Raw genomic sequence first — 57671 nt, forward strand, 5'->3', positions numbered from 1 at the left:
TGTAGCTTTCTGCTTTTGATCTAGAAATAAAATAATTTTTACTGGCTCCCTCAAAATAATCTAGTGTATGGTTTTCTACCGTTAAAAGGAACGCATATGTTTGTATGTTGTATCAGGTGGTTAACGAAATTTTAGGCTTTCGTCCTGTTATAGGGGCGAAGGCTTTTATTTATGTCTATATTAAGAGTAATAATATAGGAAAAAGGGTTTAAGAATTTTTAATTTGAATGGAGGTATACATCATATGAGAATTGAGATTATGGATACAACCTTGAGAGATGGAGAACAAACTCCCGGCCTTGCTTATACACAGCATGAAAAACTTACAATAGCAAAGACATTATTGGAAGATGTAAAAGTTGACAGGATAGAAGTTGCATCAGCAAATGTATCTGCAGGAGAATTAGCTTCAGTGCAGGCCATAACTTCCATGTGTCAGAAATGCGGCTGCCTCGAAAAGGTCGAAGTGCTTGGATTCATAGATAAAACAAGATCCGTCGACTGGATTGTATCATCCGGTGCCAAGGTTATGAATCTTTTATGCAAAGGTTCTCTTAACCATGTGACCAACCAGCTTCGCAAAACACCGGATCAGCATCTTGAAGACATTAAGTTTGTTATTGACTATGCTGTTCAGAAAAACATAAAGGTAAATGTTTACCTGGAGGATTGGTCAAACGGCATATTAAACTCACCTGACTATGTATTCTTCCTTGTAGACAATCTTAATAAGCTTCCCGTTATGAGGTTTATGCTTCCTGATACCCTCGGTATATTAAATTCCAAACAGACATATGAGCTATGCAAAATGATGGTTGAAAGGTACCCGGGCTTGAAATTTGATTTCCACGGCCACAACGACTATGATATGGCTGTTTCAAATTCATTTATGGCTATACACGCAGGCTTCTCAGGTATTCATACCGCAGTTAACGGACTTGGAGAAAGAGCGGGAAATACTCCTCTATCAAGCATAGTAGGTGTAATCAATGATCATTTTAGCGATGTTGAAACCACCATAGATGAATCAAAATTAAATTCAATAAGCAAATTGATAGAAGCATTCTCAGGTATAAGGATTCCTGTTAACAAGCCTATTATTGGAGAATATGTGTTTACTCAGACCTGCGGAGTTCACGCAGATGGTGATAAAAAGGGCAACCTTTATTTTAATAAGCTTGTTCCTGAAAGGTTCGGAAGATTAAGAAAATATGCACTTGGGAAGACTTCCGGGAAGGCCAGCATCCTTAAAAATCTCGAAGAGCTGGGAATTTTCCTTGAAAGCGATGCTATTGCCCGTGTAACCCAAAGGATAGTTGAGCTTGGCGATAAGAAAGAAAGCATCACAACTGAAGACTTGCCTTTTATTGTATCTGATGTACTAGGATCCCAAGCACTTACCGAAAAGGTAAAACTCATAAATTATTATATATGCCATGCTCAGAACTTAAGTCCTGTTGCTACTCTAAAAATAGAGATTGATGGTGTAGTTTATGAGGAAACCGCTACAGGTGACGGTCAGTATGATGCATTCATGAAGGCACTTAGCAAGATTTATTCAAGCCTCAATAAAACCCTTCCGACACTGGTTGATTATATCGTTACAATTCCTCCCGGAGGAAAAACTAATGCATTGGTTGAAACAGTTATAACCTGGTATAAGGATAAAGAATTTAAGACAAGGGGATTGGACTCCGACCAAACAGCCTCATCCATTAAAGCTACAGTCAAGATGCTTAACTTAATAGAGCAAGAATAACCTAATTTAATAACTTAAGCATTGTAAATTTTTCAAAAAGGCCATATAATTACTAAGGAAAAGTCACTTTGGGATAAATAAAACTCAAAATTGATTGATTTTTATGAAGTTGATTTGTTTGAAAGGAGCATAAAATGATTATAAAACCAAAAACCAGGGGCTTTATTTGTACAACTGCACACCCAGAAGGTTGTGCACAAAATGTTCAGGAGCAGATTAATTATATAAAAGGCAAGGTTCCCTTAGAAGGTCCTAAAAAAGTATTGGTAATAGGTGCTTCCACCGGTTATGGGCTGGCTTCAAGAATTGCAGCAGCTTTTGGATCAGGTGCAGCTACAATAGGTGTTTTCTTCGAAAAGCCTGCTTCAGAGACTAAGACTGCATCAGCAGGATGGTATAACGCTGCTGCCTTTGATAGGAAAGCCAAGGAAGCTGGACTTTACTCCCAAAATATAAACGGAGACGCGTTTTCCGATGAAATAAAAGATAAAACTATCCAATTAATAAAAAAAGATCTGGGTAAGATAGATATGGTTGTATATAGCCTTGCTTCCCCAAGGCGCATACACCCAAAGACAGGAGTTACCCACAATTCTGTTATAAAGCCTATAAGCAATCCATTTACCAATAAAACAATAGATTTTCACAGCGGCGTTGTATCGGAAGTTACAATTCAACCCGCTAGCGAGGATGAAATAAAAGATACCGTAGCAGTTATGGGCGGTGAAGATTGGGAAATGTGGATTCAGGCACTTAAGAGTGCCGGAGTGCTTGAAAGCGGTTTTAAAACAGTTGCTTTTTCATATATCGGCCCTGAGTTGACACATGCAATTTATACAAACGGTACGATTGGCAAGGCAAAGGAACACCTTGACAATTCATCTAAAGCAATAACAGCTCAGCTTAAAGACATTGATGGAAAAGCCTATATTTCAGTGAATAAGGCTCTGGTTACACAGGCAAGCTCAGCTATTCCGATAGTACCCCTTTATATATCTATATTGTATAAGATAATGAAGGAAAAAGGACTTCATGAAGGTTGCATAGAGCAGGCATACCGCCTTTTTGCAGAGGGCCTATACTCCGACTCACCTACACTCGATGATTCTGGCAAAATCCGTATCGACGATTGGGAAATGAGAAGTGATGTTCAGGAAGGAATTAAACCTGCATGGGAACAAATTACTACGGAAAACGTGAACTCACTTTCAGATTTGGAAGGTTACCGCAGTGATTTCTTCAAGCTCTTTGGCTTTGGCTTAAAGGGTGTCGACTATGAGAGTGATGTTAATCCTGTAGTAGAAATACCCGGAGTTGAATAAAATCCATCTGCTTATGGCTCAATAATTTCCTACAAATATAAGCCGGCTTCCTGATATATCATAGTATGTATCAGGTGAGCCAGCTTTTATATAAAAATTATGTGCAATTTTAAAATACATGCTATCTTTTTTGAAGGGAAAGTGCTTTATCACTTAAAGCGAATTAATACAATCCTTCAGATTATCATTTCTCCACTTTCTTAAAATTATTCCGTCTGCCTCCAATTGCATATGCTTTCCCTCCTCAAAACCTACTTCAAAATTATAATATCTATATACTCCCAATCCTTAATAGTCATTCTATTCTCGAATAAGTTTTTCTTTTTTTAACCGCTTAATATTTCTTGACGTCTTAGCTATTCCCAGTACAATTAATATAGCCAGAATAGTAGTAACGCTGACTAAAACCAGTCGTAGTTTATCCCCTTCTTCATAAAAACGACTCCAGTTTAAAATAGTAGGAAATACACTTACTGGTATTAAGCAGGCTAGTAAAGTCATAATCCGTTTATAATGCTTGATTTTGGATTCAATATCCGAGTATATCTCAAATGCTCCACTAGTAGTTTTCTTTCTAAAATATACCCAGCGAAACAGTGAGCCGATATGCTCTACTCCTGTTTCTTCAAGAAACTTAATATATGAAGAGCTTTCATAATTTGATGGAAGGTTTTCTAAAAGCTCTAATTTGTATGTATATTCTCCATGTATACCTTCCTCAAAGACATATTTACAAAACCCTACCGATACAAGCTGCAACCCTTTTGCCGACATTTCATTCAGCCATTTTTCCTCTTTCTCAAAATCCCACGCGAAAAAAAATTTGTAAATAGTATGTCTCATTTTTCTTCTCCCCCTGTAATTTTTTCCCCATTTCTAACCAGTTCCCGAAGCCTTTCAATTTCGTTATTAACAACTTCTTTGCCTAATTCGGTAATTTGATATTCCTTTTTACGTGAATTAGATTCTCCTGAAACTGCTATTATAAAACCCTTTTCAAGCAAAGTATTTATTGCACCATATAGCGTTCCCGCTGCCAGATTAACTCTACTATCACTTAGATCCATTACGTTTTGCATTATCCCATATCCATGCATTGGCTTATAAAGCGATAGAAGAATATAATAAACTGCCTCTGTCAAAACAATGCTCTCTTTACTCTGTCCCATTATATCTGCCCCCGTTATTTCGTATCACGTTATATCGTCATCCGATATAATTATATTATAACGGCAGCCGATATGTTTGTCAACAACTTATACAAAATCGCTTGCGATTTTATCAACCTTGGTCGTTGTCGTAAGAAATTATGATGTAGCATACACCATAATTTCTGAGACATTAATAAAAACAGCTTACCGATTATTTTATCAGTAAGCTGATTCCCCTTTTCCCTCATCCTATTAACTTATACACCCTGCATGCAGCTATCCGAAATTTTTAGTGCCTCTTCCGACGGAACAGGCTTGCTGAAAAGATACCCCTGCACCATGTCACAATTCATTTCATCCAGCACTTCCAACTGCGAATGCTCTTCAACCCCTTCTGCCACAACTTTGAAGCCAAAATCATGGGATATTTCGATAATTGCTTTTACAAGCTTAATATTCATTTCTTTCCTCTTGCATATGTCATTTATAAACGACCTATCAATTTTAACCTCACTAACAGGGATTGATTTTAAATAACTAAGGGATGAATAACCTGTGCCAAAGTCATCGAGGGATATCTTAAAGCCTTTTTCCCTTAGTCGCCCCAACTTATCTACATTGTCCTTAAATGATTGCATGACTGCTGTTTCTGTGACCTCAAAGCATAATCTCTCAGGCTTTATATTGTAATACTCTACAATCTTTAGAGCCTTCTCTTCAAACATCTGATTTGACAGCTGTATAGGCGAAACATTAACCGATATGGTGATATCCTTCCATCCCCTGTCATCCAGTTCCAGAATAAACTTGCATGCTTCATTTATAACAAAATAGCCTATATCATTAATAATTCCTGTTGTTTCAGCAAGCCCTATAAATGAATCAGGCGTTACAAAACCGAATTCCGGGTTATACCAGCGAATAAGTGCCTCATAACCAAAAAGTTTTTTCCCTCTTATCATATACTGGGGCTGGTAATATACCATAAACTCGTGGGAGTGCAAAGCATTCTTCAGTCCGTTTTCCAACTTGGATGTCCGTATAACTTCTTCATTCATTTTTTCATCAAATATTACCCAGTTGTTTTTACCGAGCTCTTTTGCTTTATACATTGCTATTTCAGCTTTTTTAATATAATCATGAACATCATTTGCCCCACTTTTAAACTCAACAACACCTGAACTTACGCCCAAGATGAATTCCTGATCTTTGTATTGTATAGGAGTAGTAATTATCTCAAGGATATTGTCGTAAGCTTCCTTCAAATTTTTTTCTTCCCCTGAAATACAACAAACAAATTCGTCTCCGCCAAATTTAGCAATAGTATAATCCTTGCCGAGATTAATTATATTTTTTGAAAGGAGTCTTAGAACTGTGTCACCTACAGGATGACCGAACACATCATTAATATACTTAAAATTATCTATATCCATCAGTATAAGAAACCCTTTTTTATTTTCCTTTATAATTCCTGAAAAATAATCAATAAACCACAATTTATTAGGCAGCCCTGTAAGTACATCATGGGATGCAATAAAAATAAGTTCGTCATGTTGAGTCTTTTTCTCATGTATGTTTATAAATGCACCTAAAAGGTGCACTGCATCACCAATATGATTTTTAACTGCGACGAACTTGGCACTGAACCAGTTATAGTTATTGAAGTAGTTTTTGTATCGGAACTCCGTTTCGTAAATATTGATTTCACCTTTTTTTAATCTTTCAATATTTTTAAAAACAGAAGACAAGTCCTCAGGATGAATTTTCTCAAACCATTCTTCGATGAGAAACTCACCTTCAGAGTCGGAGTCAAATATTGAGTACCAGTTTTCCGACAAATACTTTTTATTGCTGCTTAAATCCCATTCAAAGAGTGCTTCATTGCTTGCTTCAAATATCTTTTTGTATCTATCTTCACTTTGCCTTAAGCTTTCCTGGTAGTTTACCAATTCATCATATTTATCCCTGAGTTCCTCCTCTGTTGCAGTTATCTCCTCATAGAGTGCTTCAATTTCATCCCTTTGAAGAGACATTTCATTAAGTTTTCTTATATTTTCATTAGCTCTTTGATTCAGTAAGTAATTGGTATAATATGAAACAGCTATTACCATTGCAAGTATCCCTATTCTACCTAAATGATCTGATATATTTAGATTTACTGTTTCTTCAGGCTGTTTAAAAGCTAGATAGGTTAATAGCCCCATCGATGTAATAGATAATGTTGTCAGAACAATGCGGCTTGTATACAACAAGGACATTATCACAAGAACGAATATTGAACTCCATATGGTTAAAGAGGCGGCCTGTCTGTCTCCTAGAATTAGAATTATATAAGTCGATGCAAAAATTATTGAATTTATATATGTTATAAGGTTTTGTCTTCTTGTAACTTTGCTTAAAAAATATGGCAGCACTGAAAGCAATGCCATAAACATACAAATAGCCATAATCTTTCCAGATATACCTATAATAATTGTCCTTAATATAAAATATAAAATTACACCAAAAATTGTAGATACACCAAATATCAGTGATGCTATCTGATTGGCTTTTTCATTTGACCCAAAGCCCCTTAAATCATTATGGCTATTATTTAACATTATTGAACTCCTTCATGTAATAGTATTGGGCAAATATTAAATAATCATGACTAAGCATTATTACACAAAATATATATCGGCAAAAATTATGTCAACATTAACACTTGATTGAGTCTAAACTTTTTCTAAAATACATTTATTGGACCCAGTTTCACATATGATAAACGAGGGTATTTAATTAATGTGCTTTATACGTGAATAGTAAAACTCAGGAGGTATGAAATGATAATAGGACTTGTTGGTTTGGGCAAAATGGGTTTAAATCTGGCCCTGAATATGAAGGATAACAATCATAATATCATCGCATTTGAAATTTCCCGGAAAGCTGCACAAGAGGCTAAAACTTATGGTATTGAAAGCTACACTGAATTGGAAACCTTTATTGATAAAATGTCCGGCAGTAGTCCTAAAATTATATGGCTAATGATACCAGCCGGAAAGCCTGTCGATGATATGATAGACAATATTTCCCCCTACCTTTCCAAAGGCGATATCCTTATTGATGGGGGTAATTCTAATTATAAGGATACACTAAGACGGTTTGAAAAGTTGGAGCCCTTAGGGATTGAATTTGTGGATATAGGCACCAGCGGAGGCATGGAAGGAGCCAGAAACGGAATATGTGCCATGATAGGTGCATCCCAAGAAGCCTATAATACTCTTAAACCCTTATTGGAAAGCATCAGTATCGAGAACGGTTTTATCCATACCGGACCTAATGGCTCGGGGCATTTTGTAAAAATGGTTCATAATGGAATAGAATACGGCATGATGCAGGCAATTGGAGAAGGCTTTGAAATATTGAAAGAAAGCCGGTTTGATCTGGATTTGGAAAGCATTGCAGATGTATGGAACAACGGGTCGGTAATAAGGGGCTGGCTTATGGAGCTTGCTGCAAGAATGTTTAAAAAAGATGCTGGTCTCAATGGCATAAAAGGCATTGTTCAGTCCTCCGGGGAAGGATTGTGGACCGTTCAGGAGGCACTTGAACTAAAAGTAGCAGCACCTGTTATTACAGAGTCATTGTTTGCAAGGTACCGTTCCGAAAAAGAGGATACATTTACAGGAAAAGTAGTAGCTGGTCTAAGAAATGAGTTCGGAGGACATTCGGTAGTAAAAAAATAGTATCTTCGGGGGTTTTATATAATGGATAGAAAGATAGATTCACCTTGCATTATGACTATATTCGGAGGCACCGGTGACCTTACACACAGAAAACTTATTCCCGCACTATACAATCTCTTCCATGAAGGTATGCTGCCCCAAGGATTTCTAGTAGTTGGCGTGGGCAGAAAAGATAAAAACCATGAAAGCTACAGGGAGGAGCTTAAAGCTTCTGTTGAAAAACACTCCAGATTCAAGTTGAATAAGGATGTATGGGAGTTGTTTTCACAAAAAATACATTACTATAGAATGGAGATAACCCATTCAGAAGACTATGACGGTTTAAAATCATACTTAAATAGCTTGGACACCTCATTTTCTACAGAGGGGAACAGGCTTTACTATCTCTCGGTTGCTCCCTCTTTTTTTGAGACAGTAACCTGCAATCTTCACGCTTTTGGCATGGCTGAAAATAATAGCAGTTGGCAGAGACTTATTATTGAAAAGCCCTTCGGGCATGATCTTAAAACAGCTCAATATCTTAACAAAATAATTTCAGAGGTTTTCCCACAGGAAAACATTTTCAGAATAGATCACTATTTAGGCAAGGAGATGCTCCAAAATATCCTTGTAATCCGTTTTGGAAATGCAATGTTTGAGAGCTTCTGGAACAGCCGCTATATTGAAAACATTCAAATAACTTCTTCTGAAACATTAGGGATAAAAAACAGGGCAGATTACTATGATTCCTCAGGAGCTTTAAGGGATATGCTCCAAAACCATATGCTGCAGCTTTTGGCTCTGGTTGCAATGGAACCTCCTGCTTCCATTGATGCCAAGTCCATAAGGGACGAAAAAATTAAGCTCCTAAGAAGCATTACCAGGAATAATCTTGGTACCATTAAGGAAAATATAGTACGAGGCCAGTACAGTGACGGCGCTATTGGTTCAAGGGAAGTTCCTGCATACAGAAATGAAAGCGGAATACCCAGGGAATCAAATACCGAAACCTTTATAGCTGCGAGCCTTATGGCGGGAAATTTCCGCTGGGGCAATATGCCGTTTTATCTTAGGACGGGTAAAAGGATGAGACAAAAGATAACTAAGGTAATTATAGAGTTCAAATCCCTTCCTGAAATACTGTATTTCAAGGAATACAAAGGCATGCAGCCTAACCTCATGGAAATAAGGATTCAACCAAGCGAAGGCGTGTCCTTCAGCTTTAATGCTAAAAAGCCGGGTACACACAATGAAATAGCAAACGTAAAAATGGATTTCTGCCAGAACTGCAGCCTGGAGCACAACTCTCCCGAGGCTTACGAGAGGCTTCTGGCAGATGCATTAAAGAATGATCAGACGCTTTTTACCAGTTGGGATGAAATTGAAGCATCCTGGATGCTGGTTGATAATATAGCACAATTATGGAATGAAGAAAAGCCGGATTTTCCAAACTATAAACCAGATACTTTTGGCCCCCCTGAAGCTGACGAGCTTTTGGCAAAAAAAGGGCATAAGTGGTGGAATGAGTAACATACATGGAGGTTTACAATGAAAATTATCGATGTAAGCATGACAATCCATAGGGATATGCCCGTATATAAAAATAAAGATGAAAAACGTCCGGTAATAACTGTAACAAGTGATTTTAAAAAGGGTAGTTCATATGAATCCAGAATAGATATGGACCTCCACACAGGAACCCATATCGATATGCCTCTTCACATGATAGAAGGAGGAAAGACCTCTGAATCCCTTGATATCCATAGGCTTGTTGCAAAATGTTTTGTTATTGATCTTACGGGGGTAGAAGGTAAAATAACAGAATACGATCTGAGATCAAAGGTTCTACCCTCCTGTGATTTCATTCTATTTAAGACGAAAAACTCCTTTTGCACCAACTTTGATCCTGATTTTGTCTATCTTGATGTGACAGGTGCAGAATATATCAGCAGCATAGGTATAAAAGGCGTTGGAACCGATGCACTTGGCATAGAAAGGGCTCAACCAGGTCACGAGACCCATAAAATTCTTTTGGGGAGCGGAATTATCATAATTGAAGGGCTTAGATTGGCACATGTGGAGGAAGGAATATATCAGATGATTGCCCTGCCCCTTAAGATTGATAAAACTGAAGCCCTTCCTGCAAGAGTTATATTGGCTCCGGATGTGGATTTTGAATAAGTATGTAGCTATAACTATATGAAGTCTGCTATAATTATATAAAGTTTTATAGATACTTGTCTGCAAAGTTATAGGTGGGTATCTATTCGTGAAGGGACGATTTCATGAATATACTATCGGCAGAAGGAATTTCAAAAAGCTATAGCGAGAAGATCTTGTTTAACGATATATCATTGGGAATCAATGAAGGTGAAAAAATAGGGCTCATTGGCATAAATGGGGTTGGCAAGTCAACCCTGCTGAAAGTTATTGCCGGTGTTGAAACTTCAGATACAGGAAGGATTATAAAGGGAAGCGGTGTGCGGATCGGATACCTTTCCCAAAACCCTGACCTAAAAAAAGGCATGACTGTATTAAGTCAGGTATTTGATGGTGATACACCGGTAATGAAGCTTATTAGTGAATACCATTATACACTTCATAAATTTAATGAAAATTCCGATTCGCAATTGGAAAAGAGGCTTCTGTCACTTACCCAGAGCATGGATGCCATGGGTGCATGGGAAATGGAGAGCGAAGCTAAAACTATTCTTACCAAGCTTGGCGTATATGATTTTGAGGCTGATGTGGGCACACTCTCAGGGGGTCAGAGAAAAAGAGTAGCACTTGCCGGGGTTCTCATAAACCCAGTAGACCTCATCATTCTTGACGAGCCTACTAACCATCTGGATAATGACACTGTTGATTGGCTTGAGAATTTTCTTAACAACCGTAAAGGTGCCCTCCTTATGATAACCCATGACCGCTACTTTCTCGACAGGGTGGCCAACAGGGTTATTGAGCTTGATAACGGAAATCTGTACAGCTATGAAGCAAACTACACCAAGTTCTTAGAGCTTAAGGCTGAAAGGGAAGAGCTTATTCAATCCTCCGAACGAAAACGCCAAAGCCTTCTTAGAAAGGAATTGGAATGGATACGCAGAGGTGCAAAAGCACGTTCAACCAAACAAAAGGCTCGTATAGACAGGTTTGAGAAGCTTTCGGAGCAGCAGGGCAGCACCTTATCCGGCAACATTGAGATTATGGTTGGTTCCTCCCGTCTGGGAAGAAAAATAATTGAGATGGAAAATGTAAGCAAGGGTTTTTCCAACATAAGACTTATAAACAATTTCAGTTATATTTTAAAAAGAGATGACAGGATTGGTATAATAGGCCCAAACGGAATGGGCAAAACAACTCTCATGAAAATCATTTCCGACAGGCTGAAGCCTGACAGCGGAAACATAAGCTATGGTGAAACAGTAAAAATAGGCTATTTCTCACAGGAAAACGAGGAAATGGACCACAGCTTGAGAGTTATTGACTATATACGGCAAACAGCAGAATATATAACAACTAAGGAGGGAAAGATTTCTGCATCCCAGATGCTTGAAACATTTCTATTTCCTCCAAGTGTGCAGTGGACTCCTATTTCAAAGCTTTCAGGAGGAGAAAAGAGGCGGCTTTATTTACTCAATGTCCTAATGGCTGAACCCAATGTTCTCTTATTGGATGAGCCCACAAACGATTTGGACATACAAACCCTTACAATTCTGGAAAGCTATCTTGACGAATTCCCGGGAGCAGTTATTACCGTATCTCATGACAGATATTTTCTTGACCGTATAGTAAATAACATTTTTGCATTTGAAGGCAATGGTTTAATAAAACAGTTTACCAGCAATTATTCAGAGTACCAGAGTTATAAAAAGGAATCCTTATCCGAAACAAAAAGCATTAGCCAGAACAATGAAAAAAACAAGGAAAAGAATTATAATGAAACCGTTAAAGATAAGCCCCTTAAGCTGTCTTTCAAAGAACAGAAGGAATTTGAACAGATTGACGACGAAATAGCTTCTTTAGAAGAAGCCATAAAAAATACCACGTGCAAAATCGAAGTAGAATCCAGCAATTTCGAGCTTCTTCCAAAGCTTCTTTCAGAAAAGGAAGCCCTCGAAAAGCAGCTTGAAGAGAAAATAGAGCGTTGGGCATATCTAAACGAGTTGGTGGAAAGAATTAATAACAACAAGAAGAACTAAACAAAACTATTAATGTAAAAGGAGATTTACGTGATTGAATTATTTAACAGCTTGAATATGGATCAGTCCATAGTCACAGCACTAAAAAAGCAAAACATAACTGTTCCTACAGATGTACAAAGAAAGGTTATTCCGGAGGTTTTAAAAAACAAGGATCTGATAGTACGGTCCCAGACAGGTACAGGTAAGACCTTAGCTTACCTTATACCAATTTTTGAGAAGCTAAAAGAATCAAAGGACCTTCATACCATTATCCTTGTACCTACACATGAGCTTGCGGCACAGGTTCACAAGCAGATTGAATTTTTATCCCAGAACTCCGACATCAAGGCACGGTCTGCCCTTATTATAGGAAACGTAAATATAGAAAGACAAATAGTTAAGCTTAGGGAAAAGCCCCAGGTTATCGTAGGCTCGGCCGGACGTATACTTGAGCTTATTAAAAAGAGAAAGATAACGGCACATACAGTAAAGTCAATAATAATTGATGAAGCTGACAGGCTCATGCTTGAGAATACACTTGAAGATGTTAAGGCTATCGTAAAGGCCACATTGCGAGAAAGACAGATAATGATGTTTTCCGCTACAATCTCCACACTAACCGTAAAAAAGGCGGAGGAGATCATGAAAGAACCTGAATATATTGAAGTTGAGGAAGTCATTGCCGTCCCTGATACAATCCAGCATTTATATTTTGTTGCCGAGGAGCGGGACAAGGTTGACATGCTGAGAAAGCTTCTTAGGACAATAAACCCTGAAAGGGCAATTATTTTCGCAAGCAAAAGCGATGAAATAGAAATTATTTTATCAAAGCTTCTTTATCACAAATTTAACGTTCATGCCATTCACGGAGCTAACGTTAAACTAGATAGAAAAAAGGCATTGGATGATTTTAAATCCGGGAAGGTACAGATATTACTTGCATCCGATATCGCTGCTAGAGGGCTTGATATTAGCGATATTACACATGTTTTCAACCTCAATGCCCCCGAGGATCCCAAAGCCTATGTACATAGGGTCGGCAGGACAGGGAGAGCAGGAAAAAGCGGCGTGGCAGTGTCTATCGTCTCCCCTAAGGAACTATTGACAATTAAAAGTTACAAGAATTCTTTAAAAATAAACATTGAAGAAAAGGCACTCTATGAAGGCAAAATAATTGAACCGTCAAAGAGAAAAACTTTCAGGAAGGCACCAAGGAAAACCACCCAAAGACATCCAAAAAGATAAGCAGCATTTGCAAATTTATATACAAAACTAACAAATGCCATATAAATAATATAAAACTATAAAAGGTAACGGACTGCTTTCACATCCCGTTACCTTAAATCATTTGCCGTAAAAATCACTTTTCAGATCGGATGATTATTTCAAAAGGTTATCAATAGCTGCCTGATCAAAACCTACAATGATGTTCCCATCAATATCAATTACCGGTACTCCTCTTTGTCCGGATTTGTTAATCATTTCCATTGCTGATTCCCGATCTTTTGAAACATCAACCTCTTTAAATCCAACTTCCTTATCTTTCAAATAATCCTTAACTCTGGTACACCATGGGCATGTAGGTGTTGAATAAACTGTAATGTTCATAAAATCTCCTCCTTCAATCCTAATATTATATTAATACCCCCTAAGGGTATAAGCAAAACATATAATTTCCTAAATTATATATTTTATTTTATGCAATCGCAACATGTTTTTATCGCATAAACATTTTCCATTAAAATATATTTTAAGACGAAGTATTATGTGGTATGTTATAGATGTATATTTTAAATAATTGGAAAAAATAATATTTGATATACTTTTATAAAATAACTTCATCCATAAGTATAATTCATGAAGAATGGAGGTAACAAGAAAGTGTCAGAATTTTACACCGTATGTGATTCCACAAACTTTGAAGAGGTTGCTTTAAAAAGCGATCTTCCGGTTGTTGCTTATTTTTACTCCGATGACTGTCTTCCCTGTACTAATTTTTCACAGATATTTGAGAGGTCTGCTGCTACATTATCTGGCCAATTAAAGTTTGTAAAGGTATTTAGGCCCCATAACAGACAGCTTGCAGAGAAATATTCCGTTAAGTCTAGCCCTACCATAATATTTTTCAAACAGGGGAAGGAAACCTGCTCCAGGCTTAATGGGTATATAAACTTTCCTGAATTTAAACAATCTCTTGAAAATATACTTGAAAGAACCTGTGATTCAAAAGAACATACTATTGTTCACTGCGACGTACTTATTATAGGTGCAGGACCTGCGGGCCTAACTGCGGCTATTTATGCTGCCAGAAGCAAGCTCCACACAGTTGTAATAGACACAAGTCTTCCGGGAGGGCAGGTTGCCTCAACCTTCCATATAGCCAACTATCCGGGGACAAATGGTGTTATACGAGGCATTGATCTTATGGAAAACATGAAAAAACAGGCTCTTGACTTTGGTGCACAGATTGACGATATGCAGAGCATAAAGAGTATCGACTTCACAGGCGAAGAAAAGTATATAAAAACCGACACCAACGATTATTATGCCAAAAGCGTAATAATTGCAACAGGAGCGGAGCCCAGAAAACTACCTGTGGAAAGCGAGCGTCAGTTCAGAGGCCGCGGTATACACTACTGTGCCACATGTGACGGTGCACTCTATGTCGATGCCAATGTAATAGTTGTCGGTGGAGGAACCTCGGCAGTTGAAGAGTCTTTATTTCTTACAAGGTACGCAAAAAGTATTACAATTATTAACAGATCAGGCCAGTTTAAAGCATCACGTTCATCAGTTGATGAGGTGCTGAAAAATCCTCAGATAAAGGTATTATGGAATACCGAAATTAAGGATGTTTCCGGTGAAAACTTTGTTCAAAAGGTGGTTTTTCATAACAAGGAAACGGGAGAAACTACAGAAATGGATACAGACGGAATATTCGTGTATATAGGCATGGAGCCTAATGTATCCCTTTTTAAAGGCATATTAAACATATCGGAATATGGCTATATTATAACAGACAACAATATGTCTACCAATGTACCGGGTGTATTTGCTGCCGGTGATATCCGCGATAAGGAAATACGCCAGATATCCACAGCCGTAGGTGATGGAACCATTGCAGGTATTATGGCTGAAAGGTTTATCGGCAATAAGCTAGCATAATCTTCTCCACACATTCAAAAATTACAAATAAAGGATTATGAAGGGCTGCCCCACGAACAGCCCTTTTTTATTTACATTGAAGGAACCTTTTCTACAGCCGTATCCTTAACATCCCTATCTTTGTGTTCTTTAACAGGACACACATCAATACATTCTCCACACCTTATACACTCCGACTCACTTATAATCCCCCTGCTTATTGCTCCTGTCGGACATGATTTTTCACAAATGGTACAATTTTTGCACCATGTAATGAGTTTTTTCATCTTGAAGACAAGTACTGCTCTTGACACTAAAGCCAGCAATACCCCATAGGGACAAATATACCTGCAAAAAGGCCTTGAATTTATGAATGAGGCTATAAGCATTATCACTGAAGCCACTAATGTTATGGTGGTCCAATTGAAGTTAAATAAAGCTGCAAAAGGATCAAACCTACATAACCACGCAGTACCTGTTGCAATTGCTAATAAAAAAAGTCCTCCAAGGAAAATGTACCTGAGATTTTTTAGTATTCTGTCGGTGCCCGACTTTATCTGCACATTGAGCCTAAGCTTTGTACCTGCTTTATGAACAAATTCCTGAACTGCCCCAAAAGGACAGACACCTCCGCAGTAAACCCTTCCAAAAAATATGGCAAACACAATAGGCACTATAAGAACTACAACCCAATCAAGGGCCTTCCCCTGCACAATGCTGGAAAAGAATATTGGAATCTGCTGTACAGACCCTATAGGTGATGGACACCCCCCCGTGACAAACCCAAGATAAACAAGGCTTGTCCCTAATAAAACATAACGTAGCCATTTAAACTGCCTCCATTTTATCTGTAAAAACAGTAGGAATGATGCTATAGAAAGGAAAACCAAAGTAATAAGATTCCTTGTACTGAACATTTTTTCTATAAAGCTACTCAGGAAAGTTTCTCTTGATTTGCTTTCCTTTATACTCTCATTTGCAGCATCAACTGAAGCTTGTGTATGTTCTTGATTTTCAGCAGGTTTCCCGCTCCCCCCCGGCTTGAAAGTAGTGTTTACAACTTCATTTGAAGGCTTTACATCTGATGAACTTTCAGGAATCTTAGAAACAGTGTTTTTCCCTGTAGCCAAAGATGCAGTATTATCAGGTTCTGCCCCCGGCTTTTTCGAATTACTGCTTTCAGTGACAGCTGATACCTGTTGCTTTTTTGTCGGTGTAGAATTTACCAACGCTTTTGAAGGTACCGGTGTCTTCCTCACAGCGGCTTGTGAGGTATTAGCCTTATTCTTGGTAGTTGCTGGAGTTTTGGCAATTTCCGTTGGCTTGGGTGTTGGCGATTGAACTACTTTAGCCGGTGCAATCTCGGAGAGGTCACAAATCTTATCCCCATCGTCATCCACATACAGCCCACATTTTCCAGGGTATGGGTCATTCTCGATTTCCAGGGGACATTTAGTTGCCGCATAGACCATACCTGCTACTGATATTATAGATAAAATAGCAAATAAAATAATAAAAATAATAATTCTTCTTTTCATTTCTTGTCCTCCATTGGACTATATCCAAAAATTAATTAATCGACTAATCACTTCAATCTTTTAATCTAAACAAATAAATTTAATATGCAATATACAGAGTTTGCCATCATTCTGATTCCAAAGACTACCATAAACATATAGGCAGGATAAATGAAATACAAATTGGATATTTTTTCATCCTGTATCTGCAGTGAAATAGCAGAAGATGGGCAACTATCATGACATCTCATACATTTGGTACACATATCGCTTATTTTTAAGCCATCATTTTCAGATTCTGATATCCCAAAGCTTGTGCATACACTTATGCATTTATTACACCTGGTGCATTTATCCTTTTTCACAGCCAGCCTTACTAAACCGATTTTGGATAACAGAGATTGAATCCTTCCTATAGGACATATAAACGAGCACATAGTTCTTTTTCCTGTCAGAAGAGGCAGGACAATTGCAAGTGCAATAAAAGCAATGCTTAATATAGCCAGTACTCCCAAAAATGAGCTTACAGGAATTGCAGCTGCATGAATGATATTCTTTGAAGGACAATTCTTAGCACAATGGGTTGTAGGAATCACCTTACCGAATAAAAGCAAAGCTATGACGATCAAAATTGCAAAGGGCAAATTGAGCCACTTCTTATCCAGCACCTTAATGTATGGATTTTTTATAAAGCTTGAAAGCTTATCATCTGTTCCTCCGGCAGGGCATATCCAGCTACAAAACCCTCTTCCGAAAGCGAAGGTTGCTCCTCCCCATACAAGCAGAAACATAAAAGCAAAGAAAAGAATTCCCTTTGTTTTTCCAGGCAAATTCATAGTGTATATTACAGCCTCTGCTACATCATCAATTCTTACTAAATTATCATTTGTACCTGATAAATCGGTTTTTACATAGTGGTTGAAATTTAATATTAAACCTGCTGCAAACATAAAACCTAAACTAAAGAATGCAATGCTCCTGAATTTATGTGTATTACCGGTTTTCAGCATCATTATAAAAATAAAAAGGAAAAAAGACCAAACACTGATAATTGATATGGCTTTTGTTACGCTTAAGCCTGATATATCAATATCCCACGCAAGTACAAACAGGAAAACAACTGCGGTAAAGCAGGTTAACAGGCATATTCTAAAATCAAATTTCATAATGGGTGAAACGTTATTTTGATTGGTAAGAATCTTATTCATAAAATCTATATTATTCCTCCAATCGTAATAATTCCGATATAAAGATAATAAAAGCTCATTAATAAAGCAGCCATCTTGCCAATGGTCTTTAGGTGCTTGAAGTTTGAAAATAACCCTAAAAGAGGCAGTGGAATAAAGTAAATCATTGTCCCTGCAAAAAATGTTATAAAGAACAACAGGCTGTTAACCAAACTGCTTTTACTCATAGCTTCCGTGAATACAAGCAATAATGGAGGACATAGATTTATACCTGTTATAAGTCCGAAAATAAATGGGACAAGAAATGGCATCCTATTTGAAAGCTTGGCTGTAAAGCCGTTCATTTTTTTCGCAGAACAATTTTTATGAGTGTTAGATAGCCCGTAGAAGAACATCATTACAGCAAATAATAAGTATAATATACCAAATACTATGCTACTATCCTGTAGCTTGCTTAAAAGCAACTGAGATGCAATCCACGACATTATTCCAAATATTGTATATCCCACAAATCTGCCAAGAAGGAACTGCCCCATATGTAAAAAGTTAAATCTTATATTGTTTCCTTCAGCAAGCAAATATGGGACCAGCACAGGTGAACAGTAGGCAAGGCATACCGTTCCATTGGCAAGTCCCAGAAAAAATCCGTTACCATTCATAAATGTACCTCTCAAAATTAAAGAATAAATGATTTAAAAGAATAAATAATTTAAGAGAAGTTATGGCACCCTTAAGGGCACCATAACCTTCTGGTTTTTTATAATGTTTGAGCCTGCAAATCTAAAGCCCTTGCTATCATGGTAAAGGTTTCAGCACGTAAAACGTTTTTGTCAGGCTTAAATGTATTGTCAGGATACCCTGATATAATTTTTAGATCGGAGGCGATACAAATACATTTTTTCGCCATGTCGGATATGCTTGATATATCTTTAAATTTAGCCCCTTGAACACTTTCTTCATCCAGTCCGAATGCCTTAACAAGTATCACTGCCAATTCTTGTCTTGATATTTTGCCCATTGGCTTGAATTGAACATTTTTGTCAGCTGTTATTATTTTATTCTCAACAGCAGCTTCAATATAGTCCATAGACCACGCAGGAATGGATGACTTGTCCGCAAAATTGGCTCCATCCTTGTGAACGGGCTTTACCCCTGCAGCTTTCAGAACAAGCACGACTGCTTCAATACGGTTTATTTCAAGATCGGGCTTTATTGTACCATCAGGGTAACCACTCAATATTTTGCTGCCTGCAAGCCTTTCAACATAGTTTTTTGACCAGTGATTGGCAATATCCTTAAACGTTACCAAAGCAGAAGGTACGGTTGCTGTTGGCTTTACAACCATACCCTTATCAGCCACAGAAAGATCACAAACTCCATTTCCGCTGGCATCAGTGTAGAGGGCACATCCCTTGCCTTTACAGTTTGCCGGGCATGGTGTTGCAATTGGCTTTGCAGTTGGTTTTTCTTGTACTCCCTTATCAGCAGCTGAAAGATCGCAGATACCGTTGCCGCCGGCATCGGTGTAGAGGTTACATCCCTTGCCTTTGCAATTGGCTGGACACGGAGTTGGTGTTGCCTGTGTGACAGTGTCTGCAAGTGCTACATCACAGATACCGCTGGAATTGACATCTGCATACAGATTGCATCCAGTCCCGCTGCAGTTGGCAGGACATGGCTCAGATGCAGAAACCATTGCTCCTATCACCAGAATAAGTGACAGGATTAATACTGGTAAAACCTTTTTCATTTTTACACCTCCATATAAATTTAAATAATAAATATATAAAAATATAATTTATTATCAATAAATAACTTAAGATGCAGTACTAAGTCCCATAATTTATATTAAAAGTGTAAAAATATATAACTTCCTTTTTTCTCTCTATTGCAAAATAATTCTACCACATACGCAAAAAAATGTAAAGTTTTGTGTTGTTTGATATAATATACCTGCAAAGCCCGTAACTTTTTGGCTTAATATTATAAAAAGAGGCATAAAAAGAGGAACTGTACAGTATCCATGTTCAGTTCCTCTTCATATCTGCAGTCCTAGTTTATGCTACTTCCCCATGCTGCAGCGTTGCCGTTTCTTGTCAATACACTAAACGTCATCACAAACTTTTTGAGACCGGTGTCCCACTGTTCAACTAATACTCCTGTATAATCAACCCCACCGATGCTTAATCCTATACCATTATAACCATTAAGCTGCCATTTTCCATTTGCACTTCCTGTAACAGTGCCGTCTTTATTTAAGGATATTTTAACAGAGTTTTTCACAGAGGCACTAATATCTTTTCCGTGATTTACATAAGCATAATCCCCGCTGATTTCATCCAAAGAGTACCTTCCGATAGTTTCTCCCCCATAACGATGAGGTGCAGATACAGGCCATCCGTCCTCGTTTATAAACATTTGATGCACTCTGACCTGGTGCATTTCTCCTTGTCCCGGAAAACGTGTATGGAATATCAAATAATATTTGTTTGCAGCTGCATCGTAATATACTGAATTATGCCCTGGCGAAACATATCCTGTGCCACTTTCAGCAAAGCGGAAATTACCCATAAGCTTAACACCATAAGGCTCAATAGCCTTATCATCAAATGTAGTGCCTGCAGGGCCACGGCAGTCCGTCATATTGTTTCCTGCAGCATCGACAAAGGGTCCGTCAGGATTTTTTGAGCGTGCAACCCTTATATTATAACCACCAGCAGCATCTAGTCCACCGAAGCTAAGGAATAGGTAATAATAATCAGTTTCCGGGCTGTATAGCATGCTTGGCCCTTCAATCCTGCTGTGATTTGCTCCTAGAAGCTTCTTTCCATAGCCTTGACCGGCAATGGGCTTTCCTGTTGCAGGGTCCATTTTCAAAATGTATATTCCTCCGGAATAGGAGCCATATACCATCCACAGGTTTCCGTTTTTATCAAAGAATACATCCGGGTCAACCGTATTAGGATGCTTTGTGGCATCGTAGACAGTTCCATCCTCGCTTCGCTCCCCCCACATGCCGGATTTCAATAATATACCCTGGTTTTTATACGGGCCAGTTATGCTGTCTGAAACGGCTAAGCCCAGCGTAGATCTTGGCGAATCGCCCTTACACAAGCAGTAATACATATAATATTTGCCGTCTTTAAGCTGTATTATGTCTCCTGCCCACATTGTATCGGTTTGTGCCCAGTCAAAGGATTCTTTAAGCTCAGCATACACATTCGGTATTAAAGGATTGGTGTTGCTTACACTTGAAGATACCTGCTGCCACTGCATCAAATCATCGGTCCTTGCAGAAGCAAGATGTGATCCTATAACATAATAGGTACCATTAGTTTTTATTACCGAAGGATCATGCACCGACACATCCTTAAATACGGGTATGGATTGTGCAGTGGGCGTAGGTGTTGAAACGTTTACTACCATATTAAATTTCAAGGCAACCAGTATGACATCGCTCATGTTTATGGCTCCATCATTATTGAGGTCACATTTTTTATTATAATTGGTCCCTGATACGATAGCATTAAAATGTGATGCTATTAATATAATATCCGCCATGTTAACAACTTTGTCCCCATTGATATCTTCCGGAACAGGGTTTACAGCTGAAACCACAGGCGTAGCAGTTGTTACCGCTTTTGTCGGTGTAAGTGTCGACGTTTTTGTAGGTGTGGGTGTAGGTGTTACAGCCTCTGTGGGCGTACACGTTGGAGTTTTTGTTGGTGTAGGTGTAGACGTTGGAGTTGAAGCTTTTGTTGGTGTAATTACTCTTGTGGGACTTGGAGTATTTGAAGCACCTCCTGCCCCCCTCACAAGAGCTTTTGCTATTTCAGGATAATGCCATGAAAGGGCAGTCCTGTTTAGCAAACCATATGAATCTGATTTTTTGGCTTCGGAATACCCGTTATCCCACCAAACAGGCGTAATCCCTCTTGCCCTTGTTTCTTTGACAAAAAACTCAGCATGTGCTATTCTGGCAGCCTCGTTGCTTTTGTTTATTGTACCGAATTCACCAATTACTACAGCTCTTCCGTTTTTAACAAATCTGTTATACAGTACATCGAATTCGCCTGCAAGAGAAGACTTATCGCTTGCAGTCCCCCAGCTTGCAGTTCCGTTTACATCCATGGCAAAATAGTATGGCGAATAGTTATGTATTGATATAATAATTCTATTGTCATTATTGGGAATAACCAGGTCGTTCAGTGCTGCATCTATTGCCGATGCCGCATGAGCCGGTATCATGATATGCCTGGATGCATTATTGCCTCCTGTACCCCTTATAGTATTGACGGCTGCCAAATTAAAGCTGTTTATCACTTGTCGGTTCTCAGCTGTTCCGCCCGACCATTCGTTTGGTGAACCCTCTACCCTTGGTTCATTCATAGTTTCAAATATCAAATAATCACTATAGTTTTTAAAGCGGTTTGCTACCTGCTCCCATATTTTTGTGAGCTGTGCTTTGCTTTGTGCTTCGTTGGCATATGTGGGTTTAAGCCATGAATTCTCATGATGGAAGTTAACTATGGCATACATATTGTTGTCCAAGGCATAATTTACCACCTCTTCTACCCTGTTTAGCCATGCTTGATCAATTGTGTAGCTTGGAGCAGGGCCAACATGTCCTCCCCAGGTAACGGGAAATCTTACAGTATTAAATCCCATTTCCTTTACCTTATCAATCATTTCCTTTGTGGTCTTAGGATTACCCCAGCTTGTTTCCCCGCCGGTAGCATCAAGGGTATTGCCCAAATTCCATCCAAGCCTCATATCCTTTACAAGCTCCAGTGACGAAATGTTCCTCATTCCTGTAAATGCAGTTGACGCATCCGCGGGAATACTTCCTAGAATCGCAACAAAAAGAAATACCATAGTTAGTAGAATTGCTTGTCCCCTAAGAAAAAATTTTTTAATCACAACACCAACTCCTATACAAAGTTTTATAGTAGCAGAATCTATTTATATAGTACGTATTAAAAGATTTTTTAGTGGGGCACAATCAGTTATAATCAGCTGAAGTTTTTCCAAAATGCTTGGCTATGATAACAATATCCGACATGTTAATGCTGTTATCCTGATTCAAATCACGGGATAAAATGTATTTAGGATCTGAACTTGTGGCGTTAAAGCACTTGCCTATCTCAATAACATCCTTCATGTTAATCGCACCGTCTGAAATCCCATCTACAGGTATATCACCAGCCCACATGTAAATTGGAGCATTCACGGCGGAAACCTGAGTATCCTTTGTGACAGTCAAGCTGCCAATTTCCCTGGACAAATATCCTGCCTTGGATACCTTTAATGAATAGCTCGAACCTGCCGACACGCCACTTATCTCAAAGTAGCCTGTGTTATCTGTTTGTGCAGAAAGCTGTGTTCCCACAATTTGAATATTAAATCCGGATTTTGATACTGTACTGGTCAAATCATGAGCTATAAAACCCGATACCTTATAACCGTTTGCAGGAGTTGGCTTTGTAGTTGGGGTTGAGGACGGAGGATTGGATACTATAGCTCCTCCGTAGTATTTGGTAACCGCTGCCATTGCACCTACAAATCCTGCATTATAGTCTATTGCAACCTCAGTGTACTGGAACTGGTTGACATCATCGATGTATTTGTCGGTAGCATCAGGACCTCCAACTAAGGCACCTGTCAGCAAATGCTTCGCCGGTTTTGAGTTTTCACCTCCTGCATATGTATAGCCGTTGGCAGCTCTGTGATGAGGATGAGTAGGGTATTTAGAGCCAAAACCGATAACATATGACATGTTTGCCGGATTGTCGCCAAGTATATAGTCGATTTGGGACTTAGCCAATGTTTTAAGGGATTCATCCTTTGACTGTTTATAATACAGCATAGCCAAAAGTGATGCTGCCGAAGCATATCTTAAAGCTCCCCAGTTGTCAAGGTATTTCATTCCTCCAGGGGATGTTTTGATGCCAGTCTTCCAGTAGTTCAAGTTGTATTCAACTGCATTTTTATAAGTTTCATTCCCGGTAAGCTCGGATAATTTTGTAAAAACAGCGAGGTACATATCATCCCAGCATATTGTCCACTTATGTTGGAGAGGGTCTTCCTGCTTTCTGTTTCTGTTTTTGATAAAATTTTGAGAATCCTGAAGGTATTTTTCATCCTTCGTTATCTGGTAAAGCCAAGCTGCAGCAAATGCCAGGTCATCATAATAGCTGTTGGACATATAAAATGACTGTCCGCTCCCATATCCAGGGTTGGATGTTCCCATTACATAAAGTTCCTTTGCTGCCTTGAGACATTTGTCTGCATATACAGAGTCAGTGCCCTTATAGTTGAGATACATTATAGTAAGTGCCGCAGATGTCATTCCAAGAACATCAGATGCGGTATGGCTTGCATCCGCAACATAATATGTAGGCCTGTTATATGTCTGTTTCTCAGGAGCATCCCAGTATTTATGGTCCTCCTCCCCTTCTCCCAACTGATAGTAAAATGTAATGGCATCAGGATGGCTTTTTAAGAAATAGTCGGTAAAATATTTAAGTGTTGAAAGCATTTTCTGGGTATTTCCGGTTGAGTCAAATACATCTCTGTATTCAAAAAGAGACCACCCCAGTATTGCAGCTGCATACCCCTGAGGCAATCCAAATTTGACATGATCACCGGCGTCATGGAATCCCCCGGTAAGATCCACGCCTACATCCTTACCGTCTTCAATATGGCAGGCACCTCTCCATCCGCTGAAATGATTGTCACCCGCCACATCCTTACCGCATTTGTTAGCATCAAAAAACAAAATGGAATCCTTAAATGCCGCAGCATAATCAAAGCCTCCGGCTGCTGAAAAAGACACAGACGGAACAATAAAACCCGTTAGTACCGATACAATAAGTAAACAACTCAAAATCTTTCTCATGAATTATAATCCCCCTTTTAACAAAATCTCTTGCGATTTTGCAGCATTGATTGTTGTCGTGAGAAATTCTGGTGTGGAATACACCAGAATTTCATAGACAAAACAAAAAATTATTTACCCACAAAAATTGTTTTTTCATATCACCACCTATTAAATTTTAATTTTTGATGTATGTTTTAAGAATATATCATAGAAGCATTGCTCAGATAATTGTAATATATATTATACAGTAGTTTTAAATCATTCCTTAATTTAGATTATATCACACAAATTCAGCCTTTTAAAATCAAAGTGGGAATAAAATTGAATATTCCCCTTCATAAATGATGATATATATTATGAATATTTTCTGAATTAACATAATAGATTATTAAATAATCTGTTTCATTTGTTTTTATCAGCTATATTTTGTGAGGAATAATTATGATAAAAAGAATCACAACAGCATCATTTATATGCGTAGTTATGGGTATAGCATCAATATTTATAGCTTCCTATTTTGAACGTGTGATAGGTACAGGTGGCCAAAATCATGCGGACTTTTTGTTGAGTTCCATGTTAAACAGCTTCAGAGGAATAGGATTTGCACTTATTACAACAACTCTCATTAATGTATTTAAGCTGAAGTTTGAATCTACAGAAAATTTAGTGAAGTATGGATACCTTGATCGCCTGACCCGAGAAGAAATACTGGAAATAAAAGAAAAGCTTGATAGAAAGCTTTATTTTAGAGATAACCAGCACGAAAAAGACAATGTATTCAATTTTTTTGTCAAGGGAGTTTCTTCTTTACTCAATGAATGCTATTACAAAAAATATGAAGCACGCATAGAGTGCCTAATAAATGGCAATCATATTAAAAAAATAATACATAAGAGAATGGTAATTATTAATCCATCTAAAAAACTTGCCTTTGAAAAAATAGTTTTTGAAGCTTCCATGCAAAAAGTAAATGGTATTGATAATAATTCTCTTTACAAAGTAAGCAGGTTTATGGTCAACAAAAAGGACAGGACAAAATATATACAGAAAAAAATAAAGCCCTTTGATAATTCCGATAAGTGCACCGACGAATACTGCATTGTCATTAACACTATATGCAAAATACCCATAAAGTACTGCTGCGTAATAGATATGACAATTGAAACGATAGTGCCTAAAAACGATCTGTACTTTACAAACTGTGTGACCAAACCCTGTAAAGAATACAATATAATATTTATAATGGAGGATAAGTCATACAAATTATCCGGCTTTAGTTTTGGCTACATGGAGAATCAAAAGTATAATTTGGTCCAGCGAAAGCTTGGCAACGGGCTGGAATTGGGATATTCCGATTGGATTTTACCAGGTGATGGAGTTGTCTTTGCAATAACTCCCAAGTAAGAATACTTTTAATAAAAAGTGAAATGATAATATATATTAATCAAAGACAGACACTAAAGAATAAATGCCTATATATAATACTAATGAAGGAGTGATTACAATGTACGACGAAAAAACAGTAAATATATTTGACGAGAAAACAGTAAACGCTCATGATGTAGGAACTTTCAACAAATAATGGCTTTATGGACAAGCTGGAAATTCTCCTGCATACACATAAATAAAGCTCATCTGATACCGCACGAATATTCGGAGCGGTTATTTTTTTAAATCAATGCCATGACTAAAGTCACTTCTATTTAATAACATATTTTGCTAAAATAGAATATGTGTTTTGCAATGTAAAACAACAAAACAAGTTAAAATCTACCACTTAGGGAGGAATGTACATGAAAAAGAGAAACCGATCAAAAAAAGGTTTTACTTTACTTACAATCATTGCGTCAGTAATTTGCACTTCCATTTTATTTTTGCCTGTCAAATCGTTTGCTTCAAATGTAATAACGTTTCCGGACAGCCGTCTTGAGTCAGTTATAAGAGAACAAATCAATAAGCCCTCAGGAAATATTCTTGATACTGATGTTGCAGCAATTACTTCACTATTTGCAAGTTTAAAAGGAATCTCCAACCTAGAAGGCATACAGTATCTTAAAGGATTAAAAACCGCATTGCTATCCAATAACCAAATAAGAGACATAAGCCCGTTGAGTACACTGACAGCTCTAACTGTTTTGGATCTTGGCAATAACAAAATAGGAAATATCGATGCCATCAGAAACCTAACCAACCTCAAATTTCTGACATTGGATAACAACCACCCAGCATCTCTTGAGCCTATTACAGGCCTTGCACAGCTCAAAATACTAAGCCTTAACAATACCGGCTTAATTAATATCGGCATTATAAGCCGTCTTTCCTCCACATTATCTTTGACATCCCTATCCCTTGGAGGAAATGGCGTTGCCGATATATCTCCCCTAACTCCTTGCATAAATCTTACTATGCTAGACCTTGGTAACAACAAAATCAGCGATTTGTCATTTTTAGCCAAATTTATAAAACTCAGAACATTAACTCTTAATGACAATCTCATAAGTGATATCAACCCTATTAAAAGCATTACAGGCCTTACAAATCTGAATCTTGCAAACAATCGGATAACCTCACTCATATCAATTAAAAATCTTTCAGGCTTAACCCAACTCAACATCAGTGGTAATACTATTGATATTAATGAAGTTTCAGGATTCACTTCTCTTACAACGCTTTATATGAATAACTGCGGTGTTAGTAATATAAGTGCTCTGACAGGGCTAAGTCCAGTTGATCTGCAGCTTGATAACAATCAGATTAGTGATTTGGGCCCTCTAAACGGAAAAACAATGTTACAGCTTCTTTCACTAAATAACAATCAAATCAGTGACTTAAGTCCATTGTCAAACTTAAGAAGCTTAATCTCTTTAAACCTTAGAAATAACCTGATTACAGACATAAAGCCTTTATCTTCGCTTACACTCCTCGACTCATTGTACATAAACAGCAACCAAATTTCAGATATAAGTGCATTTCATTCATTACCGACACTTAAATATGTTGGTATCGGCCAAAATCCAATAAGCAATATTGAGCAAATCACCAAGTATAACAGCATTACTGACCTTGAACTGGACAATCTGGGGATTAGCGACATTTCATTTTTATCAAATATGCCCCAGCTGGCATCTATAGTGTTGAGCAGCAATCCCATCAATAATTTCAGCCCGATTAGCAGTTTTACCAACCTTCAGGCTATAGGTCTTAATGATACCGGCATAATTGACCTTACAGTACTTTCTAATTTACCAAATATAATTGCTCTTGAAATAAAGAATAACGGAATTACTGATATAAGGCCGTTAAAGAGCTTGAAAAATCTGATTTATCTATATCTTTCATGCAATAAAATAACTGATTACAGACCGATTGAAAACGTATACAGCCAGCTTTTATACAAAGATTTTGAATTTGAAATACTTCCTGTTTTAGGTTGTTTGGAAGTACCTATAAAGGATAGCACAATCAGCGGAACTGTTAATCTGTCAGGCTATTTCTTGGATCCAGAGAACGTATCCAAAATCGAGATATTGGTAGACGGCAAAAAAGTAGGGGAAGCAGCTTATGGCAGTTTAAGGGAAGATATTGCAAAATTATACCCCAAATATTATAACTCCAACTCGGGATTTAGCTATATGCTAAACACAGCAAATCTTTCCACAGGAAGCCATACCATTACAATCCGCGAGACTTCAACAAATGGTACTATTACAACACTAGCACCTGCAAATATTATGGTTTCAAGACTGCTGCCAAAGGGCTATATTGACAAGCCAACTTCGGGTCAAACTATAAGAGGGACCTTCAGGGTTTCAGGCTGGTTTTTAGACATAAGCGGTGTTGATAAAATTGAAGTACTTGTTGACGGAGTTGTTATAGGTACTGCTGTCTATGGCCTGTCAAGACCGGATGTTGCTTCTGTCTATCCACAGCACAACAATTCACGAAGCGGTTATGATTATTACCTAAATACCAATTCGATTTCAACAGGTAAGCATACAATTACAGTAAGGGAAAAGGGCATAAATGGGGTAACCACTACATTATCTTCAAAAACTGTCTATGTAACAAGATAAATCCAGCAATAATATGGATAATATTTATAATATCGAGAAATATTATTTCTGTATACATATTATTTATTAAACGTTTTTGTGGGCTAATTTTAAAATAGGCTCCATAGAAGAAATGGACCGGCATTGCCCCTAATCAGGCATTTACCGATCCATTTGTTTTGAAATAATTTATATTTTAGGCTTTTTATTTTGATTAAACTCAATCTTTAATATGTATAGTTAAACTTTAATGAAAGCCTTACAACGTCTGCCATATTAACTGTTCCATCATTGTTTATATCACATTTCTTATTGTAATTTGGTGAAGTAGAAGTTGCATTAAAGCTTCCTGCTATAAGAACAACATCTGCCATGTTAACTGCCCTGTCTCCATTGATATCTTCAGGAACTGTAACAACTACAGGTGTGCTGGTAGGGCCTGGTGTGATTACCTTAGGAGTTGACGAGCTGCCTGAAAGTATTATTCCCGGTTGGATTATATCATAGTAGGTTGTCTGCTCTGCATTATAGTTAAAAAGAGCTGTTCCTAGAAAGCCATTTGGCAAAATGTTTGTGTTCTTAAAATAAATTTCAGTTGGAATTGATCTTAAAACTCTGAATTTTATTTCTGCAATAGAACCTGTTGTTTCAATGCTTCCTGAGTTTCTGTAGGAAGGTAGCTGGAGATATGATCTACCAAAGCTTAATATACCAATATCCAAATCATGGAAAACTATATCAACAGGGCTAAATTTTGTATTTGCCAATAAAGTACCTGGCTCAACAGCTGTCAAATTCTGGTATGGCAAAAGATCAGCACCGAATGGAATGACAGGCTTCAAAACAGTTGGATCAAATTTTATATTTGCCTGATAACCGGCAAAGTTTTTTATATTTTTTATGCTTAAAGTAGCTGTTATAATCTCTCCTTGATCAGCAATGGTCTTATCGACACTAAGAGTCAGGGTACCTTTTTCAATAGTATCAGCAGCAAATACATTCATTACAGGTATAGATGTGATAAGCAGTCCTAAAGTTATAAGCATCGTCAGTACTCTTTTTGACTTATTTCTAATGTTTTTTATTTGTTTCATTTTCATTCCCCTTTCAAAATTTAAATAATAAACAATTTAAAGACTAATTGCTAACTACACATGACAAATAGTATTTAAATACAAAAATGGCGAAGTTATAATAGATTATATGAATAAATAGAGTTTTGGGTATTTTATAATAATGTAAGTTATTTTGAATACTATTTACAACATAATTTTGCGAATATGATAAATATAGAAGAATTGATAAGCTAATTTGTAAATATGTAGAATATATATTTATAATAACTGCAAGATTTTACGGCATTTATATAATTAAAAACTAAAGCCAAGGCTTATTGTAGTGCCTTCATCCCCCCTTCTGTTAAAGTTACACTTGATACCTACTATTTTAATCTTTTAACACCCCTATTCTCTCTTGTATTTCTTATATAAAAAAACATGCAATACCTAACTATATTATAACCGACAAAATGAAATTAGTAAATTTTTATTTTGTTATATATCACAACAAATCAGTACAAATGGGTAATGGAACCACCGACTTCTTACAGAGACCACACAAAAGTCCCGCAACCTTAATCAATAGTGGCTGCGGGACTTTACTTATTTGTTTTATTTGTTTTGCACCTTTAGAAGATGCTAAAGCTTATGTTACTTCACCCATCCCTAAATCCGGGATATTTCAACCCTGTACTGAGGGTTATTAATGGGCTGCCATATCCATGACGAATCGTTTCTTCCGCCAAAACCATATGCTGATGGTAATATTGTGATTTTAAAATTACCGGATGCTTCTTTAAATACATCTGTACCAAATCTAGGCTCTTTCCCCATAAATGCTGCTGTAGCAAGCTTAGTACACCCTTCAAAGGCCCTTGAATCTACAAATGATACACCGGCAGGAATTGTTATCTCCAAAAGGGAGCTACACCTCTGGAATGCACCATAGCCTATAGTGGTAAGACTTCCTGGAAGGGATATACCTGTAAGTCTACTGCAATCTGAAAACGTGAAATCCTCTATTGCTGTTATATGGTTTGGAAGGGTTATATCAATTAAGCTTATACAGCTTGCAAATGCGTACTTTTTAATTGTCCTTACATTGTCAGGTACCATAACGCTTAATAACTTGCCGCAGCCCTGGAAGGTAGACTCTTCTATAACTGTAATACCCTGGGGTATTGTAATCGATCCTATACCGCTGCAGCCCTGGAAGGCACCCTTGCCGATCTTCGTCACTCCATTTGGTATTGCTATTTTTGTAAGTCCGCCGCAGCCTGAGAATGCATAGTCTCCTATGGCGGTCACAACTTCCGGTATCGTTAATGTTGAAAGGCCGCTGCAGCCCTGGAAGGTGAAACTTCCTATTGCCGATACCTTTGCGGGAATTGCAAGAGCCGTAAGCTTACTACAACCTGAGAATGCATAATCCCCTATGGCAATTACACTCTGAGGAATTCTTATACTTAAAATTCCATAACACCCTGAGAAAGTATAATCGTCTATTGTTGTAACACCTTCAGGTATAACCAGGCTCAGTAATGAACTGCAATCTCTAAAAGCACCCTTACCTATTTCGCATACGCTTTCCGGTATAGTTATACGGTTTATCCTGGTGCAGCTCTGGAATGCTCCTTCCCCTATACGGCTTACTCCTGCAGGAATCATGAGGCTGAACAGGTCATAGGATCCTGAGAATGCAAAATCTCCAATTCCGGTCACTTTTACTCCGCCTATTGTGTCAGGAATTATAATATTTCCACCCGAACCTATGTATTTTATGATTGTGCCTGTTTCAGTGTTGAATTCAAAGTCCTTTTCGCCAGCTACTTTAGTTGACGGAGTAGGTGTTGGCGTATTTGTCGGTGCTGAGGTTGCCGTAGGTGTAGGAGTTATATCTTCCGCACCCTTTAAAACCACCCTGTAGGATGATCTGTCGTTTATAGTCCACGTCCAAGCTACTTCATTATTATATGGCTCAGGTTTGCCAAAACCCTTTGCACCAGGCAAAACTACAATTTTAAAACCTGTTTGAAACCCTTCAAAAGCATAATCACCAAAGTAGGATGGTTGATTTCCACAAAATTCTACTGAAAGTAGTTTGCTGCAGCCTTCAAATGCTCTGGCTTCTATGGTTGTTACTTTGCCTGGAATTTTAACTGCTGCAAGTCCCGTACATCTGAAGAAAGCACCATATCCAATAATTTTCAGATTTTCGGGTAAAGTTATGTTATACAAGTTGCTACAGGTTGAAAATGCATATTCCCCTATTCTTACAACCCCTGCAGGGAACCTTAAATTATTAAGACTTATACAGCCTGCAAATGTATAATCTTCTATTGATAATAGATTTTGGGGAAGAGTTATGGAAGTCAATGACCTACATCCGTTAAAAGCGTTCTTACCGATATCGTTAACCCCGTTTGGTATTGTGATATAGGCTAAGCTGCTGCAGTTGGAGAACATCCCCTCTCCTATGCTTGTTATACCCTGTGGTATTTTTATACTATTAAGACCGCTGCAGCCTGCAAATGCACTTTTCCCAATATCAGTCACACCTTCCGGAACTGCTAAACCTGTCAAAGAGCTGCAGTCAAAAAATGCGTTGTTTCCAATACTCGTAACAGTGTATGGGATTGTTATGCCAGCAAGGGATCTGCATCCATAAAATGTATTGTCTCCTATGCTTGCGACACCAGTTGGAATTATCATGCCTTTTAATAGGCTGCAGCCTGCAAAAGCATATCTCCCTATACTAGTGGCACTTTTGGGAACAGTTATATCAGTAACATAGCCGCAACCTGAAAATGCGTAATCTCCTATAAATGCCACACCCTCAGGAATTATTACACGGCTGAGACGATTGCAGTTGTAGAATGAAGTATTGTCTATCCCCTTTACCGGCACTTCGTCTATTATGCAGGGAATCCTTACATCTCCGCCAGGCCCTATATACTTTATAATTGTTCCTGTAGCAGCATCAAACTCAAAGTCATTTTCATCTGCTAAAGGTATGTAGTTTTTACTTGGAAAAACATTAATATATTGTAGCAAAAATCTCTTAAGCACTGCATAATCAATTGAGTTGATCTTCCCGTCTCCGTTTAAGTCGGCCAGCCTCAATTCATAACCCGATGAAAGAGGAAAAGTATTCTCAAGTCTAAAAATATACTTCTTTAATAATTCCCTGTCGCTTGCATCGATTAATTGGTCCCCGTTTAAATCTCCAAGCATATAGTCAATTCTGAAGTCCTTTTCCTGAAGGTTGTCATAATACGGTTTTACAGGTGAAAAATCCTGAATGTCATTGTTGGCTAATTTTAAGCTACTCAGCTTTTTAAGCCTGTATAACGGTGTTATATAACTTAACCCATTGCCTGACAAATCCAGCTTCTCAAGGCTTTGAAAGTGCTGTATACCTTCGATATCGGTTATCCCTGCATTAGAGCAATTGAGCTCTTTTATACCCGCAACATCGCCATAAACAATATCCCCATAGCTTTTACCTATGTTTTCGCGTATACGCTTTTCAAAATTATAATCCTTAAAATCTATTACCTCAGTCAACGAAATTGCATTGCCGTTCAAATCTAAAGCAGTTCCCTCTGCAAAGACAGCTGACGCAATGGAGACACCTCCTACTACCAAAACCGCCATATATATTATCAAAAGTTTTTTAATTAAACTATTAATCATTTTTCTCCCCCTGTCCTATATGCTGTAATCAGCAGGCACCCTATTGAAGTGCTTTGCTATAGCTACTATATCCGCCATGTTTATCCGACCGTCTTTATTTATATCGCATTTACCGCTGTATCCGCTGTCTGACTTGGAGAAATTGAATACTTTACTTATCTCAATTATGTCTTTCATATTAATAGCCCCATCATTATTTATGTCCCCAATCCACATTTTGATGGGAGCTGCCACTGAGGATACTTCTGTAAAGCCATTAGGGCTTGTGAGGCTTATGCCATTTATATTCCTGGACAAGAAGCCGTCCTTGGTTATAGCTAGAGTACAATTTGTTATGCCGTTTTCTATGTACAATTGAAAGAATCCGTTTTCATCAGTCACGGTATTGATTCCTGTACCTGCTACTCCAACACTGAAGTCGGATTTCAGGGCAGAAGACGAATCGCCCATTGCCAAGTCAGGCGTTATATAGCCCGACACCTTGTACCCCTGCTTTTCAATGACATTCAAATTTCCTTCTGTTATGCCTGCCGGTACAGCCTCGAGATATGTACTTCCAAAGGTGCATACACCTACAGTTCTTATTCTATTAAAACCTATAGGTGCGGTTTGCTTTATTAGAAACTTTATGTTAACAAATACTCCATCTGACTTGATAGCTTCATTCCCCAATCCTGTTTCATCACAGTAAAGGAACTTTATTATTCCGCTATTTGGGTCTACAATTTTGTCAAATGTTATGCTTGCATTTCTGGCTATAGGCCCTGGTATAATGCCATCCTCTAAAACCTTCATTATACTGGCATCATATTTTATCGTAAAATCACAGTTGTTGATTCCTGCTGCAGGAACATTTTTAAAGCTTACTGGTACTATAACCGTTTCTCCCTTGCATCCTTCAACAGAGCCTATTTCCATCTCAAACCCAGCAGCTTGAACTGTTGAATTAAAAAGAAACATTGATAGCAGCATTGTAACTGCCAGTAGAACTGATGTGCATACTGACTTTCTTCTCATTATTTACTACCCCCCCTATAAAATTGAAAATGATAAAAATTAATTATCTATAATTCTCTTACCATTTCCTAGATAATTATTACAAGTCATTATATCTCATTTTTAAATTGCAGTATATATTTGAAAGCAAAAAATTCAATAAATATTAACACTTTAGTCATGCCTTAAATAGTCTTCAATTTTCTCCCCGTCAATATAAAGATTTTCTACGACTGTATCACCATTATGTATTTTTACAGTTATATAGACTTCCTTTCTTTCCGACAGGCTTTTATTGTATGCTTCCTCAGCCGGTTTAGCCTTGTTTTCCGCCATATAATACCTCTCAAAGGGTATCTTTATATAAACCGCCCTGGGAACCAATTTTGTTGTTTTACTTTCTTCTCCTGCCCTTGTTTCATAATCAAAATACAAAATCTTTGTCTTTATATAATTTCTATGTTCAGGTATTTGTGACGACACCCCTGTAAATTTTGCAAAACCGTCAATATCATTTTCAACAGTTGCATATACTGTTTGGTTCAGCGAATAATTATCATTACTACTTACAGGCACTCTGTTATCACTAAAATAAATGCTTAAGTAATTCCCTCTGAAATTATCAACAGGGTCGATGGGCTTGATGCGAAATTTAAAAACCTGGCCCTTATTTAATACATTCTCCCTGCTCATTATCATTTGAGCTGGAAATGCCAGCTGTGCAAGGGAAAGTATAATAAACAATATAATCTTAATATGCTTTTTCATCCAGACTCACTTCCTTTTGTTTTTTGATTAAAACAGCATTTGATATGATAAAACCTATACCTACTGCAATAAATGATAATCCCTTCAACAAAAATGACATTTCGGTATCAAAGAATCTTACAATAATGAGGGCTGAAATAATAAGCATACCTCCATTGGTTATTCCCATATGCTTCTTTCTTATCCCGTTAACTATTGTACTTAGTCCAAGAGCAAATATATAAATATTGTACAATATTACAGGGATAGATCCATCTTGTATCAAGGCTGCTGCCATATAGCAAATTGCAGATAATATTGCTGCAAATCCGAATATCTGTGTAAAAGCATTCTTGGTTTTTAAATTCCTTATAAAAAGATAAACAGCTGCTGATAAGAGTATGGCAACAAGAATATAATCCACTATTCCGGCCAAATCATTAAATCTTGCCTCATGGCGGTACATAAGCCAACCTACGTGGTCCCAGAACCCTCTGAATGTCAATAAAATGGAAACAACCAGTATGCCTATGGTACCTACAACATTAAAAGGCATCCGGTCAATTGAGTGGTTTTTGTTTATAAATGCTTTTTCTAGCAGATAGAGCACAGCGAAGAAACTACTGTAAATAACAATCCATAACCCAGGCAAAACCTTTTCCAGAACTATCCCGATAGATACACACAAGTTTAGTGATAAAGCCCACAATAGCATTACCGATCGGTTTGATTCAATGTTTCTGAATGCTTTAATGATATAAGGTATCAGTATTGCCAATAGCCCCCAGTATAACACCGCGTAGCCTCCATCCGACTGCTCAAACCCCGCCCAGAATGTTATTCCAATAAGATAAAAAAGTGCTGGGGTAAATGCATCGAAAATATAAACAAGGGGTGCTATGAGAAGCATCCATGTGAGGGTAAAAACAGTCCTGTCTCCCGATATATTATAGGTCTGGCCTACAAGGGATATTGCAGCACCCACGGCAAGGATGATGAATGTCGATACTCCTTCTTTCCAAGCCATCGAATCCCTCTTTTTTAGAATCACATAAATGCCAAGCACCTGTGAAATGATAAGAGGTGTGAAAGATAGTACGGTTCTAGCTGGAACTGACAAGGCATCCCAATTTTTCGCAAAAATAAGGATAATACCGCTACCAATAAGTATGGAACCCAGCGTTCCAAATATGGCAAGCATTATCCTGAGCCAGTTTCTCTCTTCAGGTTCTCCATAATATTTTTTGATTTCCTGTGCAGTTTCTTGAGTGAGTATGCCCTTTGATATCAAACCAGGCAATTCCTCATAAAGCCATTTGATGTTTTTATCCTTCATGCTCATCACCACCTGTATTTTATATTATTATAATTATACCAATAATATTGGCCAATTATTGCTTTTTTGGTTATTGAAAGCTAATATTTACGAGGAATTTTTTCTGCCTGTAAGAAGTTGTTATCCATTTTATAGAACTTAAAAAAAATTATATTACGAAATATATTAATGAGGTTTAATAATTGAATTTACATAAATGTAAATTATAAATTAATTTATTTTAGGAGGGAATTAGAATGAAAACAAATATTAGAAAGCTGCTAATTTTTATACTCATTCTCGTTGTTGCTGTAACATCATCTATCAACTTTACAGTAATAACACAAGCAGCAAGTGATGTAACAGTCAATTTATCGGCACAAAAACAAGTAATTCGAGGTTTTGGAGGAATAAACTTTCCAACTTGGATTGATGATTTGACAGAATCTCAAAGAGAAACAGCTTTTGGTAATGGAGAAAAGCAGCTAGGTTTTTCTATTTTAAGAATCCATGTAGACGATATTAGAGATAATTGGTCCAAAGAAATAGCTACAGCAAAAGCAGCTATTAAAAAGGGTGCAATAGTTTTTGCTTCCCCATGGAATCCCCCAAGCAGCATGACTGAGACCGTCAATGGAAAAAAACGACTCAGGTACGATAAGTACGCTGCGTATGCACAGCATCTTAACGATTTCGTCTCGTACATGAAGGAAAATGGTGTGGATTTGTACGCTATTTCAGTCCAAAACGAGCCTGATTATGCACATGAGTGGACATGGTGGACTCCAGAGGAAATGCTTAAATTCATGAAGGAAAACGCTAAATCAATTAACTGCAGAGTAATAGCACCAGAGTCATTTCAATACCTGAAAAATATCTCTGACCCTATTTTGAACGATCCGACGGCTCTTGCCAATATGGACATTCTCGGTGCTCACCTATATGGTACACAAGTCAGTGCATTTCCTTATCCTCTTTTCAAACAAAAAGGAGCAGGAAAAGATCTCTGGATGACAGAAGTATATGTTCCAAATAGTGAAGCCAACTCAGCGGATCGCTGGCCTGAAGCATTGGATGTGGCGACTCATATGCATAATTCCATGGTAGAGGCAGAGTTCCAGGCATATGTGTGGTGGTACATACGCAGATCATATGGTCCAATGAAAGAGGATGGTACTATAAGCAAGCGTGGTTATATGATGGCTCATTTCTCCAAATTTGTTCGTCCTGATTATGTAAGGGTTGATGCAACGAAGAATCCAAATACAAACGTATACATTTCTGCCTATAAAGGTGATAATAAAGCTGTTATTGTGGCAATAAACAAAGGTACTTCCGCAGTAAGCCAGAAATTCAATGTACAAGGTGCAGCATCCTTATCAAAAGTCACTCCCTGGGTTACTACAGGCAGCAGCAACATGGCAGCAGGATCTTCCATAAATGTATCCGGCGGTTCCTTTACTGCTCAGCTTCCTGCACAAAGCATTACAACCTATGTTGGCGAATTGGCGGATGCTGCAACACCAACTCCTACACATACTCCAACACCTACATATACAAAAATTCCTTCAACTCCGGATATAAGTGTTGATCTAAATCGTGATGGTGTGGTAAACATGGCAGATGTTATTTTACTTGCTACCAGATTTAACAGTACAAAAGGAGATTCAAAGTTTGTTGATGCTTATGACTTAACCAGGGATGGAGCAATAAATATGGCAGACGTGATAATGATAGCGGGTCAATTCAACAAAAGTATAGCATGATCTAACAGAGGGTAACAGGGCTTAAGCAAAACTATATATTAATATATTTCATGAATATGAAATCTTAGTAGGAGTAGGCAGTCTGCCTGCTCCTTTTATTTTATCCGGAGTTTGAAAGCTAGTGAATCTGAGCTTATAAATCCCTCTATTATCTATAGAGTATTCAATTCACGCTTCTATTAACAGATATTACCACCTCCCCTGCAAGGGCTCTCTACCTCTTACTGATAATCCCCATGACAGTGTTTTGCATCTCCATAATATCCCTTATATCCACATCACCCCATTCTTCAAGACATCCCTTAACCGCCGCCGCAAACTCAGCATAATTGCAGTTTCCGGCCCTCTCACCCATACCTCCTATTGTGCAATCAATAAAATCGGCTCCCGCCAAATATGCCGCTATGGAATTGGCAACAGCCATACCCAAATCGTTATGGGCATGAAATTCTACGTCTATTCCAATTTTTGACCTTATAGCCGATATTTCCTCATACACTTTCTGTCTATGACATACTCCTACCGTATCCGCATATCTTACCCTTTTTATGCCCTCGATGGAAACCTCTGAAATCACATCAAGGAGGAACCCGAAGTCCGCTCTCGATGCATCCTCCAATCCAACCGTTACCTCACAGCCGCTTTCAAGGGCAAAACAGACACACCTTTTAAGCGTATCTATAACCCAGGTTCTTTCCTTTCTTAATTTAGATTTTATCTGAATGTCGGAAGTCGGAACAGATATATGTATAATATCCGGTTCACACTCCATCGAGTGCCTTATATCCTCAATATTAATCCTGTTCCAGGCAGAAATCCTGCTTTTAATACCCAGAGCTGCAATTCTCTTTATGCTCATCTTCTCATCTCCACCCATGGCAGGGACCCCTGCTTCTATCTGATAAATCCCAGCTTTATCAAGAAGCCTGGCAATCTGGACCTTTTCATCACAACTTAAGGCAACACCTGCTTTTTGCTCCCCATCCCTTAATGTAGTGTCCACAATCCTGATCATAGCACCCCTCCATTGTGTATTACAAACAACATAATTCCCTGGACAGTACAATGTCCTTTAGCTCATGGTCATACAATTCCCTTTTGACATGAATGCTTTTAGTCCTTACCATATCCAGTACAGTACAAATTTTATCCTCATCAACATCATGACCGAGCTCCTTAAGTTTCTTACATACCGATTTCTTACCCGAATGCTTGCCTATGACAAGCTTCCTTTGCTGGCCAACCACTAATGGGTTGAAGGGCTCGTATGTGGATGGGTCCTTCTCTATACCGTCCGCATGTATTCCCGATTCATACTTGAATATATCCTCACCTAAAACAGGCTTGTTGTCAGGCACAACTAATCCTGTCAGCTTACAGAAGGATTTTTTTAATTGAGGCAATATATCAAGTTTAGTATTGGTTTTAAGATCCATAAGCAGTCTTGTTGCCATCAAAACCTCTTCAATTGCCGCAAATCCTTTTCCGCTCCCATACCCCATAAATGTTCCCGTAACAGTGTTCACGCCGCCCATTATTCCTTCTAAGCTTAAGGCCGTGGCTATGCTATATGTATTATCGGGACAAATATCAATATCCATATTGTATTTTTTGCTTATGTCCCTGAGAATTTCTAGCCACCCATCAGAAACAACCCTGTCGAGTCCCTTGATTCTCAGTTTGCCTGTACTTCTTAATTTCCCCATAGCCAGCATCTTATCCAGTTTGTAAAGATCCCCGATATTTTCAACCTTATATTCAACTGTTACTGCCAATCCACTTTTTAAAATAACGTCGCAGAAATAGGGATTTATAAGTTTTATCCACTTAACAACACAATATTTGATTCCCCTTCTGATACACTCTTCTACTTCGTACTCGGAGTTTGCCCTATAAATAAAGTCAATTCCCTTTGGCATTTTTTTAACCTTTTTCATTACAGCTGAATCTACCTCAAAAAGGTCTATGCCCATTATTTTAACAAGGTTGCAAAAACTGAGCACATCATTCCCGCTAAAGTTATTTTTGCCGGCAAAAACCTCCGGCAGCGTTCTGTCGATTATCTTTAGAATCCTGTTATTTCCCAAAAACAACGCCATAATATGCACCTCATTCCCCTAACCATATTTTTGTTATAAACAACATAATAAAGGTTATTAAAAAAAGTATCGTGGCTAGAGCAGCCGCTTGACTTATATCAGTCTGCATCAGAGTGTATATCTCCAAAGGCATGGTTCTGGTTTTGCCCATGATATTTCCAGCAAACATGATGGTGGCACCAAACTCACCTAATGCCCTGGTCCACGAAAGGACAAGCCCTACAACTATAGGCTTTTTTATCATTGGGATAACAATTTTCAAAAAAGTCTCTATTTTACCAGCACCCATAACATAAGTTATCTCAAGTATTTCAGGCTCTATTGCGTCTGTGGCTGTTTTTAGAACCTTTATATAAAGCCCTGACGCAACAAAAAACTGAGCTAAAATAACAGCAATGGGGGTAAAAACCACTTCAATCCCTATGCCTTCAAGTAATTTTCCTATAAATCCGTTTCTTCCAAACATAAGAAGCAAACCAATTCCTGCCACTGCCGGCGGTAGTACCGCAGGTACATTGACCACCATATCAAGCAATTTGGTAAATACACTCTTCTTGTTATTCATAAGAATAAATACCACAGGAGTACCCAGCACAAATGTAAGAATCAGGCTTAATGTAGTTGTTATCAAGCTTATACCTATGGCAGACAGACTTTCAATGCTTTTTAATGAAAACAAAGTATTTACTAGCCCTGCCGTGCGGATTATGGAAACTATGGGAATGATTATAATTGTAAAGTAAAGAAGGACAGTTATAGCTATAAATCCCAATAGAAGTTTTTCTTTATCAACTCTTAGCTTATTGACACTAAAAGTGTGCCCCATATCTTCTGCCTTAAACTTTACCGCACTTACACCACTTCTATCCATATAACCGCACCTCCTTATACCTTAGTTTTAGTCAGTAATAAACTTATATTTTTGAAGCAGCTTCTTCCCCTCATCAGATAAAACATAATCATAAAACCTTTTAACTAAGTCCCTGTTCTCCGAGCCACTTAAGACAGCTATGGGATAGGATGCAATGATTTTGTCGAAAGCAGGTATTTCTATTGCTTTCAATATTGAAGGATTAGCTTTCGTAAGATCTGTTACATAAACTACCCCTGCATCAACCTCATTCAAATAAACCTTACTTACAACATCCTTAACGTTAAGCTCCCTTGTTCTTATATTAATTTCTATAAGCTTCTTCTCTTCCTTATTTATTTCTCCGTCAATTAACGCTTGTTCCAAAGCTTTTATCCAGTACATCCCCACAGGAACACTTTTATCTCCAACAGCTATTCTAATGCCCTTTGAAGTCAGACTTTTCAGATCTTTAACATCATACTTGGATCTTCTGTTATTGGCTATAACAAGCTTATTTTTGGCAAAAACCTTATACTCACCAAGAAATCCCTTGTCTTTTAGTTCATCCATAAAACTTAACCCGGCACTGGCATAAATATCAGCTTTAACACCGTTTTCCAATGAGGTTTTAAGGGTCTGGCTTCCTGCAAAGTTAAACTCAACCTTCACACCGTTGCCTTCCTTGCTTTCAAACTCCCTGCCGATCTCGGTAAAACTTTCACTGAGACTGGCAGCCGCAAACACAATGATCCTTTCCTTACTACTTTCAGCAGCTGTTTCATTTTCACCCCTACAGCCGGAAGCCATGCATAGTATAACTATAGCTAGCAGTAAAACATATATCTTATTCATTTCAACCACCCCTATACCATGTGCTACTTAATTTCCAATCTACTGACTATCCTGCCGTTTTCCAAATGCTCTTCAACAATTTCAGTGACATCCTCTACAGTTACCTCTTTATACCATACGCCATCGGGATATACTATAACCACGGGTCCTTTGCTGCAAATCCCCAGACATCCTGTATTCGTAATGAGAATATCTCCCCCCATTTCCCTCTCTTCTATTTCCTCCATAAACCTCTGAATGACGGAAACCGAATCTTTAGAGAAACAATATCCCTTCTGCTGCCCTGTAACCCTTGAACTTGAACAAACAAACACATGATACTTTGGCTTTTGCATAACACATCTCCTCCTTATACAACCAGATCCATCCGGTCTTTTTTAGAAAGTTCCTCCGCCGCATTCTTTACAGCGTCTTCAATCCTCTCGCAGGTCTGAATTACCTTAATCCCTACTTTTTCAAGCTCTTTTGACGGATTGTAACCTATTCTCATTGTGATAACAGCGTTGCAATCAGAAATAGTCTTTATAATTGTTTGAATTTTATCATCATGCTCACAGTCCTCGCTGCCCGTGCAGTACTTCTTAATCAAACGCTGTTCAACGAGCTCCAAGCCTGATTCATTGTACTTGTAGATATAAAACCCTTCAGATTGGCCGAAATGCTGATCAACAAAGATGTTTGTTTTAGTCGCCACCGCAAAAGTATACATCTTCTTTTTTCCACCTTTTATATTTTCACTGCATCCTGTGGAGCATTTGGTATTCATAAACTCCGATGATACGTCTTCATCCAAAGTTCCTATTGCATCTGCCCTGCATTGCCTGCAGTGGTACATCTGCTTTAGGTGTATATTGCATTTTTTTCTAAGGTCATTAAGCTCCTTGTTACTGGTCATGGGCATATTTTCAAACATGCTTCCTGCTGCTGGTATGAGAGGCATTATATTGGTCATAAAGGCACCATATTCTTTTACCCTTTCTACTACAGACTCAATGTGATTATCATTTATGCCCTTTATCATAACAATATTGACTTTACATACAATTCCTCTAGAGGATAGATATTTGAGACCTGCAAGCTGATTTGCCAGGAGAATTTCTGCTGCTTTTTCACCTGTAAGCTTAACCCCCATAAAGTTCACTTCCCTGTAAACGAGTGCCCCTACTTTAGGGTCTATGGCGTTTATTGTGATTGTTACGTGAGTTACACCCAGCCTAATTATTTCATCTGCATAATACATGAGCATCAGTCCATTGGTGGAAAGGCAAAATGTTATGTCAGGGTCAACAGCTTTTATCATTTCAAGAGATTTCTTAGTATCGTCAAAATTGGCTAATGCATCTCCTGGTCCTGCAATCCCAATTACTTTTAGATTCTGCACCTTTTGTCTTACATTAAGAAATTTTTCCAGGGCCTCCTCAGGAGTTAAGACTTTACTGGTTACGCCGGGCCTGCTTTCATTCTGGCAGTCATATTTTCTATTGCAGTAATTGCAGGAAATGTTACATCCCGGTGCAACAGGCAGATGCATCCTGGCATTCTGACATCCTCCGCTGAAGCATGGATGGGTCGACGTCTTCTCTTCAATAGACAGTCTTTCATTCTTTGCTTCTTCCATTGCTTCATTACCTTTATAATACTTGTCGTACATACTTCTTCTGTATTTGTTGTATTTATTTTCAATAAGTGTATTTGTAATTTCATCAAGGAGCCTCAGAGTCCCATTATAGCCGGTTATGACCTGCCTTTGGGCACCTACCCTGTCATGTACGGGGAAACCTACCCTGACTAATGGAATTCCATCTTTTTCTGTAATTACTTTTCCATCGGAGTTTCCAATAAGTATATTGGCCTTTAGGCTGTTTGCCTTCTCTCTAATAGTGTCAAAATCGGTATCGTCCAATACCACAGGTTTCTCTTCGTAGGTTTTTGGAGGAACAAGCTGCCCTATAACCTTATTTTGAGATCCTGTTGAAAGCAATACAGGCTTGATACCATTCTCAAAACATAGTTTTCCTAATGCATATACCAGCTCAGGCTCACCATAAATGACAGCCTTTCCCTCAGAGTTAAACTTATGTGAATCTATCATTCCGTCTATCAATCTACCCTTTTCCTTCAGAATCTTATCAGGTACAGGCTTTCCTTTGATTTCAGAAAGGATATTTAAAAACAAATCGGTATTTTCAATTCCAATTGGTAATGGACACCTATAAAACTTTACCCCCCATTTGTCCAAAAGGTATTGCCCAGGCGACAATTCCTTGCTGATTGTATATCCTATTTCAATACTGGCAGGAGCTCCGGGCATATTCACTATGTCACTTATTTTTGTCCCTCCAGGAGGAATACGTTTATAATCCCTGCTGTAAGGTGCATCAAGGGTTTCAGACACATCCGGAAACATTGTGTAAGATATCTTGAATGCTTCAAGTATTTCTTTTATGTTCCTCACATCTCCCGGATTTAGATTACTTACAATTATATTGACTTTGCTATTTGGCTTGCTGTTTTTTGCCAGTCCTGAAACCATTGCCTTGAGGGCTGAAAAATATCCTTCAAACTGGGTTCCCCCATACCCCGGAGTGGGAACAGGCACTATTTTAAGATTTTTTATCTCTTCCTCTTCTTTAAATTCCGTTACTATCCTATTTATATCTTCCCCAATTGTTTCTGCAAGGCATGTAGTTGCAACACCGATTATATCCGGGTTATAAACCTTGATAATGTTTAAAAGGCCCTTTTTCAGGTTGTTCTCTCCGCCATAAACGGTTCCTTCTTCACTTAGTGAGGAAGATCCTATATCAATAGGTTCGTTATAGTGGCCCGTCATATGCCTTCTTATATAGGTGCTGCAGCCTTGTGATCCGTGAAGCAGGAGGATACTGTTTTCAATTCCCTTAAATGCCAGTGCCGCTCCCATAGGCATACACATTTTACAAGGATTCATATTTAAGTTTACAAAGTTTGTGCCCGCCATATTAATCACCCCAATTCCGTATCAAATGTTAAACAAAATTCCATACAGGACTATTTATTGTTGAATCAATCTCTTTTGCAAAATTCACTGCACCTTCAAACCCGCATAACGGATGCTTTCTTTCGTGGTTATGATCGCAAAATGCAATTCCCAGCTTGTAAGCCAATGGTCTTTCCTTGACTCCTCCAACCAGGATGTCTGCTCCTTTTTCCTTGATAAACTTCTCAAGCTCGGCAGGGTTTGTGTCGTCAAGTATTACCGTATCACTGCTTGCCAAACTTCTTATAACCTCATACTCGTCTTTTCTCCCGGTCTGTGTCCCCACCATAACGGTTTTAATGCCCAGTTCTGCAAACTGCTTGATGAGAGAAATAGCTTTAAAGCCTCCTCCTACATAAATAGCAGCTCTTTTTCCATGCAGCCTTTCTCTGTATTGGGAAAGCTTAGCCCTTATTTTAAGCTCCTCAACAAAAACCAATTTCTTTACTCTATCTGAAGTTTCCTTATTTTCAATCATATTAGCGATATTCATTAGTGATATTCTGGTATCCTGAATACCAAAAAAGCTTACTTTTATATATGGTATACCGTATCTTTTTTCCATTTCTTCCGCAAGAAAAGTCATAGACCCGGCACACTGAACAATATTTAAAGATGCCTTTGGGGCATTCATTATTTCTTTATAAGTGGAATCTCCTGTAACCTTTGTAACTATGCCAATTCCCACCTGTTTCAAATACTTCGTTATAATCCATATCTCGCCTGCCAGATTGAAATCTCCCAAAAAGTTGACCCCTTGGAGCTTTTCAGACTTCGGCTCCCCCATTAGCTTTAATAACGCCCTGCAGGCTGCTTTATATCCCATTGATTTGTTTCCTGCAAATCCGCTGGACTGAACAGGTATAACCCTGATTGAATACTTTTTTTCTGCATTTTTACAAACCGCTTCGATATCATCACCTATTACTCCAACAATACATGTTGCATAAACAAATATAAGTTTCGGTGAAAACCTTTGTACAATTTCATCAATTGCAGCTCCCAGTTTTTTCTCTCCCCCAAAAATCACATTTTCCTCTCTTAAATCAGTGGAAAAACTATTCCTGTAAGTGTCGGAACCACTGGTAAGACTCCCTCTGATATCCCATGTATAACTGGCACAGCCAATGGGGCCATGAACTAAATGGAACGCATCGGTTATTGGGTTTAGCACTACCCTCGCACCGCAATACACACATGCACGCTGACTTACAGAACCTGCAACGCTGTGGGAATCACATTTTAAATTATTTTTAAATTGTGAATTACAGAATATAGACCCTTTTCTTTCTTCCAATATGTCATTGGTTAAAATATTTTCCATAGTCATCACCCCTTATTATTTTTTAAATCCCTAGGAAATTATGGTGTATACTGCACCACAATTTCTCACTGATGATACCCTGTCCTCACTTTTACCCATCTGACAGATAGGCCCATAAATGAAACCTCAATGCCCCAAAGGACCTTGACTAACGTCTTTGGTGTGTGATGCAACAGATAAAGGTATTTTTGAAAGCGGCGTTGCGAATGCTTGGGGTAAAAGTGAGGAGTTTGGGGAGGGGTATGTTTACAGAATAAGCTCCAGATCTTCATCTGCCGCATCTCTGTCCTGCCTATCGAGTAATGTGTTGCTGATCATTTCAATTATTCTCATGGCACCTTTATATCCCACTATGGGTAGATAAGAATGCACGCTTCTATCAAGTATAGGGAATCCGATCCTCGCAAAGGGGATATCTTCCGCCCGGGCTATATACTTACCGTAAGTTGTTCCCATTATAAGATCCACAGGCTCTTGTTTTATCCATTGATGCAGGGCAAAAAGATCTCCAAGTGCTTTTACCTTACCATCAATACCTGCTTCCTCCAGCATGAATTTTACTTCCCTTTCAAACGCATCTCCAGGTGTTCCCGTCAAAACATATTTAGGAATCATTCCAAGGCTTAGAGTGAACTCGGTTAGTGCAATAACCAGATCGGGGTCACCGAATATAGCTACCTTCTTACCATGATAATGATAATGACAATCCACCATTATATCCACCACCTGGCCTCTTTCCTCTTCAAGTTCTGCAGGAATCGGCTTACCTGTGAGCTTTGAAATTGCCATAAGCAAGTCATCTGTAGCTTTTATTCCGATTGGTGTCTTGAGCACCTTCCCCGGCACCTTGCATTTCTTTTCAAGCTCATACGCCGCTTCACTAGAAGCAAAGCTTCCCAATGCAACAGTCGCCATGGAATTGCCTGAATCAATTATTTCATCCACTGTAGTACCGCCCTTGGGATACATTTCATATTTTCCTGTCATGGGAGCATCAAGCACTCCGCTTGTATCAGGAAGCATTATATATTCCTGCCCAAAAGCCTTCATTATTCTTTTTATTTCTCTCATATCTCCGGGGTTTACAAACCCAGGCAGTATATTAATCTTTTCGTTAGGTGTCTTGCTGTTTGCTGCCAAATACTTGACCATGGCCTTTACCATGTTTGAAAATCCCGTAACATGTGAACCTTGGTAGCTTGGTGTGTTGGCATGAATAACCAGTTTCCCTTCCGGAACCTGTGCCGTCGCAACAAAGGCCGGAATATCGTCTCCTATGGTCTCTGACAAACATGTTGTGTGTATTGCAATAATATCCGGGTTATATATCGAAAAAACATTTTTTATTGCAGTCTTTAAGTTTGTTCCTCCTCCAAAAACCGAAGCACCCTCCGTAAATGAACTTGTTGAAGCCATCACAGGATCCCTGAAATTCCTTGTAAGGAATTTTCTGTGGTATGCACAGCAGCCTTGTGATCCGTGGCTGTGAGGAAGACATTTATGAATTCCAAGTGCTGCATACATGGCACCAACCGGCTGGCAGGTCTTTGCAGGATTTACCGTCAATGCACTTCTTTTGGAATACTCCCTAGGTGTTAAATCTAACATATCAATTACCTCCCTACATAACTTCCTTCAATCATAGGCTCGGTCTTCCAAGGTGGAGTCACGAATTTCCATGAAGGAGTAGTTAATCCCATTGTAATATCTCTTGCAAAATTCACAGCTCCTCTGAACCCTGCATAAGGACCGCTGTAATCATATGAATGAAGCTGCTTTGAGAAAATTCCTGCTTTATGTGAAATATATTTATCCTTTATACCTGAACAGAATAGATCAGGCTTTAAAATCTTAAGAAGTTCTTCAGTCTCATAGTGGTTAAGATCATCTATAACAATACTTCCATTAGCCATATCCTTCATCATGCCGGCATAGTAGTTTAAGGATATCTCATCTTTCAGTTTCTCATATCTTTCTTTTGATAAAGTTATCTTGTAATGCTCCGGATCTGGCTTGACTTCTATACTTTCAATATTTTTGCTGTCACCGTCTTCTTTTATTGTGGGCAGAACTTCTCTTCCTTCATAATCATCCCTGTGGGCAAATTCATATCCTGCAAGTATTGTCTCAATACCTAAATCCCTTAGCAAATGCTGATAGTGATGTGCTCTGGAGCCCCCAACAAACAGTGCTGCTGTTTTTCCCTGACAGAGCCTCTTATACTGATCCATTTTTTCGCTTATGTCAGACAGCTCTTCTGCAATTACAGCTTCTGTTCTAGCTGTCAGATCAGCATCATCAAAGTACTTGGCTATATCCCTTAAGCTCTTTATTGTGCTTTTTACTCCAATAAAGTTAACTTTTATCCAGTCAGTCCCATACTTAGTATTTAGCATTTCACCTATATAGTTAATGGAACGATGACATTGTATTACATTAAGGTCAGCCTTGTGGGCACTCTTCAAATCCTCTACAGTCCCGTCACCTGTCATCATCGAAACAATCTCGTATCCTATTTTCTTAAGTATCCTCTCAAGCTCCCATCCGTCACCGCCTATGTTGTACTCACCCAGAATATTCAGCGAATATTTGCCTACAACCTTATCTCCAGTACCGATGATATGCTTTATAAGACCGTTATTTGCAATATGATGCCCACCTGACTGGCTGACGCCCTTATAACCTTCGCAGCTAAACGCTAGAACCTTGATTCCGTATTCTTTGGAAGCCCAGTTTGCTACGGCATTTATATCATCACCTATAAGACCTACAGGACATGTGGAACATATCATAACGGTTTTTGGCTGGAAGATTTCAACTGCTTCAGTTATTGCTTTTCTTAGCTTTTTCTCTCCTCCAAATACAATATCGCCTTCCTGCAAATCTGTCGAGAAGCAGTAATTCAAATAATTCTGCTCATCACCTTTGGTTTTCCCCTTGTTTCTTCTGGTGCCCCAGGTATAATACCCGCATCCTATGGGACCATGTGTTATAATCAAGGCATCTCTCAAGGGTCCTAAAACAACGCCCTTACAACCCGCATAGCAACACCCTCTATTAGTTATTATTCCTGGAATCGTTCTTGTATTGGCGGTTATGGTTTGGGGCTCCGGCTTATCTGCATTTCTAAGAAGCACATGCTCTTTACGATTTTTAAAAACACTTGCCGGGTACTGCTCAATAACTTTATCTATTTTACTTTTCATCATGACCACCTCCCATTAAATGGCTTCATTTCCTATTTCCCCAGTCCTTACTCTTATGGCATCCATGATAGGCAATACAAAAATCTTGCCGTCCCCCTGTTTGCCTTTGCTGTTTGTATTTATAATAATCTCAACTACTTTTTTTACCTGTTCATCCTCTACAACAAGGGATACCAGTCTTTTGGGCAGTAACCTGTGCCCCTCTGAAACAACCTCTGCCAGCATTGGTGACATGGCCTCATTTCCGCTGATTAAATTTTCGATTAACGAATAATCTACTTTTTTATTTCCACGTCCCATAACCTTTTTACAATGCAAAGATGGAAAGTCTTCCTTCAAAAGAGCGTCTTTAGTCTTATTGATCATATCCATTCTTATTATGGCCATTATCTCTTTCATAAGCTTCTCCCCCCTTACAGCCCACTTGATCCTGAGCTTATTGTATAGGCTTCCTCAACAGGACTTACGAAGATTTTTCCGTCACCGAAAGCCCCTTTCTGCCCCGTCTTGGCGTTTTTCATTATCAATTTAATAACATCATCCTTGTCTTCATCTTTTATAACCATTATCAGCATTTCCTTGGGTATTTCATCATAAAATACATCCCCAACCTTAACACCTCTCTGCTTCCCTCTTCCCATAACATCTATCTTGGTTACCGCCGGAAAACCTGCATCACATAATTCCGACAATACGGTATTAACTCTCTCAGGTCTTATGATAGCTCTTACCATTAACATAATAAATTCCTCCAATCTATTTTAAATATCTATGTTTAAATGTCATATCAGGTTGGTATATTCTAAATATCCAAAATACCGTGTTCCATAAGGATCGCCTCAAGTCTGTCCTGTACCATAGGCTTTGGTATAACAAACATTTCATTTTCGTCAACAGCTTTTGCAAGACCACGATAGGCATCAGCTTGCTCATGCTCCGGCGAGAAATCAATAACTGTCTTCTTGTTTATTTCCGCCCTTTGAACCTGATTATCTCTTGGAACAAAGTAAATCAGCTGACTTCCCAGTTCTTTTGCAAAAGCTTCAAGAAGCTCCTTTTCGCCATCAACCTTTCTGCTGTTGCAGATAATACCTCCAAGACGGGTACCTCCGGATGAAGCATATTTCTGTATACCTTTGCATATGTTATTTGCAGCATACAGGGCCATCATTTCACCGCTGGCAACAATATAAATCTCCTGTGCTTTTCCTTCTCTTATAGGCATTGCAAAACCACCGCAAACAACGTCACCCAATACATCATAAAATACATAATCAAGATCATCTGTATAAGCTCCAAGCTGTTCCAACATGTTTATAGAGGTTATGATACCTCTTCCGGCACATCCAACTCCAGGCTCAGGGCCTCCCGACTCAACACATCTTATACCGAAAACACCTTTTTTCATGATGTTATCCAGTTCAACCTCTTCACCTTCTTCACGAAGGGTATCCAATACGCTCTTTTGTGCCAATCCACCGAGTACAAGCCTTGTAGAGTCTGCTTTTGGGTCACAGCCAACAATCATAATGTTATTTCCCATTTCACCCAATCCCGCAGTCAAGTTCTGTGTTGTAGTTGATTTTCCTATTCCACCTTTACCATAAATAGCTACCTGTCTCATAATAACGACCTCCATTCGATTTCAATTGTTGATTGATGTGGTTAGAAATTGTGGTATTTAAATACACAGTAATTTTCTAACCAAAAACAAAAGGGCACTAAAATCATAGATTTTGATTTTAGCACCCTGGCTTTACTCCCTACATAAAAATCATTCACGGATTTTATGCAAGTTATTTACTTTTATTGTTACTATTTACTTCTTTTGTTATTATCTACTTTAACATCATTTTTATTATTTGTCAATAGATTTTTTGCAAGTTTTGTATTTTAAAATTGCATTTATTCATCCTCCGGTATATCAAATCATCCCTTCGTTAATATCAAGGCTTCTGCAATATCTTTCATAGGAATCCTGTTATCCCTGCTTTTCCTCCTTATAACTTCATAAGCCGCTTCTTCAGTGTAACCGTCTTTTTGAACCAGTATCCATTTTGCCTTTTCTACTATTTTTCTGCTTTCTAATGTTTCATTGAGCTTTTTTACCTTTCTTTCATATTCCAATATTCTGCCAAAATTCAATAGCGACATATCTATGACCTGAAGTGCAGGTTCTTCAAATACAGGCTTTGTAATATATGACAGTACCTTCTTTCCCTTTATAAATTCAATTATCTTATCGTTTTTTGTATTCATTACCACCACACAGGCTGCAAGGATTTCATCATCAATAATTTCAAGTACTTTTTTTAGTTCAGAAAAGTCATTTGTTGCTTCCACAATAATAAGGTCTGGAACATTGGTTCTTATGCACCTTAAAAGATTTGTCGATTCCTTTAGGTAGCCAATAAAAACATGCCCGCTGCTTACAAGTATATTTTTAAATATAGTCAATGTCCGTTTATCTTCACCTGATATGATGAATTTACTGCAATCCATATGTTTCCCCCTCCTTGAAAAGAATGTCCTGAAGTCATGAGAAATTGTAGTGATGTATACACCATAATTCCCCAGACACTAAAAAAGGCTTTCCGTTACATATTCTATGTAACAAGAAAGCCTCTACGCCTTTCATCAACTACTCCATAGTAGCGAAAACAATTTTATTATATTAAAAGTGTTGTAATAGATTTATCACTTTTAATTTATGATAAATAAATATTAACATGGATTGAACTTTTTTGCAAGTATTCATTTTTTAAATTGCAAATTTCTCTAGTTAATTTATGAATTTGCAATCTTTAATATATTATAGACATCATTTTTGCTAAGCTTTTTGAAGTTTCCTACTGTAGCAGTATCTCCTCTGGTACATTTTGAAGCCATTTCTTCCATCCTGTCATCGGTGATTCCCAATTCTTTCATAGTGACAGGAAGCCCGATCTGTCTGAAAAAGCTTTCCAGCTTTCTAATGCCTTCGAGTGCAGTCTTTTCCTGATCTTCAAAGCAAATCTCCACATTCCAGACCCTTGATGCAAATTGGACAAACCTTTCAATATTTTGTTTATAGACATATTTCATCCATGCCGGGAAAACCACTGCCAATCCTGCACCATGTGCTACGTCATATATTCCGCTGATCTCATGCTCAATATCGTGGGAAGCCCAATCTCCTATTCTTCCTGTGCCCAGCAAACCAAAGTGAGCAACTTTTCCTGCCCACATGATTTCTGCCCTGGCATCGTAGTCATCGGGATTTTCCAGTGCCAATGGAACATTTCTTATGAGGGTTTTCATTGTAGCTTCACAAAGCCTGTCAGTCAGTTCAACATTTTTGGTATTGGTAAAATACCTTTCCATAATGTGTGCCATTATATCTGCAGCTCCGCAAGCTGTCTGGTAATCTGGCAAAGTATATGTCAATACCGGATTAAGTATGGAATATACCGGGCGAACCAGGTCAGAGCCCATGCCTCTTTTGTACCATCCATCCTCGTTTGTTATTACAGAATTTGGGCTTGCTTCGCTGCCCGCTGCCGGGATAGTCAGCACTACACCTACTGGAAGAGCTTTTTCTACCGTCTTACCACTGAAAAAGTCCCAAACATCTCCCTCGTAGGGTACACCGATGGCAATAGCCTTTGCAGAGTCAATAACGCTTCCGCCTCCAACAGCTAATACAAAGTCTATACCATTGTCACGGCAGAGCTTAATCCCCTCTTTTACAAGACTTAACCTGGGGTTTGGAACTACTCCTCCAAGTTCAACAAACTCTATGCCCTCATCCTTCAGTGACTTAATTATCCTGTCATAGAGGCCGGATTTTTTAATGCTGCTTCCACCGTAATGAAGCAATACCCTTTTACTGTAAACCTTAGTAAGGAAACCCACTTGATTTTCCGTATCCTTTCCGAATACTATTCTGGTGGGGCTGTAAAACTCAAAATTCTCCATGTCAATCCTCCCGGTAATTTTAGTTGATTGTTCAAATATTGATTATACTATAAGATTTCACATTTCCAGTATTATACCATAACATTTCAAAGCAGCAAATACCCTTCAAACTACTCCTCATAGCTTACCCTGCTGTATTCATTTTTCATAAAGGTGTCCTCCCAGTTATCTACATATTTACCTGTAGCCCATTCAGCCATAATCACAGAGTCACCCTTGCCCAGTTTAATCTTTGCAAAAGGCTCATACTTAAGCCTTCCTTCATGTATCTGATAAACATATAGCTTGCTGTTTGAGACAATTACTGCCATATCCTCATAAGGAGACGTGAATGCATCGATAGCATCAGGAACCCTGTCCTTTATGTCTGTCCAAGGCAAAGCCAGAACATCATACCTTACAAGAGTGGATGGAATAATAAGATTGATGTTGAAGTCGGAATGTTCCACCATGGAATCATTTTTATAGCTGAGCCTTCCCCTTAAAAACCAGTGTCCATTCTTTCGCTGCAAATAGAAGTTCTCTTCTTCAATGCTTTTATCCACAATGCTAATCCCTGCAGCACCAAGGCCTGAAATTTTGCTATTCCTTGAATCCCTGAGCATTTTAAGACCTTTATCCCCTGCAATATCGGATATCTTAAGCCCGTGTTCGCCAGTAATATTATCTACAGGTTGAACCTTCATGATACTTAGCTCTTGCCCTTTTTTTGCAAAAGGCGATTTGTCTTTAAACGTCACTTCCATAGATACATAATCATTCCCGATAAACAATATCTTTCTGTATATATTTTTCCCTTCATCTGACAAACCTCTGCTTTGCTTATTCATCGGTTTTTCCCCTGTGATGGAGTGTAAGGCCTTGCTTTTTTCAGCAAGATCTGATGTTCCAGAACCCGTCCCGCTATTATACAATTGATAAGGATTATAAACCATGAGTTTATCCTCCTCTATTGAGTTTTCCATCATTCTATTGCTTTCAACCTTCCAGAAACCATTTTTTCTTGGAAGAAATATATTGTCTGTTTCCAAAATTGGATGGAAAACAGAATCTTTGCTGGCTATCCATAAAGTTTTATAGCCGTACTCCGTATCGGAACCTTCTTCCTTATTAGTGCCTTTAATAAACCTTATACCCAATAATAAGCCTGAACTCCTTGTCTCCGACTCAGTCTGCAACTGGGTTTCGTTTTCTTGATCCTTTTTACTGGACAATTCCTGTATCAGACCGTCATCTATCTTTTTACTGAGCCTCTTAATCATGCAAAGATTGCTTTGAATTGCAAGCAATGCTTCATCATCGCTCAGCCTTATGAAATCGTACAGGAACTTATCCCCTGATGTTATGGTTGTGACAGACACCTCTTTTTCGTTGACAGTAAAATCAATGGCCGATATACCGTACCTATACAAGAAATAGTCCTCAGCAACCACTCTCTTTACCTTGTAGCTGGTTTTTGTCCATATGTTATCACTGACTTTTATTCCATATGTTGAGAAAACAGCCTTTTTGCCAATCCAATTTTCCACATCTTTTTTCCTTGATGATGCAAATCCCCCATCTATATACTTTACAAATTCCCAAATACCCTCAAAGGATAAAACATTATTTTTAGGAGGAGCTATTTCTATTCCTGAAGGCTTGCCCATATTAAAGCAGCCCGAAAGTAAAATAATTGTCAGCATCAGTGCACAAAGCTTCAATGCTCTAATCAAGTTATGCCACACCTCCTGCAACTGGCATGATAACAGTTACCTCAGTGCCGCTTCCAAGCTCGCTTTTTATACTTAAGGTGCCTCCCATACATGTTACCAATTCATCACATATGGAAAGTCCTATCCCGTTTCTTGATTTTTCATTTTTGCCTTTATAAAACCTCTCTTTTACCTTCGGAAGCTCTTCTTGTGAAATTCCGCATCCGGAATCCTTAATTGAGAATATAACCTTACCTTCCTCACAATGTGTATTAAAATCAATCTTACCCCCTGGAGGAGTAAAGCGGAATGCATTATCAAGTATATTTATAAAAATCTGCTTTAGCCTGTTTTCATCGGAAAAAATATTGGGTAGATTCTCACTTTGGGTAACAGAAAACTCAACATTTTCCCTCTCTGCTCGCGGTACAAGCTGGATTTCCAAGTATTCGAGAAGATCCTTCAGGCTGACCTCCCTGTTAACAATCTGCAATTTTCCCGAAACGTATTTCGAAAAATCAAGAAGCTCCTCAACCATAGAAGTAAGTCTGTCGCTTTCTTTTTCAATTATTTCAAGCCCATCCATAATAAGCTCTCTGTCCTCAGGATTGCCCACCTTCAACGTAACTGCCCATCCCTTTATTGATGTAAGAGGGGTCCTGAGTTCATGGGATACCGATGATATAAAATCGTTCTTAAGCTGCTCCTTCTTTAGTATTTCCTCCGCCATATGGTTTAATGTATCGGAAAGTCTTCCGATTTCATCGTCATTCTTTTTAATACTCTTTATTTTATAATCCCCTAAGGACATCTTTTCCGCAACCCCGGTAATCTCCTTAAGCGGCTCGACAATAGAATTTGCCAGCAGCACACTCAAAAGGCCGCAAATCATTATTACGGCAATACCGATAAATATAAAAATTTTAGTTATCTTTCCTACATCCCTGTTTATATCATCCAATGTAGCTATAAGCCGTAAAACTGCGACCGTCTCAGTGCCCGACTTCAGGGGACATGATACTGCCATAACCTCCTCATCGGTATAATCAACCTTTCCAACCCAGGTCCCTATACTTCCGTCTAAAGCCTCTTTTACGTCTTTTTTCGCAGATAAATCTTCAGGGGTAACACCGATTGAGTCCATTTTCACCTTGCCAGTAAGATCAATAATCTGAACCTGTGCCTTTATGGGCTTCCAGAATGTATCAACATCATTCAAAACATTTTCATACAGCGATGTATCGGAATAATACCTAAGATAGATATCCGAACACAGCTTTATCTGGCTGACTAAAAAACCTTCACGGCTGACATAGTAGTTTTGCTTTATAACGTTAATAAGAAGAATTTCTAAAATCAAGACCGTTATTATAATTACAAACATGAAATTTGCAACCAACCTGGTTCTTATACTCCTCATACTATTCCGCCTTCCGCCACCGATATCCGAATCCCCAAACCGTTTCTATGAGTTTTGGATCCGACGGGTCATCCTCAATCTTCTCACGCAGCCTTCTGATATGGACATCCACCGTTTTTATATCACCAAAATAATTCCTTCCCCAAATATGGTTCAAGAGCTCATCGCGACTGAAAGCTTTGCCCTGGCTCTCCATAAATACTTTCACAATGGCAAACTCCCTGGGCGTAAGCTCAACATCAATACCATTCTTACAAAACTTCTGGGCTGTAATGTCAAGCTTTATCCTTCCTGTAGCAATTATGTTTTTACTGTCCTCCGGCGACTTACTGATCCTTCTAAGATTGGCCCTTATCCTTGCAACCAGTTCAAGAGGGTTGAAGGGCTTTACCATATAATCGTCAGCACCTAACTCAAGGCCTACAATTTTATCCATGTCCTGTCCCTTAGCAGTCAGCATAATAACCACCGCATCGGACTTTTCATCCCGAATCCTCCGGCAGACCTCAAAGCCGTCAATACCCGGCAGCATAATATCCAATACAACCACCTCAGGGCCGCACTCTACCAGCTTCTTAAGTCCTTCTTCTCCCGACTCGGCTTCTATTACTTCAAATCCGCTTCTTTCAAGATTTATGTTTATAAACTTCCTTATAGAACTTTCATCCTCAACAACAAGCACCTTGACATTTTCCATTTTTATTTACCTCATAAACAAGATTCTTCAAGTGATATTTTACTATATTTAAGCTCCAACCGCCATATAATTAAG

The 57671-nt window shown here is 38.4% G+C and carries 43 protein-coding genes and 1 pseudogene; 12 read left to right on the forward strand and 32 right to left on the reverse strand.

What is annotated here, in order from left to right:
- Positions 1–244 precede the first annotated feature (244 nt).
- Complete coding sequence (locus VIO64_RS07570) at positions 245–1759, forward strand: alpha-isopropylmalate synthase regulatory domain-containing protein (RefSeq protein ID WP_331916763.1); 1515 nt, start codon at positions 245–247, stop codon at positions 1757–1759.
- Positions 1760–1893: 134 nt separating this feature from the next.
- On the forward strand, positions 1894–3081 hold the full coding sequence (gene fabV / locus VIO64_RS07575) for an enoyl-ACP reductase FabV (protein WP_331916765.1): 1188 nt from the start codon (positions 1894–1896) through the stop codon (positions 3079–3081).
- A gap of 300 nt (positions 3082–3381) precedes the next feature.
- Here the strand turns inward: fabV and VIO64_RS07580 are convergent, their stop codons facing one another.
- The 3 genes from VIO64_RS07580 to VIO64_RS07590 form a co-directional block, all read right to left on the reverse strand.
- Complete coding sequence (locus VIO64_RS07580; RefSeq protein ID WP_331916767.1) at positions 3382–3924, reverse strand: DUF2812 domain-containing protein; 543 nt, start codon at positions 3922–3924, stop codon at positions 3382–3384.
- Complete coding sequence (locus tag VIO64_RS07585; protein WP_331916769.1) at positions 3921–4250, reverse strand: PadR family transcriptional regulator; 330 nt, start codon at positions 4248–4250, stop codon at positions 3921–3923. Before VIO64_RS07585 ends, VIO64_RS07580 begins: the two co-directional genes overlap by 4 nt.
- A 239-nt stretch (positions 4251–4489) precedes the next feature.
- Positions 4490–6832: an EAL domain-containing protein gene (locus VIO64_RS07590; RefSeq protein ID WP_331916771.1), complete on the reverse strand. Its 2343-nt coding sequence runs from the start codon at positions 6830–6832 to the stop codon at positions 4490–4492.
- Positions 6833–7054: 222 nt separating this feature from the next.
- Between VIO64_RS07590 and gnd the strand changes: the two genes are divergently transcribed.
- From gnd to VIO64_RS07615, 5 genes are all read left to right on the forward strand, one after another.
- Complete coding sequence (gene gnd / locus VIO64_RS07595) at positions 7055–7957, forward strand: phosphogluconate dehydrogenase (NAD(+)-dependent, decarboxylating) (protein ID WP_331916773.1); 903 nt, start codon at positions 7055–7057, stop codon at positions 7955–7957.
- 21 nt (positions 7958–7978) lie between these two features.
- A complete protein-coding gene (gene zwf / locus VIO64_RS07600) occupies positions 7979–9466 on the forward strand; it encodes a glucose-6-phosphate dehydrogenase (protein ID WP_331916775.1) in 1488 nt (495 codons plus the stop codon).
- A gap of 18 nt (positions 9467–9484) precedes the next feature.
- A complete protein-coding gene (locus VIO64_RS07605; protein WP_331916777.1) occupies positions 9485–10117 on the forward strand; it encodes a cyclase family protein in 633 nt (210 codons plus the stop codon).
- A gap of 104 nt (positions 10118–10221) precedes the next feature.
- Entirely contained in the window at positions 10222–12135 is a 1914-nt protein-coding gene (locus tag VIO64_RS07610; protein ID WP_331916779.1) for an ABC-F family ATP-binding cassette domain-containing protein, read from the forward strand.
- A gap of 30 nt (positions 12136–12165) precedes the next feature.
- Positions 12166–13362 (forward strand): DEAD/DEAH box helicase, encoded by a 1197-nt coding sequence (locus tag VIO64_RS07615; RefSeq protein ID WP_331916781.1) that lies wholly within the window; start codon positions 12166–12168, stop codon positions 13360–13362.
- A gap of 135 nt (positions 13363–13497) precedes the next feature.
- On the opposite strand, the gene VIO64_RS07620 is transcribed toward VIO64_RS07615, so the two are convergent.
- Positions 13498–13725 carry a glutaredoxin family protein gene (locus VIO64_RS07620; RefSeq protein WP_331916783.1) on the reverse strand — a complete coding sequence of 76 codons (228 nt, stop codon included), beginning with the start codon at positions 13723–13725 and terminating at the stop codon, positions 13498–13500.
- 249 nt (positions 13726–13974) lie between these two features.
- Here VIO64_RS07620 and VIO64_RS07625 point away from each other — a divergent pair.
- A pseudogene (locus VIO64_RS07625) lies at positions 13975–14298 on the forward strand (thioredoxin family protein); the annotation flags it as partial.
- Positions 14299–14355: 57 nt separating this feature from the next.
- Positions 14356–15282 carry a thioredoxin-disulfide reductase gene (gene trxB / locus VIO64_RS07630; protein ID WP_331916868.1) on the forward strand — a complete coding sequence of 309 codons (927 nt, stop codon included), beginning with the start codon at positions 14356–14358 and terminating at the stop codon, positions 15280–15282.
- 71 nt (positions 15283–15353) lie between these two features.
- Here trxB and VIO64_RS07635 read toward each other — a convergent pair whose 3' ends face one another.
- From VIO64_RS07635 to VIO64_RS07660, 6 genes are all read right to left on the reverse strand, one after another.
- The gene (locus tag VIO64_RS07635; protein WP_331916785.1) at positions 15354–16799 is read right to left on the reverse strand and encodes a 4Fe-4S binding protein; all 1446 of its coding nucleotides are present in this window, start codon (positions 16797–16799) and stop codon (positions 15354–15356) included.
- A 65-nt stretch (positions 16800–16864) separates the two neighbouring features.
- Entirely contained in the window at positions 16865–17986 is a 1122-nt protein-coding gene (locus VIO64_RS07640) for a 4Fe-4S binding protein (RefSeq protein WP_331916787.1), read from the reverse strand.
- 5 nt (positions 17987–17991) lie between these two features.
- Entirely contained in the window at positions 17992–18624 is a 633-nt protein-coding gene (locus tag VIO64_RS07645) for a sulfite exporter TauE/SafE family protein (protein WP_331916789.1), read from the reverse strand.
- 98 nt (positions 18625–18722) lie between these two features.
- Complete coding sequence (locus VIO64_RS07650) at positions 18723–19715, reverse strand: S-layer homology domain-containing protein (RefSeq protein WP_331916791.1); 993 nt, start codon at positions 19713–19715, stop codon at positions 18723–18725.
- Positions 19716–20017: 302 nt separating this feature from the next.
- Entirely contained in the window at positions 20018–22885 is a 2868-nt protein-coding gene (locus tag VIO64_RS07655; RefSeq protein ID WP_414705246.1) for a cellulase family glycosylhydrolase, read from the reverse strand.
- Between the two features lie 82 nt (positions 22886–22967).
- Positions 22968–24863 carry a glycoside hydrolase family 9 protein gene (locus VIO64_RS07660; protein WP_331916793.1) on the reverse strand — a complete coding sequence of 632 codons (1896 nt, stop codon included), beginning with the start codon at positions 24861–24863 and terminating at the stop codon, positions 22968–22970.
- A gap of 423 nt (positions 24864–25286) precedes the next feature.
- On the opposite strand from VIO64_RS07660, the gene VIO64_RS07665 reads away from it, so the two are divergent.
- The gene (locus VIO64_RS07665; RefSeq protein WP_331916795.1) at positions 25287–26249 is read left to right on the forward strand and encodes a hypothetical protein; all 963 of its coding nucleotides are present in this window, start codon (positions 25287–25289) and stop codon (positions 26247–26249) included.
- 389 nt (positions 26250–26638) lie between these two features.
- Positions 26639–28918, forward strand: a complete 2280-nt coding sequence (locus VIO64_RS07670) for a leucine-rich repeat domain-containing protein (RefSeq protein ID WP_331916796.1) — start codon at positions 26639–26641, stop codon at positions 28916–28918.
- Positions 28919–29124: 206 nt separating this feature from the next.
- Here the strand turns inward: VIO64_RS07670 and VIO64_RS07675 are convergent, their stop codons facing one another.
- From VIO64_RS07675 to VIO64_RS07695, 5 genes are all read right to left on the reverse strand, one after another.
- Entirely contained in the window at positions 29125–29991 is an 867-nt protein-coding gene (locus VIO64_RS07675) for a cohesin domain-containing protein (RefSeq protein WP_331916798.1), read from the reverse strand.
- Positions 29992–30621: 630 nt separating this feature from the next.
- Positions 30622–33651, reverse strand: a complete 3030-nt coding sequence (locus VIO64_RS07680) for a leucine-rich repeat protein (RefSeq protein WP_331916800.1) — start codon at positions 33649–33651, stop codon at positions 30622–30624.
- A 15-nt stretch (positions 33652–33666) separates the two neighbouring features.
- A complete protein-coding gene (locus VIO64_RS07685; RefSeq protein ID WP_331916802.1) occupies positions 33667–34668 on the reverse strand; it encodes a cohesin domain-containing protein in 1002 nt (333 codons plus the stop codon).
- A 153-nt stretch (positions 34669–34821) separates the two neighbouring features.
- The gene (locus VIO64_RS07690) at positions 34822–35415 is read right to left on the reverse strand and encodes a GDYXXLXY domain-containing protein (RefSeq protein ID WP_331916804.1); all 594 of its coding nucleotides are present in this window, start codon (positions 35413–35415) and stop codon (positions 34822–34824) included.
- A complete protein-coding gene (locus VIO64_RS07695; RefSeq protein ID WP_331916806.1) occupies positions 35399–36730 on the reverse strand; it encodes a DUF2157 domain-containing protein in 1332 nt (443 codons plus the stop codon). The genes VIO64_RS07690 and VIO64_RS07695 overlap by 17 nt, the downstream gene beginning before the upstream one ends.
- Before the next feature lie 236 nt (positions 36731–36966).
- On the opposite strand from VIO64_RS07695, the gene VIO64_RS07700 reads away from it, so the two are divergent.
- Complete coding sequence (locus VIO64_RS07700) at positions 36967–38475, forward strand: dockerin type I domain-containing protein (RefSeq protein ID WP_331916808.1); 1509 nt, start codon at positions 36967–36969, stop codon at positions 38473–38475.
- Between the two features lie 214 nt (positions 38476–38689).
- Here the strand turns inward: VIO64_RS07700 and VIO64_RS07705 are convergent, their stop codons facing one another.
- The 17 genes from VIO64_RS07705 to VIO64_RS07785 form a co-directional block, all read right to left on the reverse strand.
- Positions 38690–39490, reverse strand: a complete 801-nt coding sequence (locus VIO64_RS07705; RefSeq protein WP_331916810.1) for a homocitrate synthase — start codon at positions 39488–39490, stop codon at positions 38690–38692.
- A 19-nt stretch (positions 39491–39509) separates the two neighbouring features.
- On the reverse strand, positions 39510–40574 hold the full coding sequence (locus VIO64_RS07710) for a homocitrate synthase/isopropylmalate synthase family protein (RefSeq protein ID WP_331916812.1): 1065 nt from the start codon (positions 40572–40574) through the stop codon (positions 39510–39512).
- Positions 40575–40584: 10 nt separating this feature from the next.
- A complete protein-coding gene (locus tag VIO64_RS07715) occupies positions 40585–41445 on the reverse strand; it encodes an ABC transporter permease (protein ID WP_331916814.1) in 861 nt (286 codons plus the stop codon).
- Between the two features lie 27 nt (positions 41446–41472).
- Positions 41473–42279, reverse strand: coding sequence for a molybdate ABC transporter substrate-binding protein (modA, locus tag VIO64_RS07720; RefSeq protein ID WP_331916816.1), 807 nt, complete (start codon positions 42277–42279; stop codon positions 41473–41475).
- A gap of 23 nt (positions 42280–42302) precedes the next feature.
- The gene (locus tag VIO64_RS07725; RefSeq protein WP_331916818.1) at positions 42303–42614 is read right to left on the reverse strand and encodes a 2Fe-2S ferredoxin; all 312 of its coding nucleotides are present in this window, start codon (positions 42612–42614) and stop codon (positions 42303–42305) included.
- Between the two features lie 14 nt (positions 42615–42628).
- Complete coding sequence (nifB, locus tag VIO64_RS07730) at positions 42629–45259, reverse strand: nitrogenase cofactor biosynthesis protein NifB (RefSeq protein WP_331916820.1); 2631 nt, start codon at positions 45257–45259, stop codon at positions 42629–42631.
- 28 nt (positions 45260–45287) lie between these two features.
- Positions 45288–46622, reverse strand: a complete 1335-nt coding sequence (gene nifE, locus VIO64_RS07735) for a nitrogenase iron-molybdenum cofactor biosynthesis protein NifE (RefSeq protein WP_331916822.1) — start codon at positions 46620–46622, stop codon at positions 45288–45290.
- Positions 46623–46868: 246 nt separating this feature from the next.
- A complete protein-coding gene (nifK, locus tag VIO64_RS07740; protein ID WP_331916824.1) occupies positions 46869–48230 on the reverse strand; it encodes a nitrogenase molybdenum-iron protein subunit beta in 1362 nt (453 codons plus the stop codon).
- Positions 48231–48235: 5 nt separating this feature from the next.
- Positions 48236–49828, reverse strand: a complete 1593-nt coding sequence (nifD, locus tag VIO64_RS07745) for a nitrogenase molybdenum-iron protein alpha chain (RefSeq protein ID WP_331916872.1) — start codon at positions 49826–49828, stop codon at positions 48236–48238.
- A 15-nt stretch (positions 49829–49843) separates the two neighbouring features.
- Positions 49844–50227: a P-II family nitrogen regulator gene (locus VIO64_RS07750; RefSeq protein WP_331916826.1), complete on the reverse strand. Its 384-nt coding sequence runs from the start codon at positions 50225–50227 to the stop codon at positions 49844–49846.
- A gap of 14 nt (positions 50228–50241) precedes the next feature.
- Complete coding sequence (locus tag VIO64_RS07755) at positions 50242–50568, reverse strand: P-II family nitrogen regulator (RefSeq protein WP_331916828.1); 327 nt, start codon at positions 50566–50568, stop codon at positions 50242–50244.
- A 62-nt stretch (positions 50569–50630) separates the two neighbouring features.
- Complete coding sequence (nifH, locus tag VIO64_RS07760; protein ID WP_331916830.1) at positions 50631–51452, reverse strand: nitrogenase iron protein; 822 nt, start codon at positions 51450–51452, stop codon at positions 50631–50633.
- Between the two features lie 305 nt (positions 51453–51757).
- A complete protein-coding gene (locus VIO64_RS07765) occupies positions 51758–52330 on the reverse strand; it encodes an ANTAR domain-containing response regulator (RefSeq protein ID WP_331916832.1) in 573 nt (190 codons plus the stop codon).
- A 285-nt stretch (positions 52331–52615) separates the two neighbouring features.
- A complete protein-coding gene (locus VIO64_RS07770) occupies positions 52616–53785 on the reverse strand; it encodes an iron-containing alcohol dehydrogenase (RefSeq protein WP_331916833.1) in 1170 nt (389 codons plus the stop codon).
- Positions 53786–53895: 110 nt separating this feature from the next.
- A complete protein-coding gene (locus VIO64_RS07775; RefSeq protein WP_331916835.1) occupies positions 53896–55500 on the reverse strand; it encodes a hypothetical protein in 1605 nt (534 codons plus the stop codon).
- A 1-nt stretch (position 55501) separates the two neighbouring features.
- On the reverse strand, positions 55502–56899 hold the full coding sequence (locus VIO64_RS07780; RefSeq protein ID WP_331916837.1) for a HAMP domain-containing sensor histidine kinase: 1398 nt from the start codon (positions 56897–56899) through the stop codon (positions 55502–55504).
- 1 nt (position 56900) lies between these two features.
- Positions 56901–57602, reverse strand: a complete 702-nt coding sequence (locus tag VIO64_RS07785) for a response regulator transcription factor (RefSeq protein WP_331916874.1) — start codon at positions 57600–57602, stop codon at positions 56901–56903.
- Positions 57603–57671 lie beyond the last annotated feature (69 nt).

Origin of the sequence: Pseudobacteroides sp., assembly GCF_036567765.1 — a bacterium.
GTDB lineage: Bacteria > Bacillota > Clostridia > Acetivibrionales > DSM-2933 > Pseudobacteroides.

Bases quoted from the DNA above. Each gene is read 5' to 3' on its own strand.
- VIO64_RS07570 (WP_331916763.1), top strand. From the start codon at position 245: ATGAGAATTGAGATTATGGATACAACCTTGAGAGATGGAGAACAAACT.
- fabV (WP_331916765.1), top strand. From the start codon at position 1,894: ATGATTATAAAACCAAAAACCAGGGGCTTTATTTGTACAACTGCACAC.
- VIO64_RS07580 (WP_331916767.1), bottom strand. From the start codon at position 3,924: ATGAGACATACTATTTACAAATTTTTTTTCGCGTGGGATTTTGAGAAA.
- VIO64_RS07585 (WP_331916769.1), bottom strand. From the start codon at position 4,250: ATGGGACAGAGTAAAGAGAGCATTGTTTTGACAGAGGCAGTTTATTAT.
- VIO64_RS07590 (WP_331916771.1), bottom strand. From the start codon at position 6,832: ATGTTAAATAATAGCCATAATGATTTAAGGGGCTTTGGGTCAAATGAA.
- gnd (WP_331916773.1), top strand. From the start codon at position 7,055: ATGATAATAGGACTTGTTGGTTTGGGCAAAATGGGTTTAAATCTGGCC.
- zwf (WP_331916775.1), top strand. From the start codon at position 7,979: ATGGATAGAAAGATAGATTCACCTTGCATTATGACTATATTCGGAGGC.
- VIO64_RS07605 (WP_331916777.1), top strand. From the start codon at position 9,485: ATGAAAATTATCGATGTAAGCATGACAATCCATAGGGATATGCCCGTA.
- VIO64_RS07610 (WP_331916779.1), top strand. From the start codon at position 10,222: ATGAATATACTATCGGCAGAAGGAATTTCAAAAAGCTATAGCGAGAAG.
- VIO64_RS07620 (WP_331916783.1), bottom strand. From the start codon at position 13,725: ATGAACATTACAGTTTATTCAACACCTACATGCCCATGGTGTACCAGA.
- VIO64_RS07635 (WP_331916785.1), bottom strand. From the start codon at position 16,799: ATGAAAAGAAGAATTATTATTTTTATTATTTTATTTGCTATTTTATCT.
- VIO64_RS07640 (WP_331916787.1), bottom strand. From the start codon at position 17,986: ATGAATAAGATTCTTACCAATCAAAATAACGTTTCACCCATTATGAAA.
- VIO64_RS07645 (WP_331916789.1), bottom strand. From the start codon at position 18,624: ATGAATGGTAACGGATTTTTTCTGGGACTTGCCAATGGAACGGTATGC.
- VIO64_RS07650 (WP_331916791.1), bottom strand. From the start codon at position 19,715: ATGAAAAAGGTTTTACCAGTATTAATCCTGTCACTTATTCTGGTGATA.
- VIO64_RS07660 (WP_331916793.1), bottom strand. From the start codon at position 24,863: ATGAGAAAGATTTTGAGTTGTTTACTTATTGTATCGGTACTAACGGGT.
- VIO64_RS07665 (WP_331916795.1), top strand. From the start codon at position 25,287: ATGATAAAAAGAATCACAACAGCATCATTTATATGCGTAGTTATGGGT.
- VIO64_RS07670 (WP_331916796.1), top strand. From the start codon at position 26,639: ATGAAAAAGAGAAACCGATCAAAAAAAGGTTTTACTTTACTTACAATC.
- VIO64_RS07675 (WP_331916798.1), bottom strand. From the start codon at position 29,991: ATGAAACAAATAAAAAACATTAGAAATAAGTCAAAAAGAGTACTGACG.
- VIO64_RS07680 (WP_331916800.1), bottom strand. From the start codon at position 33,651: ATGATTAATAGTTTAATTAAAAAACTTTTGATAATATATATGGCGGTT.
- VIO64_RS07685 (WP_331916802.1), bottom strand. From the start codon at position 34,668: ATGAGAAGAAAGTCAGTATGCACATCAGTTCTACTGGCAGTTACAATG.
- VIO64_RS07690 (WP_331916804.1), bottom strand. From the start codon at position 35,415: ATGAAAAAGCATATTAAGATTATATTGTTTATTATACTTTCCCTTGCA.
- VIO64_RS07695 (WP_331916806.1), bottom strand. From the start codon at position 36,730: ATGAAGGATAAAAACATCAAATGGCTTTATGAGGAATTGCCTGGTTTG.
- VIO64_RS07700 (WP_331916808.1), top strand. From the start codon at position 36,967: ATGAAAACAAATATTAGAAAGCTGCTAATTTTTATACTCATTCTCGTT.
- VIO64_RS07705 (WP_331916810.1), bottom strand. From the start codon at position 39,490: ATGATCAGGATTGTGGACACTACATTAAGGGATGGGGAGCAAAAAGCA.
- VIO64_RS07710 (WP_331916812.1), bottom strand. From the start codon at position 40,574: ATGGCGTTGTTTTTGGGAAATAACAGGATTCTAAAGATAATCGACAGA.
- VIO64_RS07715 (WP_331916814.1), bottom strand. From the start codon at position 41,445: ATGGATAGAAGTGGTGTAAGTGCGGTAAAGTTTAAGGCAGAAGATATG.
- modA (WP_331916816.1), bottom strand. From the start codon at position 42,279: ATGAATAAGATATATGTTTTACTGCTAGCTATAGTTATACTATGCATG.
- VIO64_RS07725 (WP_331916818.1), bottom strand. From the start codon at position 42,614: ATGCAAAAGCCAAAGTATCATGTGTTTGTTTGTTCAAGTTCAAGGGTT.
- nifB (WP_331916820.1), bottom strand. From the start codon at position 45,259: ATGGCGGGCACAAACTTTGTAAACTTAAATATGAATCCTTGTAAAATG.
- nifE (WP_331916822.1), bottom strand. From the start codon at position 46,622: ATGGAAAATATTTTAACCAATGACATATTGGAAGAAAGAAAAGGGTCT.
- nifK (WP_331916824.1), bottom strand. From the start codon at position 48,230: ATGTTAGATTTAACACCTAGGGAGTATTCCAAAAGAAGTGCATTGACG.
- nifD (WP_331916872.1), bottom strand. From the start codon at position 49,828: ATGAAAAGTAAAATAGATAAAGTTATTGAGCAGTACCCGGCAAGTGTT.
- VIO64_RS07750 (WP_331916826.1), bottom strand. From the start codon at position 50,227: ATGAAAGAGATAATGGCCATAATAAGAATGGATATGATCAATAAGACT.
- VIO64_RS07755 (WP_331916828.1), bottom strand. From the start codon at position 50,568: ATGTTAATGGTAAGAGCTATCATAAGACCTGAGAGAGTTAATACCGTA.
- nifH (WP_331916830.1), bottom strand. From the start codon at position 51,452: ATGAGACAGGTAGCTATTTATGGTAAAGGTGGAATAGGAAAATCAACT.
- VIO64_RS07765 (WP_331916832.1), bottom strand. From the start codon at position 52,330: ATGGATTGCAGTAAATTCATCATATCAGGTGAAGATAAACGGACATTG.
- VIO64_RS07770 (WP_331916833.1), bottom strand. From the start codon at position 53,785: ATGGAGAATTTTGAGTTTTACAGCCCCACCAGAATAGTATTCGGAAAG.
- VIO64_RS07780 (WP_331916837.1), bottom strand. From the start codon at position 56,899: ATGAGGAGTATAAGAACCAGGTTGGTTGCAAATTTCATGTTTGTAATT.